The sequence below is a fragment of the Bacillus canaveralius genome (assembly GCF_002860125.1).
Lineage (GTDB): Bacteria > Bacillota > Bacilli > Bacillales > Cytobacillaceae > Bacillus_BJ > Bacillus_BJ canaveralius.
On record NZ_PGVA01000035.1, the window covers coordinates 1 to 43,873 of the forward strand.

A 43,873-nucleotide genomic window follows, 5' to 3' on the forward strand; every position below is an offset into this window, starting at 1 on the left:
TTGATTTTTATTCCATTTTTTCATCCTTGACTTTTTCATAGATTTTTTGTGCAACGCTAGTGTAATTTCCTAAACAATAAAAAAACTCCACTTAAGAAGCGGAGTTTTTCTCTCTTTTTGGAAGAAACAAGAGTAATAGAAAGCTGATAATCGCAAAAAGTAACACAACGTAATATACGTAATGGAGCGAGTAAGTCAATCCTTCCTGGAGAAGGTCTTTTAAGCTCTCGGAAAGCTGGCCCCGTTCCGCTTCGTTTAAAAGAATATTTGTAGAATCGACGGATAGCTCGTCTGGCTGGCCACTGCCATGCGTTTGGAAGTAATTCTTTATCCGGCTGTTTAAAATGCCTCCGAGCAGTGCGGCTCCGATTGTATTCCCCAAATTTCTCATAAACATATTTGACGCAGTGGCAATTCCCCGTTGCTGCCAATTTACCGTGCTCTGAATTGAGACGATAAACGTTGTTGTAGTTAGCCCCATACCGATTCCCAACAGAAAAGAGCCAGCTGCGGCCCACAGAGGTCCCGCTTCAGGAGACAGAGTAGCAAACATAATGCTACCAACAATTAACGAAATGCCACCAATCAGTGATGTGCTCCGAAAACCGATTGTCAACATGAGTCGTCCTGCTGCCATCGAAGCGATTGGCCAGCCGATTGACATCGATGTCAATGTGAAGCCGGCCACGATTGGCGATCGTTCCATAACTCCCTGGACAAATGCCGGCAGGAAGCTGGAAATTCCAATCAGCATAACTCCCGTTGTCAAAGACGTTATATTGGCGATCAAGATTGAGCGCTCCCGCCAAATGTTAAAAGGCATCATTGGTTCCGCGGCTTTTCTTTCCTGGAAGATGAACAAAATAAATGCGATCACAGTTACTGCAAGGAGGCCGACTACCTGAGCTGAAAACCATGGCCAGTTTACTCCTCCCTCAACAAGGATAATCATCAAGGCAGAAATAGCTGTTGTCAGCAGCAGCGCTCCGCTATAATCAATTTGATGTTTTTTCTTCTCAACATTTTCATGCAAAAACAGCCACAAGCCGGCAATCGCCAAAATTCCGAGCGGGATATTGATCCAGAATACAGACCGCCAGCTAACAAACTCTACGAGCAATCCGCCAATTGCCGGACCCATCACGGCAGATATCCCCCATACACTCGATAAATAGCCTTGGATTTTCGCCCGTTCTTCGGTTGTGTATATATCGCCAACGATCGTTGTCGCGATCGGCAGTACGGCTCCGGCGCCAAATCCCTGTACAAATCTGAACAGGATTAGCATTTCCATAGATTGGGCAACCCCACAAAGTATCGATCCGATTAAAAAAACGATGATTCCGAAAGTCATAATTGGTTTACGGCCAAATAAATCGGAAAGCTTTCCGTAAATCAGGACCGTAACTGCATTCATTAATAAATAAGCGGAAAAGACCCAGCTGTATAAAGAAAATCCGCCCAAATCACCGACAATCGCCGGCATGGCGGTTGAAACGATTGTCGCTTCTATCGCACCCATGAACATCGCCAGCATGACAGCAGCAAGCACAAACGGCCGATTCGTCCGGCGGGCGATCAGCTTCTTTACCTGATTATTTGCAGCTTGTCCCATTATACCACCTCGAAAGCTTCTATAAAGTTACTTAAAAAAAGTGAGCCCCCGTATAGGGAGCCTGAAAGCTATTCCTTATTCCGCTTACGGACATTTTGGTTCAATAAATGAAGGACTGTCCTTCTTGTCAAGATACCTTCAAAAATTCCGTCCTTATCTTCCACACATAGAAAAGGATGGTCAACAAGCAGTTCCAAAGAGGCTTTTACATCAGCGTCAATTTTTAAGCGCGGAATCTTTTTATTCATAATTTCCTCGACCCGTTTTTGCTCGAGCTGTTCGAATTCAATCCGTTCCAGACCGAGAATTGCATCCATTATAACCGGGGTACTGATTAGCCCATGCAGTTTATAGTGGGGGTCCAAAACGGGTATGGCTGTATAGCCGCTCTTTGTTAAAACGAGTAAAGCGTGTTCTAAATTATTCCCTACCTGCACGTGAGCAACCCGCTCGGAGGGAATCATCAATTGTTTAATGCTCATTTCTAAAAATTCCCCATTTTGAAGACTTATCATCGCCGAAAACTCCTCAATAATTGTTTTCACCATTTTTATTTTATCATAGTTTACAGTCAGGTGCCTTTACATACTACGATGCTGGCTGTTTATTATATTTCTGATTTCATCAAAAAAACAGCCATTCTGTCAAAACAACGGGGCTTCCGACAAGAATATCATTCTCATCTAAAGCCCCTCCTTAAATGTTATTGAATTAAGTCGAAAATCTCAATCGCAATCATATCGATGTTATCAAATTGATATCGCTTCGGCTTTTCCTTGTCATTGTATACTTCCAATTCAAATGTTTCAGTCTTTGCGTGATACGTAACCTGGCATTTTCTTTCTCCGTTCACCTCAAAAAACCTTTGAGCCGGCTCTCCTGCAGGCGATTGTTCCTGAAGGGTTTTCAATCTGGAAATAATTCCTTGAAGCTGTGACATGCTCCCTCTCCTTTCAAACAAAACAAACCTTTAACAGTAGGTTTCTCTTTTGGCATGTTTCTATCCAACTAGAATAAATTCAGAATTTTTTAACTCAACTCATTTACATGCCAATATTTACAGAATAAAATAATGACAAGCATTTGTACAAGTAAAAGCATAAAAAGGGTGTGATTTTTTGAGTAGACCGGTCCAGCTTGCAGAGAAGATTTTTTTGATTGACGGACATGATTTGGGTTGGGAACAAAGAACAGGCTCATACTTATTAGCTGAAGAAAAATTAACATTGATTGAAACTTCTGCGAGCCCATCAGTTCCCCATATTCTTGTCGGCTTAAAAGCACTCGGAATTTCTCCAGAAGAAATCCGCTATATTATCGTTACCCATATTCACCTTGACCATGCCGGCGGTGCTGGCCTGCTGCTGGAGCACTGCCCGCATGCCGAAGTGGTCGTTCACCCTAAAGGTGCCAGGCATCTGATCAACCCGGAACGGCTGATTGCCGGGGCAAGGGCAGTTTACGGTGAAAAATTTGACGAACTTTTCAACCCGATCATTCCAGTACCTGAAAACCGCCATATTGGGAAAGCTGATCAAGAAACGCTCATGATCGGAAGAAATTGCACACTTACGTTTTATGATACTCCCGGTCACGCCAACCATCATTTCAGCATTCACCATTCAACTGTGAACGGGATATTTACCGGAGATACGGCTGGGGTTTCCTACCCGCAGCTTAAGAACAACGGCCTTGAGCTCTATTTGCCATCTACATCTCCCAATCAATTCGATCCGGATAAAATGAGACAGTCGATCGACTTATACGAACAGTTAAATGTTGATTATATCTTTTTTGGACATTACGGAATGTCTGACTGTCCCGGGGAAGTGTATAGCCAGGTTAGAAACTGGTTAAATATCTTTGTGGATGAAGCTTCAATGGCTTACAAGCAGGGTTCAAGCTTTCAGGAGCAGGTAGCATATACGAAAGAGAGGCTGGCTGCCCGGGTTTCATCCATTCTGCATGAAAAAGGCATCACACAAGGCCATGCTGCCGAAACAATCCTTTCACTTGACTTAAATGTATGTTCTATGGGATTAATTGATTATCTTCAGAAACAAACTAGAATAACGGGAGAATCAGCACTTTGAAAAAGATCATCTTATACAGCCAGCCCGAATGTCCTCCATGCGATATTGTTAAGCTTTTTTTTAAAGAGCACGGTGTTTCTTATCAAGAAAAGAATATTAAAAGCGATCCGGTTGCTTATCAAGAACTCACCGGGAAATTCCAGTCATACTCAACCCCTACCGTCATCATAAATGATACAGTTATAGCCGGGTTTGATTTAGAGAAACTTAGTGAATTATTGGACATCCCTGCAGCGCGACAATAATTTTGAAATAAAAGAAGCCTTGTCCAGATGACAAAGCTTCTTTCCGCTTATTCAAGGGCGATTTCATTGTCTCTCCCCGCTCGTCAAAAACGTTTGTGACGGTTCTTCTTGATGGTGATTGCTCATTGCCGCTACGTTTTGAAGGAAAGCGGAAAACGAAGCGATGCTCAAATAAAAACTGTAGCTGGCTGGTTCCAAGTTGGCAAAGAACGGCTCTTTAAAAACGAAATTGTCGTGGGCTTCTGAATCAGTTTGGACTTTTTTCCTCGCGGCGCCGATCATTTCTGCGGGATCCACACTATATAAATATTCCGATACTTTCCAATTGTTATTTTCCTTTTCGAGTAACAAACCTTCATAATGGCTTTCATAGCCTACTGGCCCTTCATGTTTTTCAGGGAAATACTCATACACAAAAATTTCATCTTCAAAAAACTCTACTTCTGTTACTTCAGAGAAATCGAAAAAAGGGATATAGTAAGGGGCTGAATCTGACCCGTAAGTAACATATTTGCCGCCTTCCTTGACGATATTCTCTTTTAGAAACACACTTTTATATTCACTTGTAAAATACCGATCCAGAATTTCATCGATCTCTTCCATTGTCCTGGTCTTCTCAGTTAGTGATACTTGTGCCTGCAAAGACTCTTCCAAAAATCGAAACACATCTTCCCTGCTTGTTAGGTCATTGACGGCCTGGGCACTTAGCGGGGTGATCAACAACAAAATCATGATGGCTGGCAGGAACTTCAACAGGTGTCTGGACAATTTGTTCTCCCCCTCGTATTGTGGCTGAATTGATCAAATCCTGTAATGCTTATCACAGCTCGAAGCTTCATCATTTACCCGGCTAATTGGTCACTGGTTTAAAAACTGATTCATAGTATTCACCATACCCTATACAACCCAATGATATTGCAAAAATCACGAATGATCAAAAAACAGTCATAAATACCCAGGTTCACAAAAACAGACTTTTCGCCCTACCACTCTGTGGCAAAAGCCATATAAATAATCGTTAATATCAGCAATGCAAAAAATATCAGATAGCTAAGAAAAATCGGGTTGCGAATATAGACATGCTGCTGTACTTGGCGCGGCAATGGACTGTCATGGCCGTCTTTCGAATTTTTTTGTGCTTTTGCAAGAGAATAAGTGTAAGCGGCAGCAAAAACGATCAATCCAGTTCCGATTGCCATTAATATCGTCATATATAAGCTCATCATGTCAGCTCCTTTTTTATCTCTGTCTGACTTTATTTTTCCGCTTGCCAGCTTGTTCTATTCTGTTTGGACTCGCTTGGGGAATCGTGCAAAAAACCGCTTTCGCAGGCGAAAGCGGGCTGGAGTTCGAGGTCATTAAAGCAGGTCATCCTGTTCATATAGATACTCATATGACAAATCAATAAACAGGAATTCTTTTGTATTGAGCGGGTAGGAAAAGGTACGGATCGTGTCGCCCGTTTCAATATCACTGTACAAATCGGAAAGGATACCTTTTTTCTCGTTTCTCATCCTCATGATATTCTCTAAGAAATACGGTCTCCAGCTCCAATTTTTTTGCAAATATTCTTTCTGGATGATCCACTGATTGTTTATTTTCAGGATATTTGCCGATTGTTGAAAACCGTCTTCATCGCACACATACATGCGAAACGCTATTTGATCCAGATGATTGGCGAGCGTGAAAAGCAACTCATCATTGACATCGTATTTGCGACGTTTAGCGAGAATCTCTTGTACCATTGACTGTAGCTTTTCCGATGCAAAGAAAAGTCGTTCCAATTTCTTTTTTTCAGAGACAATGAACTCGTGGAATTCCTTTTTCAATCTTTCCTTTAGAAAATCGCGGTTAACAAAGTCTTCATGTGGGTTATGTAAATAGAAGCCCTGATAATAGCGCCCCCCGTTTCGCCAGGCGAATTGAAGCTGATAAACCATCTCAATATTTTCAAATAACAGCGTGGCACCAATTTTACGGGCGAGCATTGACAACGAATACAAAATATCTTGATAGGACGGGCCGATTGCAGTTGATCGCAGAGCTTGAAGGTCCACCTTTAAAATATCTGGTGACAATTGGCCAATCCGATCCAGATGGCTGCTGTCATTTCCCATCTTGTCTATAGCAATTTTCATTCCGTACGTCCTGTAGTAGTTTAACAAATGGTCTAAGTGTTCAGGATTTCCCTCGTAGTTTCTTTCAGAAATTTCAAGAACGATTCTGTTTACGGCGATTCCTTTTTCTTGAAACCGAAGAAGGAGCTGAAGAAATTCCTCACCGCCATCAAGCATAAGCAATTCTGCATCCCGATTAACAAATAATAAGACATCACTGTCCAGACAAGCTGCTTTACGCAATGCTTTTTCCAAAACCGTGTTATCAACCTCAAGCCGGTATTCATCCGGTATTTGGCGGTCAAGAAAAAAAGGGCCGAGACTGGCAGCTCCGGAAGCTGTTCGGTATCTTCCCAATATTTCGTAACCGATGACCCGTTGCTCATCCGCACTGAATATTGGCTGAAAATAAGGTATGACATTTTCTAAATCCGTCAAAATATCCAATGCATCCATCTTCAACCCCCCAGCTGTTTTATAAATGATTTTACCATACTGTTGATTATATTTTCTCAAATAATGTTTGGAAGCATGATACATAGATAATACATCTTCATTTGTAAATCCTAAAAATACTGCCATTATCGCGGTAAAAAGATAATGTGCAGTTCGTTCGAGCGCCGGTATTACCGTCCGAATCGACGGTCCTGCCGCCCGTTTGAAGGAGATCCTGTATGAAGGCGGGATAGACATGCAGAAAGTATTGTTGATTGCTTCGCTGCTTCCATTGCTTGGATGCAGCCCTGATCAGGCAAATGATGATAACAATCATAAAGCACAGGCGCTAGTAACATCATCTGAATACAGTACGGTGGGTTATCCCGAATCACAGGTCCAACGCAAACCGATAAAAATGAGTCAAAAAAAACTGCTTGACGTCCCTTTAATCAAACAGAATCCTGAATTAAAATACGGATGCGAAGTGACAAGCCTGGCTATGATGCTTCAATATGCAGGCGTCGAAACGACAAAATGGCAGCTGTATGAAAAAATCGTAAAAGACAATGATCCGCTTATTAAATCCCGAGACGGGGATATTTTAAAATGGGGAAATCCTGCGCGGGGCTTTGTTGGTGATATGACAGGCACACAAGCTGGATATGCGGTTTTTGATGAACCAATGATTGACTTAATTAACCGCTATCTCCCCGGAAGTGGCGTTAACTTAACCGGGAAGGATTTTAACGAAGTATTAAGGCATGTGTCCGACGGATACCCTGTGGTTGTCTGGACAACTGGGGATTACCGCGTGCCAGACCGCTGGGAATCATGGCAGCATGGTAACGAACAGATTGAAACACCGCTTGATTTGCATGCAGTGGTGATAGTAGGCTATGATGAGCGCTCTGTTTATATAAATGACCCTTTATCGGGTAAAAAACAAGTTCAAGTCAATAAAGAACAGTTTATTTCATCATGGGAAGCGTTAGAAAAGCGAGCTGTGAGTTTTCGAATCCAAATTCCTAGCACTTAAAGTGTATACAAAAAAGCTGAAGGTAATGCGCAAAAAGTAAAGTCGCAATACAACTTTACCGAGCCTTCAGCTTTTTTTAAGTTTAGACCATTGTGAATACTTACCTTTAATAACAGCTGCCTTTACCCTTCAATTTCAATCAATAGTTTGTTAGTATTAAGAAGCGCCTTCATTGCCACAGAGCATGATCGTGAACATTCCAGAACGGTGTTTTATTGCTCTTTTTTAGATGGCATACTTGGTTGATTTTTTTAGATAGGTTGGTAGAAATGATGGCTAAAACGGTTACGCGAAGAAAATTTATAAAAAGAGCTTTTGTAGCGGTGTTTACCTGCATAGCAGCAAGTTTTGGAGCGATTTTTTATGCAAGAGAAATCGAACCCAAGCTCCTTGATATCACAACTTACCCAATTAAGAATCCAGTAATTCCGAAAGGTTTTGAGGGATTTAAAATCGTTCAGTTTAGCGATACGCACCTTGGCTTTCAATATGACCTGAAGCAGTTAAAACGGCTCATTGATAAGATCAATAAACTTGAGCCCGATTTAATTCTATTTACCGGCGACTTAATGGATGCGCCCAATAAATACGAAGATACGGATAAAATCGTCTTGATTCTCAGCCAGCTTAACGCCCCTTTCGGAAAATTTGCAGTATATGGAAACCACGACCACGGCGGTTACGGATCAGATATCTATAAAGATATTATGAGCAATTCAGGTTTTTCAGTTTTATTAAATGAATCCCGTCGTATTGAACTTCTCGACCATTCAAGTATTTATGTTATCGGGGTCGATGATGCCATGCTGGGTAAGCCCAATTTAAGTGCTTCCGTACAAAATGTTCCTGACGATGCTTATCAAATCCTGCTGTCGCACGCACCTGATCTTGCAGATGAGGCAGCTACTTTTGGCATCGGGTTGCAGCTTAGCGGCCACAGCCATGGCGGACAAGTACAAATACCGTTTGTTGGTGCCCTGATTACCCCCCCATTTGCTGAAAGATACCACGAGGGTTTTTATGAAGTCGGCGGGGCTGCCCCTTTGACCCTTTATGTTAACAGGGGGCTTGGCACGACAAGATTGCCGTTTCGATTTTTATCCAAACCCGAACTGACGATATTCACGTTATCTTCAGGAGATTTAAACGAATGAAAACAGTTAATATCCAGCTGCTTTTTCGTTTTTAAATAAACTGCTCCTCCACAGTGAGATAAAATAATGGTTTAGAGAACAGATAGCCCTGTGCCTTATGACAGTTTGCCTTTGCCAAAAAGTCTGCTTGCTCTTTATTCTCAACACCTTCAGCGATGACTTCCATTCCCAGGCTTCTGCCTAAATGGATAATTGTCGTTGTAATCGCGGCATTTTTTTCATTAACCAGAATATCTCTAACAAACGACTGATCAATTTTAAGGACGTCAATCGGAAATTGTTTTAAGTAATTTAATGAAGAATACCCGGTGCCAAAGTCGTCCACTGAAATCTTAATTCCAAGCTCTTTAAGGCGATTTAGTATCGGAATCGTTTCTTCTGTATCCTCCATCGCCCCTTCCGTAATTTCTATTTCTAAACTGGAAGGCAAAATACCCGCTTCATCGATCGCAGTTTGAATCACATTTACAAGGCTCGGCTGCAGGAACTGCTTAGGAGAAATATTGACGGCAATGCGGATTTGTTGATTCCGTTTATCAGTCCACGCTTTTATTTGCTTGCATGCAGTTGAAATCACCCAATTCCCAATCGGTACGATTAAACCTGTATCCTCTGCAAGCGGAATAAATTCATCAGGTGTAATAAAACCGAGCTCAGGGCTGTTCCAGCGAATCAGTGCTTCAAAACTGTTAATCTCACCGCTCGCGAGGTTCACTTGCGGCTGATAATACAGCTCCAGCTCGTCCCGTTCAAGCGCTTTCCGCAAATGGGTTTCCAGAGTTAGGACATTTCCGAGCGAAGAATTCATATCGGACCGATAAAACTGGAAATGGGCTTTCCCCCTTTCCTTGACTCGGAACAATGCTTCATCCGCATTTTTAAGCAATGTCTCGGCATCTTTGCCATCATTCGGGTACATACTGATGCCAATGCTTGGCGTGATGTAATATTCTCCTGACTGCAAATAAAACGATTCCGTAAACATTGTCAGGATTTTCTGAGCAAAACGGGCCGTTTTTTTCCGGTCTGCATGATGAAGCAAAATAACGAATTCGTCCCCGCCCGGACGGTATACGCGACAGCCTTTTTTCTCCAGTTCTGCTAAACGGTCGGCAACCTTTTTCAATATTTCATCGCCAAAAAGGTGTCCGAGTGTGTCATTCAAATATTTAAAGCGGTCCAGATCAATGGAAATCAGCGCAAAAGCTTGTTTTTTGCGCTTCGTAGTTGCGATCGATTCATCGAGATCATCAAGCAGCGCCCTTCTGTTCAGGACACCCGTAAGCTGATCATGAAAAGCCATAAATTTAATGGTTTCCGCGTTTTTCGCTTGTTCTGAAACATCCCTTGTAATGACATAGATCCCTTTTATTTCAGCATCAATAATGATTGGAACAGTTTTAATATGTACAGTTAAATGGGAGTTATTTTTATGTAAAAAACGGCAGTCCAGCGATTCGAGGGCATAACCATCCTCCGAGTTATCAAGCAATGATTTAAAAACAGGCAAATCACTGTCGGAAACGAGTTCAAAGATCGAACACTTTTTCAATTGTTTTTCCGTATAGCCTGTAAGCCTGCGGGCAGCCGGATTAACCTCCAAAATATGTCCCATCAAGTCAATCGAAAAAATCGCATCCAAATTATGGTCAACAATCGAACGGTAACGCTGTTCACTTATAATCAATCTATTTTTCTCAACTAATGTATCAGTGATATCTCTTGTGACGGACACGACATAGCGGGTCAAGCCAGTTTCGTCCTTTACCGGGGATAACACCGATTCACCAAAAATACTGGTTCCATCATCGAGAAAAATTTCGTCAGAAAAAATTGACAGTTTATTATTGTGTAAAATCCGTTCATACTCTTTTTGTAAAGACACTGCGCGCTCATGCGTGAGGACTTCCTGCAAAGATTTCCCGATGCACTGCTTATTAAGCCCGGCGCGCAGCAATCCCATTTCGTTCACAAAGATATACTTAAAGCGCGGCCCTTTTTCGACCTTCATAATAAAAACCAAATCTTTGACATGCCGAAAAACGATATCAAAAATCATTTTTTCTATCTTCTTGTTTGTATCCTGATTGTCTATTTCTGCTGTTAAAATTCCTTTTAAATATTCTTCCATCCAATCATCCTCTTGGCCTGTACGATAATATGAACAAAACGGGTAAAATAGACTATATCTCTATATTACTATTAAAGAGTGTTTTAAATCGACAAAAATTGCTGATTAAACAATAATTTTTTTAAAATATACAGGGATCAATATTTTATGTGTTGATAAAAAAACTCACCGCAACTATACGGTGAGTCTGCAATTTGTATCATCAAAGTATGTTAAAATCTGTTTCATTATCTTTTTAGGTGAATAAAAGGCCACCAATTCGCTTTTCCAAACATCCTGACCATTACAGGCACGAACAGCGGCAGGATGATAAGTGCATACAGCAGCAATCCAGATAATACAAGTGTTGCTATTTGCAGCAGTGACAATACTCCGGACGGCAGCATTGCGGCAAACGTTCCTGCGAGAATAATCACCGCGGAGATGATGACAGTTCCCATATTTCGCATCGCCAGCATCATTGCTTTTTCGACACTCATATCGCGGTATTCATTAAAGCGGTCCATGAGAAAAATTGAATAATCCACTCCAAGTGCCATCAATATAACAAACCCAAAGAACGGTACAGCCCAGTTAATGCCTTGATAGCCAAGAATATTAACAAAAACTACTTCTGTAATCGCTAGTGAAGAAAAGTAAGTCAATATTAACGAACCGACTAAATAGATTGGCATAATTAAAGATTTTAACAACACAACCAATATTAAACCGATTCCAATCAGCATAAACCAAACTGTTCGGGAGTAATCTGAGTCCGAGATATTTTGCAAGTCGTTGTACACACTTGTTACCCCGGAAACGCCAACGTTTGCGTTTTCGAGCTTTGTCCCAGCAACCGCCTTGCTGACAGCTTCGTTAATTTCATCTACTTTTTTTAACGTGTCATTCGCGTAAGGATTATTTGCGAACACAACATCAATTGTCGTCATTTTCCCGTCTTCAGACATATAAGTATCGAACACCTGCTGAAATTCTTTACCCTTGATTACGTCTTCGGGAATATAAAATCCACTCATTTGTTCGTCTGTTGCGTTTGACAAATTTTCTAAATACGCAGAGGCATCTACCAGTCCACCGCTAATTTCACCGAGACCGTCTGCCCCTTCATTAAGTCCGCTGCCCAATTCGGTTAGCTGTGAAGCAAGCTCTCCAAAGCCCGTCTCAAGTTGCCCTTGTCCAGCGGCCAGCGTGCTTAAGCCCGCTGCCAATTGCGGAAGGCGGTCGACAATTTGGCCCTGCCCGTCGGCAGCAGTTTGAAAGCCTTGTTCCAGAGCGGAAGCTCCACTTATTAGTTCTTCAAGGCCTGAATTCAAGTTATCAAGACCTATGTGTAAATTTTCAAGTCCAGATTTGCTATTAGACAATCCAGTGTGCACCCCAGCAAGTCCATCGTTGGAGCCATTAAATAATGCTAAAACCCCTCCAAGTGACTCACTGCTTGCATGTACAGTGCTTTCTATCGTAAGAAAATCCTCGTCTGCCGCAATAACTGGATACTTTGACTTAACATTTGCAAATGGAGTCTCAAGGCTTGCTAATCGTTGTTGTAAAGAAACAAGGCCTTCTGTAGTACCACGGTAATTATCAAGGAGCCCCCCGGTATTGCTGTGCATTTGGTCGATACCTTGCAATAGTGCTGAACTCCCTTGCAGTAATTCTCCGGTTCCCGCTTTTGCCTTGATTAACCCAACTTTAATCTGGCCGATTCCTAACGTTCCATCTCTCATTCCGGCTTCGATCGTTTGTAACGCGGTTTTAACATCTCCTACCCCGGATTGCAGCTGGTTCGTTCCCGTGACAAGTTCTTCCACCCCGGTTACCGCTTCCGTCATTTCCGGAGCAGATGCGTCAATGGCGCTGGATGCGTCCTCCAAACCATCTTTAATTGTATTAATTCCTTCATTCCCTTCGGACAGCCCTTGATTCAACTGGCGCGCTTGTTCACTAACATACAGATCTTTGACAGGATCACCTGCAGGCCTTGTTGCACTGCGAACCTTTTCAACAGACTCAATTTTTGCAACGTCACTGCTTACCTGTTCAATCAGGGTCAAATATTCACTGCTCTTCATCGATTCATCATTTTCGATGACAATGGTTGACGGCAGTGATTCCCCAGGTCCGAAGCTGTCGGAAATAAGATTGAATGCTTTAACTGAGTGATAATCATCGCCGATTTCATCAAGCGAATTAAATGATAATGAACCATCATATTTGATTAATAACGGCACCGTAATCACCGCTACGATCAGTAAAGTTAAGATCGGCCGATATAATGACAGCTGCCCTGCCAGGCCCCACAATTTGCTCTGCTGATGGGACATATTTCCTTTGACCGGCCAGAACAACTTTCGTCCGAGGACCGCCATAAAAAACGGAACAATCGTCCCGAGCGCCAGCAGTAGAACGGCTACCCCAACAGCTACAGCAGCTGCTGATTGGTAGAGCTTAAAGTCAGCAAAGCCGATCGAGGCGAAACCGGTTAGAACGGCAACACCGCTAAACAAAACGGTCCTTCCGGCTGTTTTAAAGGTGTTAACAATTGCAGTCTCAGTCGACTCTTGCACAGACAGTTCCTCTTTAAATCGGCTCAGCAGTAAAATACAATAATCCGTCCCAATCCCAAACAGAATTGCTACCAGGAAGATTTGCGTGAAATTTGATAGCGGAAAGTCGGCACGATCCACTAAAAAAGCAACGATCGACTGGCTCGCTATATAAGTGATTCCCACCGTAACAAGCGGGATAATCGGTGCGACGACAGAACGAAACACGAGTACAAGAACAACCAATATAAAGATCAGCGTAATGATTTCCGTCTTCTTTAAACCATTTTGCGAACTGACTATCACATCTTCACTGATAAAAGCATTGCCTGTCATGTGGGTGTTAACGCCCTCTGTGTCGACAGCTTCCTTAAGTTGTTTTTGAACGGCAGAAATTTCTCTTTCGCCAAATCGTACATCAACAAGCGCCAAAATCGTTTTCCCATCTTCACTGACAAGTTGCTTCTCCAGGCCCGGTTCACTAAAATGGCTAATAATATTGGCAGTTCCCAGTTGAGGGGCTTTTTTCTCAAGCCGCTTAAGCGTACCTTCGATATTGTCCAACTGCTCTTTTGTTAACGGTTTCGTGTCGGAAAAGACGATTACAATGCTCTCACTGCTGTCGTCCGCACCCTGATGGTCAGCAATAATTTGGCTTGCCACACTTGATGGATAGTCGTCAGGAACTGTAATCTGTCCTTTTTCCCTGACAAGCCCTTCCATGTTAGGCGCATAGAAAGCCAGCACAGCTGCAAAAATGATCCAGGCTGAGAATATCAGCCAACGAAACCGAATAATCTTTTTCATTTATGTTAATCCTCCCCGACGCTTTTCGATAATCGTGTTTATCTTTTCGTAAATTGTGATAAAACTGTCCAATTCTTCATGGGTGAGTTCTTGCAAATAAGATGCCACAAAATTTTCGATTTTTTCCTCGCCCTTTAAATAAATCTTCCGTCCTTCGTCGGTAATATTTATGTAAACATTACGGCGATCCTCTTCATCCCTGATTCTTTCAACTAGCTGCCTTGCTTCAAGCCGGTCTATTTTTGCCGTCATTGCACTTTTATTGACACCGCAATACTCTGCGAGCTCTGAAGATTTTAAAGTTCCTTTTAGATGGAGATTTCTTAATACAGCAAATTGCTCAAGAGACAGTTCCTCGAGAACCTGCTCGGAAATCAGTGCGGAAATACTTTTAGTAGCAAACAAATACACATCCTCATACCGCTTGATTAATATTTCGAGCGATTGCTTATCCAATTAGTTCACCCCCTAAACGATTCACGGTATAAACTATATAAAATTATTCTTGCCACGTCAATCAATATTCTTTTTTCATCTTTTCAATGGATCAGTAGTTTATGAATTCGTTTAGAAGGACATGCGCAAACTGCCTACTTTTAACATAAAATAATTGAGTTAATTTAACAAAGTAATAAGCTGAACTGAAAAACGAATGAAGTAGTCTAAATATATAGGAGCATGTTGTAGGAAACGAATCACACTATCTTAACTTTAAGTAACTGTTCGTTATTCACTTAAAGAATGGCTTTATGAAATTCATTCAATTAGAAAGAATCTTTATAGATAAACGGTCCGGCGTTTTAGGTGAAAGAAAGTTAAGCTGCTTCGTTGAATATGTCCGACGTTGATGATATATCTCGAAAGATGCCGATAACACACGCACGGATCTGATTATTGAAAGGAATGATTCACATTTATCATCAAGTTGCTCATGGAGAAACACTTTCTATCATTGCCAAAAATTATCGGAGGTCATTGTCCCAATTAGTGGCTGCCAATCCACAACTTATAGATCCTAATCTGCTTACAGCAGGACAGTTCATTTTAATACCTGGCCTTCCAGATCCTGATTCAATCCCCTACACCATTTCAGTCTCCCTGAACAGTCGACGGCTGACCTTATTAAAAAATGGCCAGCCTATAAAATCGTATCCAATTGCGGTTGGGAAAATGCTGACGATAACTCCCGTAGGCCAATATGTAATTGTCAATCGTGAACCAAATCCCGGCGGCCCATATGGTGCAATGTGGCTGTCATTATCAAAAGCAGGCTATGGCATCCATGGAACTAATAATCCTTCCTCAATTGGCAAAGCTGTCTCGAAAGGCTGTATACGGATGTTTAATCAAGATGTGCTGGAATTGTCACGGCTTGTCCCCAATGGGACGCGGGTATTAATCAGCCCGTGAATGAACTTAGTCCGAAACTTGCCGTTTGGCGAGTTTTTTTATATGATTTTGGATTATAACCATGGGACGGTGTAAGGGCTTAATGAAAACGTTTTGAGGGTATAAATAATAAGGATGTTAGAGAAAACAATTGTTGGCCGCCCTTTATTTCCCTCTTTTTTAAAAAAGAGGTATAATAAAGTGGATTAAACTATTTTGGAAAGGAGCGAAAACATTGAATCGGGACCTAAAACCATTTCCCCCATTAAAAGCAACGGCTGAAAACCTCTCGCAAGCCATCTTCACCGTAAATCGACATGCAAAGACAGCTCCAAATCCTAAATATTTATACAGGCTTAAAAAAGAAGCTATAAATAAAATGATTGGAGAAGGAAAGGCCAAAAAAGTTGGCTTGCATTTTTCCAGGAACCCAAGGAATAGCCAGCAACAGTCTGATGTGCTGGTCGTGTGCGGACACTATTCGTTTCACATACCTCCAACTAAAGACGATTTTAAGGAGTTGCCGCATCTTGGCAGTCTAAACGAAGCGATTCGGAATCCAAAGGCACAGATTCCACTCGGCCAGGCAAAAAAGCTGCTTCAATCATATACTGGAATAATCGAAGACAAGCGGGATCCGGACAATAAGCGGCAATACAAAAAACCGGTCTTTAAAAAGCTTGGTGAAAGCTATTTGTGAACGACCCTTCCTTATCGTCTGTTTTGGGACAAGCTGTCTATGTTGAAGGACGCACCTCCTCGTTTTCCATTTGCATTTGGAATGTAAGCAAAACAAAAAAGCCGGTTTTCCCGGCTTTTTTTGTTTATTGAGTCAATTTCACAATGTAATGAGCTAAACCGAAAAACGAAAGAATTTGTCTAGAGATACAGGAGAATACTGTAACAGACGAATAATACTATCTTCATTTTTGTTTTTCAATTAAAGGAGTAAATTTCACAATGTAACAAGCTATACCGAAAAACGAATGAAGGTGTCTAAATTAACAGGAGTATGCCGTAAGAAACGAATGATACTGTCTTAATTATAAATAACCGTTCGTTTTTCAGTTAAAGAATGCTTTTTATGAAATTCACTCAAAGAACTGCTTTATGAAATTCATTCGAATTCATTCTATTATAAAATATGTTTGTCAATTAAGTTGACAAGTTCTGCAATTTCCGGTTTGCTGACTTGAGCCTCGGCCCCGACCATTTCCCCTTTGTGGCGAAGGTCGTCGGTAATAAGCGATGAAAAAATGATCACTGGCAGCTTTTCAAAAGCGGAATCAGTTTTAATTCTTTTTGTTAAGTGATGTCCGTCCATTTGCGGCATTTCGATATCTGTAATGACAAGCTGAATTTCTTCCGCAATATCCTTGCCGTCTGCGGCAAGGTTTTCGAGATAAGTTAAAGCTTCACTGCCGTTTTCGCAAAATTCGATTGACTGAAATCCTGCCTCGGACAGCGTATCTTGTAAAAGCTTTCTTAGCAAGGGAGAATCTTCTGCCACCAGCAGCTTTTTATCTGAACGCGCCCTTGGTCCCAATTTTTTTACTTGCTCGACATTAATCCCTGACTCTGGATTAATATCAACGACAATTTTTTCAAAATCGAGCAGCAGTACCATTTCATCATGTAACTTGATCACACCGGTAATTTGGCTTTCGATTCCGTGGTACATGTCTGAAGGCTTTTCTATTTGGTTCCACGATATGCGGTGGATTTGCGTCACACTATGTACATGGAAAACAATCTTTTGTTTATTAAATTCCGCCACAATAAACTTATCTTGTTCAGGAGTTTCAGATGGTGGAAATCCCAGTGCATTTGCCATATTTATCACCGGCAAAACTTCTCCTCTTAATTCAATGATGCCTTCCACGTGAGGATGCGCATGAGGGATCTTGACCACTGTAGCAGGATTGATGATTTCCTTTACTTTAATAACGTTTATGCCAAATTTATTGATTCCAATTCCAAATTCGACAATTTCGAGCTCATTTGTACCGCTTTCCAGCAGGATTCCTTGTTTATTATCCAAATTTTGTTCGCCCTTCCTAAACATATTACAAAACTATATATCATAAATATCGGCATTTACTAATCATTGTTAAATGATTTATTAAAAAACAGCGCGACTCTTCTTGAAGTTTCGCGGCGAAATTGCAAAAAACCCGTTTTTCCAAACCGGTTTTCAAAGTAATTAATTGTTCTCTTCAGGAATCCTTGAATGAATGTACAGGCCGATTAAAGTTAAGATCATTAACGAACCAATCGCCATTCTGCTTGCGATATCCCCATGATCAGCAAAGACAAGGGTGATTGTCCCGTAGATTAACGGACCAACAATCGAAGACACTTTGCCTGAAAAGGCGAACAGGCCGAAAAATTGGCCCCGTTTGTCGTCTGGAGTCAAATCAACGATATAGGTCCTCGTCGTTACCCACATAGAACCTAAGGCAACACCAAACATGCTGCCTGCCAGCCAGAACATCCATTCATAGATCGCAAAGGTCGCGATCAACAGTGCAACAAGCAGCAGTACGCCCACGTATTTTACCGCTTTGTTTGCTCCTTTTGCCTTTGTCACGTAGCCGAAAATAAACGAACCGATAATACTCGATATAGTCGAAACGAGATAAAGCAAAATAAACTGGCCGGTTGAAAATCCAACAATCGTTTTGGCATAGATGGCCATCATCGCAATCGTTGTCGAAATGGCATCATTCAAAAAGAAATAGGCGATCATAAACAAAAATATCGGTTTATACAATGTCATCTCTTTAAAAGTTTTGATAATTTCTCTATAGCCGCCGAGAAACGATTCTTTCTGTATATTATCATGAGGTTTGTCTTTGACAAAAAAGAATAAGGGCAAAGAAAAAGCTAAAAACAAAAGCGCAGTTGGAATAAATGCTTCATGAAAACCATCATCACCGACAAATGGATAAACAGCGAGGCCAACTAAAGTTCCAATATATCCGACCGCGACGCCAAATCCAGAAATTAACGGGATTTCTTGCTTAGAGCCTAAATCGGAAATCATGGTATCATAGAATACAAGACTGGAATGGTAAAAGAATTTGGCGATAATAAAAAGGATGATAACAAGCGCGAACGATAACGGTACGCCAAAAAGCTCACCGGGAAGTTTCCATCCTCCAAATATCCCCATGAAAAAAGTGGCGATAATCGAAAGGAGCGAAAAAATAACAATATACTTCTTTTTTCGCCCCGTCCGGTCAATCAAAACCCCAAATAATGGAGAAAAAAGGACCAGAAAAAAGCTTGCCATCGCATTTGAATAGGAAACAAATGTGCTCGCAATTTGGTTTAAAACCTCATTTTCCCCGATAACCTCCTGCAAATAAAATGGGAAAAATATCGTATTGATGTTTGAAGAAAAAATCGTATTGGCAAAATCGTATAAAGCCCACGATAAAATAGGCAAAGTAAAATATAAACGCCACGGGCTGATTTTGCCAGCCTGGCCGACCGGCTTTTCAAGATGTCCCATTTGTTCATCCCCTTAAAAATCTTTTCTCTGATAGTAATACCATTATATGCTTTAAAAACCCTGTTAACTTTACAAAAATTTACACAACTTTTATGTTTAAAGTGACTTGTATTTTTCTGCTGCGCAGCCTTTCATACCCACTTGCCCACTTCGCCCTTGCTTTCCTTATAATTCTGCAAATCTTTTAGAAAACCTCTATCCAATTGGATATGATGAACAGGAGTGAATATAGAAAAAAACTGCACTCTTATTGTGAAGTGCAGTTTTTAAAATTTTATAAGTGGAATAAAAGGGCGTTGTTATTTTTTCAGAACAACCGTTCCTGCAATTAAATCGTGTAATGATTGTTTCTTCTCCGTAAACGCAGCAATAATATAGCCGATTAATAAGATTGAAGATAAAAACATCATCGCCAAATACCGGCCTAAAGATCTCCAAAAGGAGATACGATTTCCATTCAGGTCCGTTACCTTTAAACCAAGAAGCTTTTTGCCGACTGTTGCCTGCCACTTGGACGCATGCAATCCGGCGAAATAGAGGGTTGATACGATCAAGCTAACAACAACAGATACTAAATACGTGCCAAGAAGGGCAATAGCTTCTTCGTCTGTTAACTCCTGCTCCATATAAGCCGAGTCGGTCATCATCGCATCAATGGCACCTGTAGAATTAAAAAGCATAAAACCAATAATGATAATTAAAATTGCCATCGGGATTCCAACAACTATTGAATCAATCAAACTAGCCGCAAATCTGATCCAAAAGCCCCCGTATTGCTTCTTTTCCTGAAAAGTATTTGTTTCCAGGCTTGCTTCCATTCTCATTCCTCCAGAATTTTCATCTTAAGCGTTAATTTCTTTTTATCCTGTTCTGAAAATTAACACTATCATTATAGCATTATTACGTTTCGTTATCGCTACTTTATTTTGCAAAGAAAAATTGCATTAACATGACTATTTCGTGAACAAAATCACAACCTATAGACCTGTTTGCAAAAACGGAATACAATACAAACGTAAGGACAATAACATTTTATTAATGAGAAAAGAAGGTGCAATCAGAGATGAGAGGTACGGCCATTCTGTACAAGGAAGACAATACCGTAACATTCATTGAAGATGTTGAGTTATCTGTGTACAAGGAAATTAAAAGACAATGCGGCTGCGAACATTGCAATTGCAAACTTGAAAACAAAGTAATTGACTTTGGAACAGTAGCCCCGGCATTTTGGCACGAAGATGAAGTTGACTGGGATTACGGATATTAAAAACAAAGGTGTATCTTCATGAAATCAAAAATATAGCTTCCCCGGAAGTGTCTGAAAACAGTGACCCTCAAGTCTCAATGTTCGCTTATTAACTGAACGGTAAAACTCGTAGTGTACATGAGCAATGCCCGTTACACTTATTTTCAATATATCCTCGTTTACACCTTCAAATAGAAGGTGTTTATTTTTTCCGAGAAATTCAAATGAATATTCATAAGGAACATGTTAGAATAATGATAACTTCTTGGGAAGGATGAACATAGTGGAGCATTTAATTAATAACAGAGTCAAACAACTTGAAATATCGGGAATCAGGAAATTTTTCAATATGGTCGCAGGTACAGAGGACATGATCTCATTAACGATCGGCCAACCGGACTTTCCAACACCTGCTCATGTTAAGGAAGCCGGAAAAAAAGCGATTGATGATAATTTCACTTCCTATACCCATAACGCAGGACTGCTTGAATTAAGAGAGGCAGCTGCCGATTTTTATAAAAAAAAATACAGTGTTGATTACAATCCTTCGTCAGAGGTAATTGTTACAACCGGTGCCAGTGAAGCGATTGATATTGCTTTTCGCACAATTCTTGAGGAAGGGACAGAAGTCATTCTCCCGGGGCCAGTTTATCCGGGGTATGAACCAATCGTCCGTTTGTGTGACGCAAAGCCTGTTTATATTGATACGAGGGAACATCAGTTTAAGCTTACAGCAGAATTGATTGAACCATATATAAATGATAAGACCCGCTGCATCGTTCTACCCTATCCGTCAAATCCAACCGGCGTCAGCATGAATGAGCAGGAGCTTTATGATATTGCAGCCATGCTTGAGAAAAAAGAAATATTCGTCCTTGCCGATGAAATCTACAGTGAACTTGCGTTTGAGAGACCGCATGCTTCAATTGCGAAATTCTTAAGAGATAAAACAATTGTTATTAATGGTTTATCAAAATCACATGCGATGACCGGATGGCGAATTGGCCTGCTTTATGCCCCTGAGTATATAACGAAACATATTCTTAAAGTTCATCAATATAATGTTACTTGCGCCTCGTCCATTTCCCAGGCAGCCGCTTTGGCAGCCTTAACAAACGGGCTGGATGATTCTGTACCGATGAGAGAGGAATACCGAAAACGGCGCGATTATGTTTATAAAAGGCTGCTCGAAATGGGCTTAGAAACCGTCAAACCTGATGGCGCTTTTTACTTCTTCGTAAAAATACCCAATGTTAATACGAATTCATTTGAATTTGCATTGTCACTTGTCGAGGAAGCGAAGGTTGCCGTTGTTCCGGGCAGCGCTTTTTCGTCACTGGGCGAAGGCTATTTCCGCCTGTCATACGCTTATTCACTTGAAACACTTGAAGAAGGGCTGAACCGTCTTCAGGATTATTTAACAAAAAACAGAGGGTAACCCTTGATCGGGTCCCCTCTAAAAAATTTTGCTTAAACGGTTCCGGTGTCGGAGCCGTTTTTTATTTCCAATTTTTATAAAGAGCCTGGGTCCCGCTGTTTTCCTCACCCTGTTCAGCCAGTTTTACATAAAGGCTCCTCGCCAAAGCTAAACCAGGGGTGTCCATTCCCAGCGCCGCAGCTTCTTCTAACGCAATATTCATATCCTTGATAAAATGTTTAATATAGAAGCCCGGTTCAAAATCTCCGTTAATCATCCTAGGTGCCAGATTGGAAAGGGACCAGCTGCCCGCTGCTCCAGAAGAAATACTCTTCAGAACCGTTTCTGGATCAAGACCAGCTTTTTCCGCATAAACAATCGCCTCGCAAACCCCGATCATATTGGATGCGATCGCAATTTGGTTGCACATTTTCGTGTGTTGGCCTGCCCCGGGATCACCTTGATAAACGACATTAGGACCAAGAAGATTGAGAATCGGCTCAACGGCAAGGAAGGCTTCTCGATCGCCGCCTGCCATGATCGCAAGTCTTGCTTCACGTGCACCTATATCCCCACCGGAAACCGGTGCGTCAATCGCATGAATGCCCCGCTTTTTTGCTTCTTGATAAATCTTCACCGCCAAAGACGGCATGGAAGTAGTCATATCAATCACGTATGTACCTGCGTGGCTATTGGCGAGAATCCCTTCCTCACCAAGATAAACCTCCTCGACATCATGCGGATAGCCGACAATCGTGATGATCACATTGGCTTTTACGGCTACTCCCCGGGGGGAATTTGCCCATTCAGCTCCTTCATCAAGTAAAGATGTCGCCTTTTCCTTTGTTCTTGTATAAACGACAAGCGGATAGCCTGCCTTGGCCAGGTGGCCGGCCATGCTTTTTCCCATTACTCCGAGTCCGATAAAGCCAATTACAGTTTGGTCCGGTGACAACATCTGCAAAAACCCTCTCTCGACGATATTTGCTCTTATTCTAACACAACATTCTACAGTTGGAATAAAAAAAACCCGGCTGGAAACCAGCCGGCAATAAAGGGGGAAAATGAGAATGATTAGCGAACTTCAGTTTTACTAAAGTGCCAGTCTACCTTTACCCTTTTATATCAAGGTGAAACATTTTCCCATATTTCAAATTAATTACAAGTCGGTAACAGCCTTTACAGCCTCAACCACTTCTTCTGTTGTGCTCATTTGCAGAACCTTGCCTGCAAGCTCTTCCATCTCTTGTTTGTTTAAACGGCGCAACTGTGAACGCGCTTTAAGAATCGAGGTGGCACTCATCGAAAATTCGTCGAGTCCCAGACCGAGCAAAATTGGAATCGCCAGTTCATCGCCAGCCATCTCCCCGCACATTCCGGCCCATTTTCCTTCTTTATGGGCTGCATCAATCACCATTTTGATGAGGCGCAAGATTGCCGGGTTATACGGCTGGTATAGATAAGAAACACGCTCATTCATGCGGTCAGCGGCCATTGTATACTGGATTAAATCATTTGTGCCGATGCTGAAGAAGTCGACTTCCTTGGCGAATTGGTCAGCAAGCACAGCGGTTGATGGAATTTCAACCATGATTCCAAGTTCAATGTTCTCAGCGACCCGGGTTCCTTTCGAAAGAAGGGCTGCTCGTTCTTCTTCCAATACAGCTTTCGCGGATCTGAATTCCTGCAAAGTAGAGATCATCGGGAACATGATTTTCAGATTCCCATATACACTGGATCGGAGCAATGCACGCAGCTGAGTCCTGAACAAGTCCTGTTCTTCCAGACACAGCCGAATCGCCCGGAAACCAAGAAATGGGTTCATTTCCTTTGGAAGGTCTAAATAAGGAAGCTCTTTATCTCCGCCGATATCAAGCGTCCGCACAACTACGGGTTTTCCTTCCATGCCCTCCAGCACTGCTTTGTAGGACTCAAATTGTTCTTCTTCTGTTGGAAGCTGGTCTCGACCCATGTAAAGGAACTCGGTACGATACAAGCCGATTCCTTCACCGCCATTGGCTTTCACACCTTTAAGATCTTTAGGTGTGCCGATGTTAGCTGCAAGTTCAACATGGTGGCCGTCAGCAGAAAATGATTTTTCATTGACTAGTTTTGCCCATTCAGCTTTTTGATTTTCAAAGTCTTGCTGGACTCTTTTATAGTCTTCAATCAATTCCTGGGAAGGGTTAATATGTACTTCTCCCTTTAAACCATCCACAATCACTATATCGCTATTTTTAATAACGTCAGTTGCCTTTTTTGTACCTACTACTGCCGGTATTTCCATCGACCTTGCCATAATCGCTGAATGGGATGTTCTACCGCCAATGTCTGTTGTAAAGCCTTTTACGAATTGACGGTTTAATTGCGCAGTATCAGAAGGTGTTAAATCTTCAGCTACGACAATAACCTCTTCATTAATCATGCTCGGGCTCGCCATTTGAACTTGCAGCAAATGGGACAGCACCCGCTTTGTTACATCACGAATATCAGCAGCTCGTTCTTTCATATATTCATTGTCCATCGATTCAAACATGGAAATGAACATGTCGGCAGTTTCCTGCAGAGCAGGTTCCGCGTTCACTTTATCCGTTTTAATCTTATCTTCGATCGGTGAAATTAATTCAGGGTCACTTAAGACAAGCAAATGAGCGTCAAAAATAGCCGCTTTATCTGCTCCAAGCTCTATGTTGGCACGGTCACGAATTTGCTCAAGCTCATGTTTAGCTGTATTTAAAGCATTTTGGAAGCGTTCTATTTCAAGCCCGGTATCCTCGACCGTTTTTTTGGTAAAGGTTAAATCAGGCTCTACCAGCCGGTAAGCCTTTGCAATTGCAATGCCGCTTGATGCAGCAATACCATTTAAAAAGTTCATTATTCAGCAAGACCTTCTCTTTTCAATGTATCTTCAAGTGTTTTCAGTGCATCTGCTTCATCGCTTCCTTCAGCACTGATTTTAATATCCGCACCCTGGCCTACACCAAGAGACATAACACCCATAATTGACTTTAAGTTTACCTTTTTATCTTTGTATTCAAGATGAACCTCGGAATCAAACTTGCTTGCAGCTTGTACTAAAAGAGTTGCTGGACGAGCATGAATACCCGTTTCAGCTGTTACTTTAAATTGTTTTTCGACCATTAGAAATCAAACTCCTTTTTGATAAATAAAATAAACACCTGTATATAAAGATGGTTTGTCTCATTAACTTAAACAATTAAGCGTTTTTAGTCAACTAAACGCTTAATTGGCGGAAAATTAAAAAGATTTTTGCTTGCTTATTTAGAATATCCTGCCACACCGTTTTATTTTTACCATTACTTCTATGAACATGTATCTGTTCAAACAAACTTTATAAGTTGTAAATACTATTATTAGACAACTGCCATCTCATCAAAAGAATAGCATTTCCGCCCTTTCTCGACAATGGAAATGCGCGATAATTCAACAATTTTTCAAAACTTTTTTAGTGAAGCGTTTTCATTTTCCAAACTTTCTTTACTCTTTCCATAATAAAGGGTATTATGGCAAATTTTCATTTTCATAATTGTCGCCTTTAAGGTACTGACATGGTCTTCTTCCACACCAACGTAAAGATTGGTCAGATCCTGTACTGATCTCGCCAATAATTCAACTGCATTCCGCAAGTCTTTCTCTTTAAAGCTAATCCGATCCTCAAGAAGCTGTTCAAGAATATCGTTGGACAATGATTTAACCCTTAAAGCCCGCTCCACTTCTATTTTCACAGCGCTCCCCTTCTTTCATTAAATTGTTCCATGTATATGAAGAAAAGTGATATATATGCTTCTGCTGATTTCGCATTGTGAATTTTGCAATCTGTTTAACTTATATTTCTTTACTAAAGCGTTAAATCCCTTTTCGACCTGAAAACATTTGCTATTTTGGCATTGCCTATTCATAGACTTACCGTCGGATGCTCGTCTTAGATTTAGGAAAAAACAGGATCGTAACGGTTATCTATACGGATTTTCCGGCATAGAAGATGAAGGTACGAAACGGGAAATTGTTGAGGGGCTCAAGGACTTGTCACGAAATCTTTATGAGGAAACGAAGAATCCGCAGTGAAGAGATGGATATGATTGAAAAATCATACCCTTTCTCTTGTCCCTGTGGCTATTCTTCATAAATCATCTTCCGTGTCATTCCTCCATCAATGATAATATTTTCACCGGTGACAAAGTCGTTTGCGGGATCGGCTAAATATAAACAACCTTTTCCGATATCCGCAGGTTTGCCCACTCGTTTGGATAAATGCTGTTCATGGTCAGTGTCACGTAAGCCCTCGTAATCATTTACTTCAATCCAACCTGGACTAATTGAGTTGACTCTAATCCTGTAAGGGCTCAATGTTCTTGCCAGCGATCTTGTTAAGGCAATGATGCCTCCTTTGGAAGCAGAGTAAGCTTCGGTATCGGGCTCCGACATAAAAGCTCTCGTCGAAGCAATATTGACGATGCTCCCGCCTGATTCTTTCATATGCTTTGCCGCCTCCCTTGAACACAAAAAAACACTTTTCAGGTTTGTATCGATTACTTCATTCCAATCATCCAACGTCATCTCAAAAAAAGAATGGAACTTTGAAATGCCGGCATTATTAATTAAAATATCAACCGCAGCATATTTTTCAATTGTCTTATTCACTAATGTCCTGACACTTTCCTCATTTTTAACATCTGTTCTAATGAAATGCGCTTTATAGTGTTTGCTTCGAAGCGCTCTTTCCACTGTTTCGCCGCTCTCTTCATCCACATCAGCGATGATCACAGAAGCTCCCTTCTCGGCAAATGCCGTGGCCACTCCTTTGCCAATTCCGTGTGAACCGCCAGTAACAATGACAATCTTGTTCTCAAAAGCTGTCAACGCTATCTCCTCCTATGCTTACTTTTCATAAAAACTTTTCGTTTACCATTTACCCTTTACCATTTATTTTAGCCAATAAGCGCTAAAGATTAAAAGCAGATGCTTCGCCGGAATCATCTTTAGGATTTGCGGCTATCACAAACTCTCCTCTATAACAAAGTTTAATAGAGGGATTCAGTGGCTCTCTGCAATTAAAAAAGCTGACCGGGAGGTTCCTTCTCCTCTCTGGTCAGCTTTCAGTATTTAGTAGTTTATGTTGGCTGAGTTTGAAAAGCATACAAGTTTCGGTGCATGTTCAAGAGGTCGTCCAGTTCTTTGCTTGCTTTTAAGGTCTGTTTGCTAGTGATTCCGGTTTTAGAGGCCATTAAAACCATTTCTATCCGCTTCAACTCAATTCGGTGCAAAAGCTCTTCTTCAGTAATAAAAGGTTTCATTTAGCTCACCTCTTAGCCTTTACATATATTTTACTATCGCCAGATTGAAAATTATAGTTCTTTTTGGCAGACAAAATATTTTTTGATGAGCAATCCCTGTAAAAAGCAACCAAACACGTGCGCTTATCTGTTAACTTCTCGGAACAGCTTGATAGGTAAATACAGCATCTCCACCCCGTTGGGCAATTCCCCGAAAATGCTTAAAATCCTCCCTGTCTGTAAGAACCGTCCTGAACAACAAAAAGTCCTCTCTCTTTACAAAATACACCGACATATTTCCGGCTTTTAAACTGTCTAATATTTCGTTAATCAATTGTTTATCCATATAAGTATCACCATGCTTATGAATTTTCGTCACCTTGACTATTATAGCACTTCTATATATTTTTTCCGTATCAATAAAAATTCCTGCGATTCAGGAAGATCGCTTTATTCCGATATTTGCAGGCGACCCTTTTTGTAAAATGTATCTATGCCTTTATTGATTATTGGTTGATAATCCTTTTATGAACTTCTATAATTAGTGCAATATGGTTTTAAAACAGATAAAAAAGGAGAGATCAGTGTGAAAAAAGCAGAGGTTGGAAACATTATCGAATTTAAAGACGGTTTACGTGGAATTGTTGAAAAGGTTAATGAAAACTCTGTCATTGTCGATTTAACATATATGGATAATTATCGTGATTTGGAACTGGACCAGCGTACAGTTGTCAATCATAAAAATTATAAAGTAATCAAAGAAACTGTTCTATAAATCGGTGACGGTATACCGGCTTTACATTGGTTAAGTCAAATCCACTGTTTTCAAGCTTTTGAATATCGCAATTCTATCCTTTATGGGGCTGACTCGACGGAATTCGGGCCAGCCTTTATTTTTACGGATCTCTCTTTTTATTCCGTGCAGATTTTCTATTGATGCACTTACCCTCTTTTCAAAAATTAGCCGATTTTTAGAGGATTAAAAGAAAACTTTTCCGTACAATTTAAAACCAATCTTTGTTACAATAGTGTTTGTTTGTTAGAAAGGGGTTTACTGATGAAGAAATGGATTTTTGATTCCCGATTAATAATCGGCTTTCTTCTTGCACACCTTCTCATGTTTTTTACGTTTGAAAACAGAGCGGTTTTCTGGTACATGTTTACGGCTGCTATGCTTATTTTAATCAGCTATTCGATTTTAAACGAAGAGGTTGATGACCAGCAAAGTGTCGGTTCCTATCTTTTATATGGATTATTGTCGGGTTTTGTTTTGTTTGCCGTGTTTTGGGCAGGCAATTTTTTGATCGATTTGCTGAACTTGCCTTTTAGCAAAGGGGTCGCCAAACTCTATAATCGCTTAGCCCCCGCTCAATTATGGCATTATATAGTGTTAATCCTGGTTATTATTCCCGGCGAAGAAATTTTTTGGAGAGGTTTTATTCAAAAAAGGCTTGAGAAATACGTTCCTGCTACAGCTTCAATTGTGTTGGCCGCTGTTATGTACACATCGGTTCACTTTTATGCAGGCTATATGGTTCTCCCGATAGCTGCTCTTTTTGGAGGTCTGTTCTGGGGGTTTTTATATTGGTGGAAACGCAGCATTCCGCTTGTGATAGTCTCCCATTTGGTTTTTGACCTATTTTTATTCGTTTTCATTCCCCTTTATTAAAAGCAAAACGATAGTTTTCAGCCTGGATGCCGAGTCCGGGCTGTTTTATATCCAGCCCACCATGTTAATTAATTAACGAGAAATCTTGCGATTGTCCTGAAACATTTAGCGCTTTTTTTCGTCTACTCTTGTAGAACTCCAACGAAACCGGGAGGAATTGAAGATGAAACAGTTGAAAAAGGGATTAGCTTTTGCGGCCCTGCTCATACTTCTTTTAGGTGGCTGCGGAACCCAGGAAGAACAGGCGAATGATGCCGGCACCGATCCTGGCAGCAAACGAGAAGAAGAAAATAATCAGGAAGCAGGCAATTCTGAACCAAGCGAAGAAGAAACCAACAATGAAAGCAGTTCCCCGGAAAACGCCAATGCGATCATTCGAATTTTGGAACAAAATCTTGAATATGAAGTCAATGGACAAGAAAAACAAGATACCGCATTTTTAAAGCATAACGACAACCAGAATTATTCAATATACGTTTTGCCAGGCTATGAGCTGACAGCAGAAGAACCTCATAAAGATTCTTTGTTTTTAACAGAAAATCCAGAAGTGTTTATGCGGATCGAGCTTTTGCCGGACGATACAGATTGGGAGTCCGTGACAGAGAATACAAAGGCCCAACTAGCAACAGTGAATGAACACATCGAAACCATGCAGCCATCTGAAGATACATTTTTAAAAAACGCTACTGTCATGGAGTCTGCGCATGATGGGGAAATTGTATCAGCCTATCTCATCAAGGATGAGAAACAGCCATTGAAGCTGACTATGTTTACAAAAGAAAATGCAGATCACCGGGATGCATTTCTAAAAATGGCAAAGACAATTATGAAAGAATCAAACCAATAATATGTTACCAACCAAAGCGATCCTCTGATAATAGGGTCGCTTTGTTCACTCTGTATTGCATCTATTTCTCGTTCGCGGCTGGCAAGGGCTTCATCCATAACAGGACGAGAAAGATTAAACTCACATAACCAAATAGAGGATATAGTTTTGAAAGTAAAGTACCATAGTTGATTAAACTGATAAAATAAGTGACGATAAAAATACCAACCACGATCATCGAGCCAGGGAGCGACACATGCTTGCTGATCTGCCGCTCAAGTCCAAACACATTCCCAATAATTGACGTGAATATCTCACCGTAAATAACAAGAATATAAATCCAGTATAAGCCGGATGCAAGATTTTTCATGATCGTTGCCATCGGGATTTCATAAGCCTCCAGATTAGGGAGCATAACGAGAGTGAGGTGGCTGGAAAGAAGAATGACAGTCAATGCAGCTCCCCCAATCCATCCTCCCCATTTCACTGTGCGGTCATCGTTAATTTCGGATGCCACCGGGACAAGGACTGCCTGTGACAGGGCAAGATTAAATGCAGTATACGAAAAGGGAGCGACCACCGATTTCCAACCATCGTCCGCGAAAGGAATATGGAAGATTCGGTCCACAAAATCGGGCAGCTGCGAGGATATGATCATCAGAATGAAGCTGAATATAATCATCATCGGAACTACAAATGTATTAACAGCAAAAATACCTTTGATCCCAACTGCCATTACAATGAATGACAGAATAATCGTAATTATCACGCCTGCCATTTTGGTTAATCCAAGCTGCTCGTCGAAAATCGCACCCGCACCTGCGAGCATAACTGCGCAAACACCAAGCAGCATAATAAGGAGCAGCATATTGATCATTGTACCAAGCAAGGACCCGAATAAATGATTTACAATTTCCTGATAAGACTTTGCGTTTATTTGTACAGCCATCCTCATTAATTTTGAACCGAGGAAGATAAGCAAGTAGCCGGACATAAGAATACTTATCAGGCCAATAAAACCGAATCGTGAAAAAAATTCAACAATCTCTTTTCCAGTAGCAAAGCCTGCACCCACCACTGTGCCTACATATACAGCTGCAATTTGAAAAGCCGCTCCCCAGTTCGTCCTCACGCCATGTCCCCTCCTTCTCCCTCATATATATGAGGACAAGGCCGAACAAAGACGATATTTTTGGACATTAATCCGGCACAAAGGTACATTCCAAATACAAAAAATGAGAAGCAAAGCCTATTAGCTTCGCTTCTCATTTTTTTTATAATGCTTGATCGTCTATTGAATTCAGCCAGCTTTCAATTTCGCCCACCACGGATTCGACGCAGCCTTCCTCGAACGGAGATTTAAGGTTGGCGGCTTTCACAAGCCCGGTAAACGGCAAGCTTCCACCCAGCTCGCAAAGCTTTAAGTAATCCGCCCAGGCTTCTTCCCTATTTTCTCTTGAACGCTTCCAAAATTGGAATGCGCAAATTTGCGCCAGCGTATAGTCGATGTAGTAGAACGGTGAATTAAAGATATGACCTTGCCGCTGCCAAAAGCCTCCGTTTTCGAGATAATCATTGCCATCGTAGTCTTTATGCGGCAAATACTTTTTCTCAATGTTGCGCCACGCCTGCTTTCGTTCCTGTGGTGAAGCCCCCGGATTCTCATAAACCCAATGCTGGAATTCATCTACCGACACACCATAAGGAAGGAACAGCAAGGAGGATCCTAAATGAGCAAATTGATATTTTTCGGTTTCTACCTGAAAGAATAGCTCCATCCACGGCCATGTGAAAAATTCCATGCTCATTGAATGAATTTCTGCAGCTTCATAGGTTGGCCAATTGTACTCAGGAATTTCAAAATGACTGCTTGAATATACCTGGAAAGCGTGGCCGGCTTCGTGTGTTAATACATCAATATCCCCGGATGTCCCGTTAAAATTAGAGAAAATAAACGGAGATTTGTAGTTTTCAATGTACGTGCAATAGCCACCGCCTGCTTTCCCTTTTTTCGCGACAAGATCCATCAAATCATTTTCACTCATATACCTGAAAAATTCGCCCGTTTCATTTGAAAGCTCATCATACATTTTTTTACCGTTATCGATGATCCAGTCCGGATTTCCCTTTGGCTTGGCATTGCCGGTTTTAAAATTAAAGCCTTCATCATAATATTTAAGATTTTCTACCCCAATCCGTTCCTGTTGACGTTGCTTCAGTTTTGTCGCGATTGGCACAATAAAGTCTTCTACTTGCTTGCGAAACTTTGCGACCATATCAGCGTTGTAATCGGTTCGGTACATCCTGTAATAGGCTAGCTCAACAAAATTGTTATAGCCAAGCTTCTGCGCGATTTCGGTACGGACCTGGACAAGCTCATCATAGATTCGATCGAGCTCAGCTTCATTCTCAGCCATAAAGCCAAACCTCGCTTCACTTGCCTTTTTTCTCATTACGCGGTCAACAGATTCAGTATAAGGCTCTAATTGAGCCAATGTCAGCTCTTCGCCTTCAAACTGGATTTTCGCAGAGGCGATTAATTTCGTATACTCACTTGAAAGCTTATTTTCTTTTTGAAGTAAAGGAATAATTTCCGGGCTAAACGTTTTCAGCTGTGCTTCCGCCAATGCAAAGAGCTGGCTGCCCCATTTTTGCTCCAATTTTGTCCGGTACGGTGAATCCAAAAGCGCTTTATAATATTCTGTGACAAGCCCTTCCAGTTCAGGCTGAATTTCGTCCATATAATCCTGTTCCGCCTTATAAAACTCATCGTTCGTATCAATCGAATGGCGAATATAAACAAGGTTAGACATCGTTCCGAGATCATTGCGGATATCATTGATTTCTTTCATCGCATCATTTTGCAATGCGGCAGAACCAGCATTTTTGAACTTATCGAGCCCGGCCTGGAATTTTCCCTTTGCCTCGTCAAGATTAGGCCTCGCATATGTATATTCCTGAAATTTCATTCTAATTTCCCCCTCGTATTCAGTTGATGGCAAAAAACCACTATTATGTTTTCGACATCTTTGCTGGATTTCCTTTAGTTGCCGAAAAGAAAAAAGCTTGAACGGCGTTTACTCTCTTCAATAGGGACCGGATTTGCGCTCGTAGATTGCTAAATTTCCGCAATGGATGCATTTATTAAATTTACTCTCCATATTGTAGATAGTATATCTGTGAAAACTGCTCCTGTCTGGTAACTCTTGCTCTTAATATGGAGCTCCGTGTGGATTAATGACATTAGTAAAGAAGCCGATACTAAAGTTGTCAGCTGCACGGCAGCTAGCACCCATGATAAAATCATATCCATATTCCTTTGCCTTTTTCAATAAGCAGGTATATTTCCTGCTTTACTATTAAATTCACCCCTTGCAAAGAGCAATCAATTCTGCCAGGGTTGGTACAGGTGGCGGTCGTGGTGGTGTAACCGGGCCTCCCCCTCCAGATCCTCCGGAACCTGGGTTTGGTGCTGGATCATTATCATCATCTCCGCCTCTTGGCGGCCTATGGTCACAATACTCGGCATCCGTCCGGGTCAACCGAGATACAGTGCCCGGTTGGATCGGTAAAGTTGACCGGATTGTTATGGATGTAGCTGAACCGGTTTAAGCTCGCCGGCAGGTTGGACCATCCCGGGAACGTGTCCATCATCGTGAAGCGTCCTTCGTTCGGGCTGTACCATCTTGATCCGAAATTGATCAGTCCGGCTTTGGCGTCATATGATTTTCCTGTAAATCCGACGGCATTGTATGATGCCGCCATTTCGGTAAACAGGTTGCCGAACGCGTCATAGCGGTACTTCATCATTTGTTCGCCGATCCGGTCGGTGACATCCATGATATTGCCGATCGCGTCTTCATGGTAATACAACAGTCCGCCGCGGGTCCGGATATTGTCTTCATAGCCTTCCTGCTTGCGGCCGTGGTTGCCGAACTTTTCCGGGCAATGACGTGGTCTGATCCCATGTAATACTGGGCGAGCGGCTGGCCGTTTTTCTCTCCGTTGCCGCGGTTGATCGCCTGGGCCGGTCCCCGGCCGTTGCCGTTGCCAGGGTGCGAGTAATCATAATAAGCCTAGTGTCTTGATGCTTTTCTTCTCAGGGCATCGTACTTATACTCGACAAGCGAGCTGTCCGGGTAGTAAACGCCTTTCAGGCGGTTATCGGTTGTGTAATCGTACTTGATCGTGCCTTCCTTCGTTTCTTTTTCAACGAGGTTTCCATTGGCGTCATGGTAATAGAATTTGTCGCCGGCCTGGACGAGCTCGTTCAATTCATTATAACGGTATTTTGTGATTTTGCCGTCTTCATTTTGTCCAATCCGGTTGCCGACTGAATCGTATTTGTATTCGGATTTCTGGATCGGGTCCTTCGAATAGTCCGGTCTTTCATTGAATGGACCGGGATCTTCTTCATAAAACTGGTCCCAATCTTTCGGGCCTTTTCCGTTTCCGTAATACTTATCGGATTTTTCGTTGTCGCGTTCTTTTGAATCGTTTCCGTTGTCTTTGTTGTTGCCGTTGTTGCCGTTGTTGCCGTTGTTGCTTCGATCTTCCTGGTCATTTCGCGCGCTGGCATTCGCGAGGTTCGTTTCATACGGATCCCCTTCGATTTCCCTTGCTCTGCTTTTGAGCCGCTGAAGAAGTTCACGATTCCTTCCCAGACGCTTTTGAAAAACTCGGCGATCGCTTCCGCCGATGGCATTGAGCTTTTCTTTGATGAACGCGAGGATTTTATTTTCTTTTTTCTTATTTGAAGATTTTTCTGCCTTCGTCTCCTTGTCCTTTTTCGCCGGTGCCTTCTCTTGATCTGCGTGAGGCTCACCCGATGCGGATTCGGTTAAAACAGATGCTTCTTCTGCCTGTTCTTCTGTTTCCGGTTCGCTGTCATTTGACTCAGCTGAAACCGTTTCTTCTTGTGATGCAGCCGAAAACTTTGCGGTTGATGTTTGTGTGCGTTTCTTTTTGCTGTTTGGCGGCGTATAATCGGTTTCTTCGATTTTCTCGATTTTTTTCATTGGATACGTGACTTTCGTCAGGCGGTACAAGTCATCGTATGCAAATGTCGTTTTTGCCCCGTCTTCCTCGACCTGGCTCAGGCGGTTGCCTACCTCATCATACGTATAGTCAAGCGATGTATAAAACTCTTTCCCCTTATTCTTGAGGGACGTCAGCTGGTTCGCTTCATCGTATTCGTAAGTCGTCACGACCCCGTTTGGACGGGAAATCGAGGCTTTTTGCCCGGTTCCGTCATACGTATAGGTGGTCACATTTTCATCGGGATCGGTCACTTTGACCATTTCATTGCGTTCATTGTACTCGTATTTCAGGATGGCTCTTCCGGGTCGACAATTCTGCGTGCGGTTACCGGCGGCATCATAGCTGAAACGGGTTGTTTTCTCCAGGCGCGTATTGGTGATGGCAGTCATCCGGTTCAAATTGTCATATTCATACACTTCGTCCGTCGCCGGGCTCGCTGCTTTGACCATGTTTCCGGCACCATCGTATGCATAGGACAGCTGTTCATCGCCAAGGTCAATGCCGGTCAGTTCCTGGCGTTTGTTGTAACTGTACTGGAGCTTCTGGCCTTTGCGGTCGGTTTCGTTTGCCAGGTTTCCTACCTTGTCATATGTGTAGCGGTGGACATCGCCGAGCGCATTGATTTCCGCTGTGACCCGGCCAAGTAAGTCATATACCCATTCTGTTTGGTTTCCCTTGGAGTCGGTCAGTTGCGTTAATTGCCCGAGTTGGTCGTACAAATAAGCTGTCTTACTGCCCAATGCATCTGTCACCCTGTTTGGTTACTGACAGCGTCATAGCTGTAGGAGGTCACATTTCCTTTCGCATCCTTCACCGCGGTAATATTTCAAGCGGCATCAAGCGTGTAGGATGTGACATTGCCTTTTGCATTGCCCATTACTCACTAAATCATCTTGTCACAATCGATGAACCGCCTTCAATAATCAATTCTAAGCTAAACCCTTGCTTTTCTACACGAGTTTTTCATATTCCTGTACAAAAGCAATCCAACGTAATTATGGATATCTTATTTCAAAATTACTGTAAACTATCTCGAACGTCTGCATACTCTCATAAGCTTTGAATTTTTAATTTGATCTAAAAAAAAATCCTCGAAACAATTGCTCCGAGGATTATCTTTATTATTCAGGGTTTGTTAGACTATTATATATATCATGTAAATATTCTTTATCTGGATCGTTTAATCTTTCTTTTTTATCTCCAAGTGTGTAAGTCAATTTAAACTCACCTTTTTGCTCATCATTATCTTCGATTATACGAACACCATCTAAAGTTGCCAAAAATCCAAAAATAGCCTCATCTATAGCTTCTTGTATGATTTCCTTCAGAATATTTTGGTCATTGCTACATAGATTATTAAACCATTGTGATTGTATTACGTGTCTTTGTCTTGGTTTTCTTCCAGGTGGTTTATTTAAATTTAAAATAACATCTTCAATGGCTACATCCCTTACATACATTTTAATACGTTCAATAAATGATTCATTATTCACTGATATCACCTCTTATCTTTTATAAGCATTTGGATACATTTCCTTATTTAGCCCTATTAATTCCTTTATTGCACTATTTGGAGCATTTGTATAATTTCGCAAATTCCATACATCTTTAGCTAATAAATCTCTCGCTGTCCCGTTATATGTTCCTTTTAAAGTAGGAATAGCTCTATGCTCAGCTCGTTGAAGTGCTATTGAAGGAGCTGTGTATTTATCATAACTTTCAATTATATGACCTGCTGGATGCTTTTGCTTAACATGGTGAATTTCTATTCCATCATTTTTTAGTGACTTATTTGTTAAATCATTAAATCTTCCAACTTCATAAGGATTTATGCCTTTACCAGTACCCTATGTTGTAATCTTAAACTCTCACAACAAAAAAACAAACCTTATTAAACTACTTCTTTTTCTTGTACTACCGGTAACTCATATGCTGTTTTATATTTCATCATGCCATATATAATGTTTACAAGCCTTCTCATAATACATACCAATGCTTGTTCTTTTGTTTTGCCTTCTTTAAGTTTCCTTTGGTAGTAAGCATGAAACACAGGGTTCCTTGGCAGTTTACTCCCTTTAGCCACTTGCACCTGTTGGGCTGCAAGGTTGTAAAATAAAGCGTGCAGTGCCCGATTTCCCTGTTTGCTTTTTTGCTCCTTACCTTTCCCACCCGAACCAAAGTAAACAAGCGCAATCCCCGCAAATCGTGCTAATTTGTTGGCATTTGGAAAGCGGCGTACATCCCCAATCTCTGCAATTAATGCAGAAGCTGTTACGAGTTCAATCCCTGGCATAGAGTCTAACTGAGTGTCTAGTAAGCTCATTAACTCTTTTAATTCTCTTTCCACATAGCTCATTTCCTTCTTTTTAAAGGAAATATCTCGGACGAGGCTTCTCACTAGAAAGTCTCGTGTTTCTTGAAATTCTTTTGTTGTATTTCCATCCTCTTTTACTAGCTTCAATATTTCATTTGCTTTTTTCACTGAACATGTATTGTGACTAACTTCTAGTAAAAAAGTGGTCAACTGCTTCACACTTACTCCGTCTAAACATGAAGGCGATGGGTATCGTTCCCAAAATGCCAATGCTGTTTTTCCATCTACTTCGGAGAAAAACGTCTTATAGCTTGGATAATGATGGCTTAATTGAATGTGCAGTTGGTTCTTAAAAGCACCTTGTGCCTTTACTATTGCATTTCTTCTAGTAACCAAGTGTTGTATCGACCAATATAAATCATGTGGCTTAGCGTCTGGTAATTGGTCAAGTTTGTTCACCAATACTCTAGCTACACATTCTGCATCCCAACTGTCACTTTTTTGTGTCGTCATGTGGCTTTTTCGTTCAGCGTATGAAAGAGCTGGATTTACCTCTTTTACAACCTGTCCATGTTCTGTTAAAAACTGTGCCAACGCTCTTCCATAGCCTCCGACATCTTCTAAACCGAATACTGGGGTCAACCCTTCTTCCATCCGTTTATCAATATCCAGTAAAAACCTTGGGAATGAGGATGGTTTATTTTCGAACTTTATTTCATCTAGCTTCTCATTCCAACAATTAATGATCATTGCCACATGGTGGTGCTTATGCAAGTCCACACCTACATATAAATGTTTCTGTTTTTCATGCATGTCTCATCCTCCTATTCAATGTAATGAAAATGCCGGCAACCTTAGTTCGAGCGTTCACCTATCGGTGCGCATTGGTACGAAAGCCTATCCATTTTCAACGCTACATAGTAACTTATAGGAAAATTAGTCCCTTTTTTAAGTAACCTTTTAAATTATTGCTTCATGTTTCCCATTTGCTTGTATTTGTCCATATGTATACACCCCTTGATAAAAGCTCTCTCTATCTAAAATGCGTTTTACTTGTACTTTGGTAAATGCTTTACCAAGCGTTGTTCGATAACCTTCATCATTTAATGCTTCTGCTAATCTAGACAGTGACCATTTCTTATTTAGCCGTTTTAAATCAAATAACCGTTTAACAGCTTCTGCTTGACCGTTATGTATCTTTAATTCCTTTTCACCTTTCCGCTTTTGGTAGCCAAATGTTGCCCTTCCTCCTGCATAACCACCTTCCTTCGCTTTCTTGTTTCTCCCCTTCGTTAATTTGAGGGCAATTTCAAGCCGTTGGTATTGGTCTAATAACTCCATTAAGCCATTCACCAAAAAGTCATTTGGGTCTTTCTTATGGATACTGTACGAAGGTTGTTCAATGCTTTTAATATCACAACCATATTTCTTTAACTCTCGTTGAATGAGCACTTTCACAATATCTGTGCGCCATAACCTGCTTGTATTCAGCACAACCACATACTGTATTTGGACAGACGAAAGGTGAGCCAACATCTCCTGTAAGCCCACCCTGTCTATTTCCAATGCTTCCTCATTTATTTTGGCACCACTAATTCCTTCACTCGAAAAATATGTATCAAGTTCCACCCTTTTTCTTTACAGTAAGCTTCAATCTCCTCTTCTTGATACTTCAAGCTGTATCCATCTCTAGCTTGCCCTTGAGTAGAGACTCGTATATACCCGACAACGTTCAACTTTTCACCATCCCGTTACATAAATTTTAATTAACGTAACGCTTAGCCGCTATATTTAATGTAAATTCATTGTATGCGGCTTTAGCGATACATTCAACCCCTTTACCGATACAAATTTATTGTGTATCGTAAAAGTAACATGAGAAAGAGGAAGGGAAATATCATGCCAATATCAATCAAACTAAAGGAAATCCTTAAAGAACGTGACCTATCACAACGTGAGTTAGCACGAATGACAGGGCTGCGACCAAATACAATCAGCCATCTTTGTTCAGACAATGTGGACAGAATTTATCTATCAACATTAGAAACAGTATGCAAAGTGTTAGACATTGACATTCAAGAGTTAATCGAGGTGGAGTAGTCTCTCGCTCTAGTAATCGTTCTATGTACGTAAAAGTTGCGAATAAATTTAAAAGGCAGGGAGAAAGCGAAGGTATGGCTTTGGAGAATAGAAATGGTGGTAACTGATGATATTATGGTTATTTACTTAACAAAATAAAGAATAAATAGGACATCCGTTTTAAAGTTGGTGTACGTACTATATTATTTGGTAAAACATCATATACGGCTCACAGGGGTTATCCATATTTTATAGTATAAGAGTGGTTTATTCGACACTCCCTACCCAAATAAAAAGCCCCCCTCGATTTATTAAAGGGGGGAATAGTATTAATTTTCATAAAACAGCAGTTACCTTATTACAACACTTGGAGTGTATGTTGTTAGTATTTCGATTATATCATTTGGTGTAAAAAACACATAATGTTCAACTTGGTTTGGCTCATAAATACCAGAACATTCATCAAGAAACCAATTTATATACTCAGAGTTTGTTACTTTAAATAAAGTCCATTCGCTGTAAAAATCTGTACCGTATTGTTGGTCTAAATAATTAAGTTTTTTCAATAATGAGCCTTCATCTGTATTCCTATAGGATAATACTCCATCTTCAAACTTAACTACAAATTTCTTTTTATTTTTTTCGTCGCTAAACTCTAATATTATTCCTTCTTTACTATCAATAAAAGTATCATTATATAATTTTGAGGGTACTCCATTTATTGGTATCCATCTTTCCCAATGTTCCAATTCTCTTCCTCCTATTCAATTAATATCGAAACTTAATTTTCTTTTTTCCATCTTGAATTTCAATTGTTGGACGTCCGTCACTACTTTTCTTTCTTACTATTACTGTTCTTCCATCTTTCAATGTACAAACTTTTAATTCAGGAGTATTCTTTGTAATCTTTGGTTGTAATGACCCAAAGTCTTTTAATGCTTTATCAAATCCTCCAGATAAGTCATACTGAGAAGTTCTACCCTCAGTAGCTCCCTGGTGTTGCATTTTTAATTAAATCATCAACAGTTTTACCTTTACCCTTACCAAAGAATTGCAAGTCCAATTTCAAACCATTATTCCCTATACCCTTAGGAATATCTAAAAATGTACTTTATGAAAGGATGGCAGTTTCTTCAACCACCACCCAAATTGATTAACTTACTTTCGCTTCAGGCATTTCAGGCATGATATAAGCCGTTTTATTTTTCATCATACCATAGATTATTCTGACTAATCTTCTCATAATGCAAAGCAGGGCTTGTGACTTAGATTTTCCTTCATTCAGCTTTTGGTTATAGTAAGCATAAAACACAGGGTTACGAGGTATTTTACTTCCTTTACAGACTTGTACTTGTTGCACAGCTAGATTGTAGAAGATGTCATATAACTTTCGGTTACCTTGCTTGGTTTTCTTCATCGTTTCCTTACCACCCGAACCCATTTTGATAGGGGCAATTCCTGCATATTTTGCGAGTTTGTCAGAGTTTGCGAACCGATGAATGTCACCAATCTCTGCAATTAAAGCGGATGAAGTAACTACATCAATTCCTGGCATGGTTTCAAGTTTCATACCTAATGTCTGAATAGTTACCTTTAACTCTTTATCCACCTTCTGAATTTCCTGTTTCTTAAAGCGGATATCTCTGACCATGCTTTGAATGATAAAATCAGTTGATGTTTGATATTCTCGCTTTATCTCTCCATCTGCTTGAACGAGTGATAGTATCTGTTCTGCTTTTCTAGTAGAACAAGCATTACTACTTGCTTCTAATAGGAAAGTTCGTAAATCCTCTACTGTTGCCCCCTCCAAATGAGAAGGTGAAGGATAGCTTTCCCAAAAAGCTAATGCTGTTTTGCCATCCACTTCTGAAAAAAAATCTTTATAGCTTGGGTAATGATAATTTAATTGCATATGAAGTTGATTTTTCAGGGCTGTTTGTGCTTTTACTAAAGCGTTTCTTCTCCCAACAAGTTGTGCGATTATCCAATGTATGTTCGATGAAGTAGCGTCAGGTAAATAGGGTAGCTTACGAATTAAAACATCAGCTACACATTGAGCGTCCCAGCCATCATTCTTTTCAGTCATGGCATAACTGTTTCGTTCTGCATTGGATAAAGAGGAATTAACAAATTTTACAATGTAGCCTCGTTCTATCAGATATAAAGCTAAGTCTCTGCCATAACCGCCCACATCTTCTAATCCAAATACAGGGGTCAAATCTTCTGTTAAATATCTATTCACGTATTCTAGTAAACTTGGAAAAACGGAAGGTTTATTTAAAAACGTCATTTCTCCTAGCTTTTCATTCCAACAATCCAATATCACCGCTGTATGTTGAAACTTGTGTAAATCTAGCCTTATATAAATATACTTATCTCTTCTCATCAGAAAAACTCACCCCTATATTAGATTGAACGGCTAAAGCAAGACAGAGAATGTCGGCAACCTTAGGTCGAGCGTTAGTCACAAGGGACTCGCAAGGGTACGAAAGCCTATCCATTCTCTATCTGTTAACCGTTATAAAATGGCTTGATGTTTGCCATTTGACGTTATTTCTCCATAGCGGTATAACCCACTATAAAAGGCTTTTCTATCCAAAATCCGTTTGACTTGGACTTTCGTAAACAACTTTTCTTGTTTCGTTCGATGTCCTTCTTCATTCAGTTGTTCTGCTAGTTGAGTTAAAGACCATGAAGGATACTCTTCCTTCAAGTCAAATACTCTTTGTACGGTCTGTGCCTGTCTGTCATCTACTACAAGCCTTTTCTGACCTTTTTTCACTTTGTAGCCTAAAGCGACATTTCCTCCTGCATAGCCGCCCTGTTGGGCTTTCTTGTTTCGTCCTCTCCCTAGCTTTAATGAAATTTCTAATCGTTGATATTGGTCTAATAACTCCATTAATCCATTGATTAAAAAGTCGCTAGGGTCTTTCTTGTGTATACTGTATTGCGGTTGTTCAATACTCCGAATGTCCACACCAACCTTTTTCAATTCTCGGTGAACTAACACTTTCACAATTGTCTGACCGCCATAAACGGCTTGTATTCAACGTAACCACATAATCCACCTCATGGTGGGAGAGATACTCCAACATCTCCTGAAAGCCTATTCTATCCACCTCTAACGCTTCTTCATCTACTTTAGCCCCACTGATACCCTCGTCCTTAAACAAGCGTAAAAGCGTGTATCCTTGCGCCTGACAAAACGCTTTGATTTCATCCTCTTGGTAAGCAAGGCTATATCCATCCCTTGCTTGACCTTGTGTATAAACTCGAATATATCCGATAACTTTCATGGTATTTTCCCCCTCCGTTAAGCTAATTCAGATTAACGTAACGCTTAGCCGCTATATTTTCTATAAATTCATTGTATGCGGCTTTAGCGATACATTCAACCCCTTTACCGATACAAATTTATTGTGTATCGTAAAAGTAATATAAACAGAGGAAGGGAAATATCATGCCAATATCCATCAAACTAAAGGAAATCCTTAAAGAACTTGACCTTTCACAGCGTGAATTGGCACGTATGACAGGGCTGCGACCAAATACAATAAGTCATCTTTGTTCAGACAACGTGGACAGAGTATATCTATCAACATTAGAAACAGTATGCAAAGTGTTAGACATCGACATTCAGGAGTTAATCGAGGTGGAGTAGCCTCTCGCTATAGTAATCGTTCTATGTACGTAAAAGTTGCGAAAAAATTTAAAAGGCAGGAGAAAGCGAAGGTAACGTATTGGATAAAATAAATGGTGGTAACTGATGATTTTATGATTAATTTCATGAGATAGAATACATTAAATAGGGCATTCGTTTTAAAGTGGTGTGCGTACCCTTTAATTTGAGAAAATATTATGCAGAGGTTACGTTGGTTATTAGAATTATTTAGATGATACAACATTCAATCGACACTCCCTACCTATAAATAATTCTTCTGCATATCAAAATAGTCATTACGAAAAATTAGCCCCTCAAGATTTACACTTAAGGGGCTAAAACTAGTATATATTTTTATACTAATTTTAAAATTAGTACATCTGTTTTTAAATCAAAGTTCCAACCAGACATTGAAAATAAATTTGTAGCTAAGTCCTGCTCTGAAGACACCAATTCAAGGATATTATCTTCTTTCTTATTTTCAGAAGCACTACTAACAATAATTAATTTCAAATAATCAATGTTTTTATCCTTTAGGATATCTTTTAATTTCTCTATGAGTTTCTTTATCTTAATCGGTGGATTTGAGACATCATTCCAATCTTCAAACTCCCCTATAAATTCTTTGTCTACCAATTCTATAACTGTATTATTTAAATAACCTTTGAAATAGTTAAGTTTATTATTGGAGATTTGATTATGGGTATTTACAATAAAACCCAACTGTTCAAAAGCCCTTTTTATATTCTCAATACTATTTCTCTCTTGGGTATCTACAGTTATAAGTTGGGTGCAATCAAAAATAGTATATGACATCTTCGCTAAACCTCACTTTAAATTATCTGTATTTACCATTGTATAGATAGTCATATAACTGTTTAACATCATTCCTTGTCGGAACAGCCACACCACCATTTTTCGTTTTACTACCTACCCCTCCTCTTATATTTCCATTAAATACGTTTCGAATAGGCTGATGAACATGTGGTGCTAGTCCTGCATGAGAGTCAGTACCAAACCTTTTGAATTGCCCGCCTGAAGAACCAACATTATTAAAATCAGATGAATTTGTATAAAGCTTCGTTTCTTTTGTTTTTGGTACATTATTATTTACAAAACCTTCAAATGTTCTTTCGCCAGGGCTAGGTTTATATCCTCTAGAAGCTAACCCTTTATCCGTACCCTTAGCAAAGAATTGCAAGTCCAATTTCAAACCATTATTCCCTATACCCTCAGGCC

Annotated in this window: 43 protein-coding genes and 2 pseudogenes; 13 read left to right on the plus strand and 32 right to left on the minus strand. The window is 40.6% G+C overall.

What is annotated here, in order from left to right; all coding sequences use genetic code 11:
- Positions 1-91: 91 nt before the first annotated feature.
- The 3 genes from CU635_RS15020 to CU635_RS15030 form a co-directional block, all read right to left on the minus strand.
- Positions 92-1,615, minus strand: a complete 1,524-nt coding sequence (locus CU635_RS15020) for an MDR family MFS transporter (RefSeq protein ID WP_101578201.1) — start codon at positions 1,613-1,615, stop codon at positions 92-94.
- A gap of 68 nt (positions 1,616-1,683) precedes the next feature.
- Positions 1,684-2,130, minus strand: a complete 447-nt coding sequence (gene cbpB / locus CU635_RS15025; protein ID WP_101578202.1) for a cyclic-di-AMP-binding protein CbpB — start codon at positions 2,128-2,130, stop codon at positions 1,684-1,686.
- Between the two features lie 188 nt (positions 2,131-2,318).
- Complete coding sequence (locus CU635_RS15030) at positions 2,319-2,555, minus strand: YkuJ family protein (RefSeq protein WP_101578203.1); 237 nt, start codon at positions 2,553-2,555, stop codon at positions 2,319-2,321.
- A 178-nt stretch (positions 2,556-2,733) separates the two neighbouring features.
- Between CU635_RS15030 and CU635_RS15035 the strand changes: the two genes are divergently transcribed.
- Positions 2,734-3,708: an MBL fold metallo-hydrolase gene (locus CU635_RS15035; protein ID WP_101578204.1), complete on the plus strand. Its 975-nt coding sequence runs from the start codon at positions 2,734-2,736 to the stop codon at positions 3,706-3,708.
- Positions 3,705-3,953 carry a glutaredoxin domain-containing protein gene (locus CU635_RS15040; RefSeq protein ID WP_101578205.1) on the plus strand — a complete coding sequence of 83 codons (249 nt, stop codon included), beginning with the start codon at positions 3,705-3,707 and terminating at the stop codon, positions 3,951-3,953. The genes CU635_RS15035 and CU635_RS15040 overlap by 4 nt, the downstream gene beginning before the upstream one ends.
- Before the next feature lie 63 nt (positions 3,954-4,016).
- On the opposite strand, the gene CU635_RS15045 is transcribed toward CU635_RS15040, so the two are convergent.
- From CU635_RS15045 to CU635_RS15055, 3 genes are all read right to left on the minus strand, one after another.
- The gene (locus CU635_RS15045; protein ID WP_101578206.1) at positions 4,017-4,721 is read right to left on the minus strand and encodes a DUF3993 domain-containing protein; all 705 of its coding nucleotides are present in this window, start codon (positions 4,719-4,721) and stop codon (positions 4,017-4,019) included.
- 215 nt (positions 4,722-4,936) lie between these two features.
- A complete protein-coding gene (locus CU635_RS15050) occupies positions 4,937-5,176 on the minus strand; it encodes a hypothetical protein (RefSeq protein WP_101578207.1) in 240 nt (79 codons plus the stop codon).
- Positions 5,177-5,311: 135 nt separating this feature from the next.
- On the minus strand, positions 5,312-6,526 hold the full coding sequence (locus CU635_RS15055; RefSeq protein WP_101578249.1) for an EAL domain-containing protein: 1,215 nt from the start codon (positions 6,524-6,526) through the stop codon (positions 5,312-5,314).
- Between the two features lie 235 nt (positions 6,527-6,761).
- Between CU635_RS15055 and CU635_RS15060 the strand changes: the two genes are divergently transcribed.
- Together CU635_RS15060 and CU635_RS15065 are read left to right on the plus strand one after the other, a co-directional pair.
- On the plus strand, positions 6,762-7,544 hold the full coding sequence (locus CU635_RS15060) for a C39 family peptidase (protein ID WP_101578208.1): 783 nt from the start codon (positions 6,762-6,764) through the stop codon (positions 7,542-7,544).
- A 272-nt stretch (positions 7,545-7,816) separates the two neighbouring features.
- Complete coding sequence (locus tag CU635_RS15065) at positions 7,817-8,698, plus strand: metallophosphoesterase (protein WP_101578209.1); 882 nt, start codon at positions 7,817-7,819, stop codon at positions 8,696-8,698.
- A gap of 31 nt (positions 8,699-8,729) precedes the next feature.
- On the opposite strand, the gene CU635_RS15070 is transcribed toward CU635_RS15065, so the two are convergent.
- From CU635_RS15070 to CU635_RS15080, 3 genes are all read right to left on the minus strand, one after another.
- Positions 8,730-10,829 carry an EAL domain-containing protein gene (locus CU635_RS15070; protein WP_180956621.1) on the minus strand — a complete coding sequence of 700 codons (2,100 nt, stop codon included), beginning with the start codon at positions 10,827-10,829 and terminating at the stop codon, positions 8,730-8,732.
- Positions 10,830-11,056: 227 nt separating this feature from the next.
- Entirely contained in the window at positions 11,057-14,182 is a 3,126-nt protein-coding gene (locus CU635_RS15075) for an MMPL family transporter (RefSeq protein WP_101578210.1), read from the minus strand.
- Positions 14,183-14,638 carry a MarR family winged helix-turn-helix transcriptional regulator gene (locus CU635_RS15080; protein WP_101578211.1) on the minus strand — a complete coding sequence of 152 codons (456 nt, stop codon included), beginning with the start codon at positions 14,636-14,638 and terminating at the stop codon, positions 14,183-14,185.
- 447 nt (positions 14,639-15,085) lie between these two features.
- Between CU635_RS15080 and CU635_RS15085 the strand changes: the two genes are divergently transcribed.
- Complete coding sequence (locus tag CU635_RS15085) at positions 15,086-15,592, plus strand: L,D-transpeptidase family protein (RefSeq protein WP_180956622.1); 507 nt, start codon at positions 15,086-15,088, stop codon at positions 15,590-15,592.
- 214 nt (positions 15,593-15,806) lie between these two features.
- Entirely contained in the window at positions 15,807-16,271 is a 465-nt protein-coding gene (locus CU635_RS15090; RefSeq protein ID WP_101578212.1) for a YkyB family protein, read from the plus strand.
- A gap of 435 nt (positions 16,272-16,706) precedes the next feature.
- Here CU635_RS15090 and CU635_RS15095 read toward each other — a convergent pair whose 3' ends face one another.
- The 3 genes from CU635_RS15095 to CU635_RS15105 form a co-directional block, all read right to left on the minus strand.
- Positions 16,707-17,612 carry a chemotaxis protein gene (locus CU635_RS15095; protein WP_101578213.1) on the minus strand — a complete coding sequence of 302 codons (906 nt, stop codon included), beginning with the start codon at positions 17,610-17,612 and terminating at the stop codon, positions 16,707-16,709.
- Between the two features lie 162 nt (positions 17,613-17,774).
- Entirely contained in the window at positions 17,775-19,088 is a 1,314-nt protein-coding gene (locus CU635_RS15100) for an MFS transporter (protein WP_101578214.1), read from the minus strand.
- A 299-nt stretch (positions 19,089-19,387) separates the two neighbouring features.
- The gene (locus CU635_RS15105) at positions 19,388-19,906 is read right to left on the minus strand and encodes an RDD family protein (RefSeq protein ID WP_101578215.1); all 519 of its coding nucleotides are present in this window, start codon (positions 19,904-19,906) and stop codon (positions 19,388-19,390) included.
- A gap of 233 nt (positions 19,907-20,139) precedes the next feature.
- Here CU635_RS15105 and CU635_RS15110 point away from each other — a divergent pair, with 233 nt between their 5' ends.
- Both CU635_RS15110 and CU635_RS15115 read left to right on the plus strand, forming a co-directional pair.
- Positions 20,140-20,355, plus strand: a complete 216-nt coding sequence (locus tag CU635_RS15110) for a hypothetical protein (protein ID WP_245917489.1) — start codon at positions 20,140-20,142, stop codon at positions 20,353-20,355.
- Positions 20,356-20,617: 262 nt separating this feature from the next.
- Positions 20,618-21,772 (plus strand): aminotransferase A, encoded by a 1,155-nt coding sequence (locus CU635_RS15115; RefSeq protein ID WP_101578217.1) that lies wholly within the window; start codon positions 20,618-20,620, stop codon positions 21,770-21,772.
- Between the two features lie 61 nt (positions 21,773-21,833).
- On the opposite strand, the gene CU635_RS15120 is transcribed toward CU635_RS15115, so the two are convergent.
- From CU635_RS15120 to CU635_RS15150, 7 genes are all read right to left on the minus strand, one after another.
- Positions 21,834-22,709 carry an NAD(P)-dependent oxidoreductase gene (locus CU635_RS15120; protein WP_101578218.1) on the minus strand — a complete coding sequence of 292 codons (876 nt, stop codon included), beginning with the start codon at positions 22,707-22,709 and terminating at the stop codon, positions 21,834-21,836.
- A 201-nt stretch (positions 22,710-22,910) separates the two neighbouring features.
- Positions 22,911-24,626, minus strand: coding sequence for a phosphoenolpyruvate--protein phosphotransferase (ptsP, locus tag CU635_RS15125; protein WP_101578219.1), 1,716 nt, complete (start codon positions 24,624-24,626; stop codon positions 22,911-22,913).
- Positions 24,626-24,892 (minus strand): phosphocarrier protein HPr, encoded by a 267-nt coding sequence (locus CU635_RS15130; protein ID WP_101578220.1) that lies wholly within the window; start codon positions 24,890-24,892, stop codon positions 24,626-24,628. The genes ptsP and CU635_RS15130 overlap by 1 nt, the downstream gene beginning before the upstream one ends.
- 314 nt (positions 24,893-25,206) lie before the next feature.
- Positions 25,207-25,497: a hypothetical protein gene (locus CU635_RS15135; RefSeq protein ID WP_101578222.1), complete on the minus strand. Its 291-nt coding sequence runs from the start codon at positions 25,495-25,497 to the stop codon at positions 25,207-25,209.
- A 388-nt stretch (positions 25,498-25,885) separates the two neighbouring features.
- Positions 25,886-26,632: an SDR family NAD(P)-dependent oxidoreductase gene (locus CU635_RS15140; RefSeq protein WP_101578223.1), complete on the minus strand. Its 747-nt coding sequence runs from the start codon at positions 26,630-26,632 to the stop codon at positions 25,886-25,888.
- Between the two features lie 251 nt (positions 26,633-26,883).
- Entirely contained in the window at positions 26,884-27,066 is a 183-nt protein-coding gene (locus tag CU635_RS15145; RefSeq protein ID WP_245917490.1) for an aspartyl-phosphate phosphatase Spo0E family protein, read from the minus strand.
- Positions 27,067-27,196: 130 nt separating this feature from the next.
- Positions 27,197-27,391: a hypothetical protein gene (locus tag CU635_RS15150; protein ID WP_101578224.1), complete on the minus strand. Its 195-nt coding sequence runs from the start codon at positions 27,389-27,391 to the stop codon at positions 27,197-27,199.
- A 240-nt stretch (positions 27,392-27,631) separates the two neighbouring features.
- Here CU635_RS15150 and CU635_RS15155 point away from each other — a divergent pair, with 240 nt between their 5' ends.
- The 3 genes from CU635_RS15155 (at position 27,632) to CU635_RS15165 (ending at position 29,561) form a co-directional block, all read left to right on the plus strand.
- Positions 27,632-27,820 (plus strand): YkvS family protein, encoded by a 189-nt coding sequence (locus CU635_RS15155; protein ID WP_101578226.1) that lies wholly within the window; start codon positions 27,632-27,634, stop codon positions 27,818-27,820.
- Between the two features lie 282 nt (positions 27,821-28,102).
- Positions 28,103-28,714: a CPBP family intramembrane glutamic endopeptidase gene (locus CU635_RS15160; RefSeq protein ID WP_101578227.1), complete on the plus strand. Its 612-nt coding sequence runs from the start codon at positions 28,103-28,105 to the stop codon at positions 28,712-28,714.
- A 163-nt stretch (positions 28,715-28,877) separates the two neighbouring features.
- A complete protein-coding gene (locus CU635_RS15165) occupies positions 28,878-29,561 on the plus strand; it encodes a hypothetical protein (protein WP_101578229.1) in 684 nt (227 codons plus the stop codon).
- 61 nt (positions 29,562-29,622) lie between these two features.
- On the opposite strand, the gene CU635_RS15170 is transcribed toward CU635_RS15165, so the two are convergent.
- From CU635_RS15170 to CU635_RS15205, 7 genes and pseudogenes are all read right to left on the minus strand, one after another.
- On the minus strand, positions 29,623-30,672 hold the full coding sequence (locus CU635_RS15170; protein ID WP_101578231.1) for a YkvI family membrane protein: 1,050 nt from the start codon (positions 30,670-30,672) through the stop codon (positions 29,623-29,625).
- Positions 30,673-30,814: 142 nt separating this feature from the next.
- Complete coding sequence (locus CU635_RS15175) at positions 30,815-32,509, minus strand: M3 family oligoendopeptidase (RefSeq protein ID WP_101578237.1); 1,695 nt, start codon at positions 32,507-32,509, stop codon at positions 30,815-30,817.
- Positions 32,510-33,053: 544 nt separating this feature from the next.
- Positions 33,054-33,413 carry an RHS repeat-associated core domain-containing protein gene (locus CU635_RS15180; RefSeq protein ID WP_101578239.1) on the minus strand — a complete coding sequence of 120 codons (360 nt, stop codon included), beginning with the start codon at positions 33,411-33,413 and terminating at the stop codon, positions 33,054-33,056.
- 203 nt (positions 33,414-33,616) lie between these two features.
- Positions 33,617-35,320 carry an RHS repeat protein gene (locus CU635_RS15185; RefSeq protein WP_180956620.1) on the minus strand — a complete coding sequence of 568 codons (1,704 nt, stop codon included), beginning with the start codon at positions 35,318-35,320 and terminating at the stop codon, positions 33,617-33,619.
- A 381-nt stretch (positions 35,321-35,701) separates the two neighbouring features.
- Positions 35,702-36,073 (minus strand): hypothetical protein, encoded by a 372-nt coding sequence (locus CU635_RS15190; protein ID WP_101578241.1) that lies wholly within the window; start codon positions 36,071-36,073, stop codon positions 35,702-35,704.
- A 398-nt stretch (positions 36,074-36,471) separates the two neighbouring features.
- The gene (locus CU635_RS15200) at positions 36,472-37,707 is read right to left on the minus strand and encodes an IS110 family RNA-guided transposase (RefSeq protein WP_101578243.1); all 1,236 of its coding nucleotides are present in this window, start codon (positions 37,705-37,707) and stop codon (positions 36,472-36,474) included.
- Between the two features lie 147 nt (positions 37,708-37,854).
- Positions 37,855-38,630: pseudogene (locus tag CU635_RS15205) on the minus strand (recombinase family protein).
- Between the two features lie 163 nt (positions 38,631-38,793).
- On the opposite strand from CU635_RS15205, the gene CU635_RS15210 reads away from it, so the two are divergent.
- Positions 38,794-38,994 (plus strand): helix-turn-helix domain-containing protein, encoded by a 201-nt coding sequence (locus CU635_RS15210; RefSeq protein ID WP_010173791.1) that lies wholly within the window; start codon positions 38,794-38,796, stop codon positions 38,992-38,994.
- Between the two features lie 329 nt (positions 38,995-39,323).
- Here CU635_RS15210 and CU635_RS15215 read toward each other — a convergent pair whose 3' ends face one another.
- From CU635_RS15215 to CU635_RS15230, 4 genes and pseudogenes are all read right to left on the minus strand, one after another.
- Positions 39,324-39,722, minus strand: coding sequence for a hypothetical protein (locus CU635_RS15215; protein WP_101578244.1), 399 nt, complete (start codon positions 39,720-39,722; stop codon positions 39,324-39,326).
- Positions 39,723-39,741: 19 nt separating this feature from the next.
- Positions 39,742-39,978 (minus strand): hypothetical protein, encoded by a 237-nt coding sequence (locus tag CU635_RS15220; RefSeq protein ID WP_101578245.1) that lies wholly within the window; start codon positions 39,976-39,978, stop codon positions 39,742-39,744.
- Between the two features lie 148 nt (positions 39,979-40,126).
- Positions 40,127-41,359, minus strand: coding sequence for an IS110 family RNA-guided transposase (locus CU635_RS15225; protein ID WP_101578246.1), 1,233 nt, complete (start codon positions 41,357-41,359; stop codon positions 40,127-40,129).
- Between the two features lie 132 nt (positions 41,360-41,491).
- Positions 41,492-42,269, minus strand: a pseudogene (locus tag CU635_RS15230) (recombinase family protein).
- Between the two features lie 164 nt (positions 42,270-42,433).
- Here CU635_RS15230 and CU635_RS15235 point away from each other — a divergent pair.
- Positions 42,434-42,634, plus strand: coding sequence for a helix-turn-helix domain-containing protein (locus tag CU635_RS15235; RefSeq protein WP_101578247.1), 201 nt, complete (start codon positions 42,434-42,436; stop codon positions 42,632-42,634).
- A gap of 354 nt (positions 42,635-42,988) precedes the next feature.
- Here CU635_RS15235 and CU635_RS15240 read toward each other — a convergent pair whose 3' ends face one another.
- Positions 42,989-43,450, minus strand: a complete 462-nt coding sequence (locus CU635_RS15240; protein WP_101578248.1) for a hypothetical protein — start codon at positions 43,448-43,450, stop codon at positions 42,989-42,991.
- A 22-nt stretch (positions 43,451-43,472) separates the two neighbouring features.
- On the minus strand, positions 43,473-43,873 hold a 401-nt coding region (locus CU635_RS15245), incomplete at its 5' end, for a hypothetical protein (RefSeq protein ID WP_219620171.1).

Excerpts from the sequence above, each read along its gene's own strand:
- CU635_RS15020 (WP_101578201.1), bottom strand. The coding sequence starts at position 1,615 with ATGGGACAAGCTGCAAATAATCAGGTAAAGAAGCTGATCGCCCGCCGG.
- cbpB (WP_101578202.1), bottom strand. The coding sequence starts at position 2,130 with ATGATAAGTCTTCAAAATGGGGAATTTTTAGAAATGAGCATTAAACAA.
- CU635_RS15030 (WP_101578203.1), bottom strand. The coding sequence starts at position 2,555 with ATGTCACAGCTTCAAGGAATTATTTCCAGATTGAAAACCCTTCAGGAA.
- CU635_RS15050 (WP_101578207.1), bottom strand. The coding sequence starts at position 5,176 with ATGAGCTTATATATGACGATATTAATGGCAATCGGAACTGGATTGATC.
- CU635_RS15055 (WP_101578249.1), bottom strand. The coding sequence starts at position 6,526 with ATGGATGCATTGGATATTTTGACGGATTTAGAAAATGTCATACCTTAT.
- CU635_RS15060 (WP_101578208.1), top strand. The coding sequence starts at position 6,762 with ATGCAGAAAGTATTGTTGATTGCTTCGCTGCTTCCATTGCTTGGATGC.
- CU635_RS15065 (WP_101578209.1), top strand. The coding sequence starts at position 7,817 with ATGGCTAAAACGGTTACGCGAAGAAAATTTATAAAAAGAGCTTTTGTA.
- CU635_RS15070 (WP_180956621.1), bottom strand. The coding sequence starts at position 10,829 with ATGGAAGAATATTTAAAAGGAATTTTAACAGCAGAAATAGACAATCAG.
- CU635_RS15075 (WP_101578210.1), bottom strand. The coding sequence starts at position 14,182 with ATGAAAAAGATTATTCGGTTTCGTTGGCTGATATTCTCAGCCTGGATC.
- CU635_RS15085 (WP_180956622.1), top strand. The coding sequence starts at position 15,086 with ATGATTCACATTTATCATCAAGTTGCTCATGGAGAAACACTTTCTATC.
- CU635_RS15100 (WP_101578214.1), bottom strand. The coding sequence starts at position 19,088 with ATGGGACATCTTGAAAAGCCGGTCGGCCAGGCTGGCAAAATCAGCCCG.
- CU635_RS15105 (WP_101578215.1), bottom strand. The coding sequence starts at position 19,906 with ATGGAAGCAAGCCTGGAAACAAATACTTTTCAGGAAAAGAAGCAATAC.
- CU635_RS15120 (WP_101578218.1), bottom strand. The coding sequence starts at position 22,709 with ATGTTGTCACCGGACCAAACTGTAATTGGCTTTATCGGACTCGGAGTA.
- ptsP (WP_101578219.1), bottom strand. The coding sequence starts at position 24,626 with ATGAACTTTTTAAATGGTATTGCTGCATCAAGCGGCATTGCAATTGCA.
- CU635_RS15130 (WP_101578220.1), bottom strand. The coding sequence starts at position 24,892 with ATGGTCGAAAAACAATTTAAAGTAACAGCTGAAACGGGTATTCATGCT.
- CU635_RS15145 (WP_245917490.1), bottom strand. The coding sequence starts at position 27,066 with ATGAAACCTTTTATTACTGAAGAAGAGCTTTTGCACCGAATTGAGTTG.
- CU635_RS15150 (WP_101578224.1), bottom strand. The coding sequence starts at position 27,391 with ATGGATAAACAATTGATTAACGAAATATTAGACAGTTTAAAAGCCGGA.
- CU635_RS15160 (WP_101578227.1), top strand. The coding sequence starts at position 28,103 with ATGAAGAAATGGATTTTTGATTCCCGATTAATAATCGGCTTTCTTCTT.
- CU635_RS15165 (WP_101578229.1), top strand. The coding sequence starts at position 28,878 with ATGAAACAGTTGAAAAAGGGATTAGCTTTTGCGGCCCTGCTCATACTT.
- CU635_RS15175 (WP_101578237.1), bottom strand. The coding sequence starts at position 32,509 with ATGAAATTTCAGGAATATACATATGCGAGGCCTAATCTTGACGAGGCA.
- CU635_RS15200 (WP_101578243.1), bottom strand. The coding sequence starts at position 37,707 with ATGCATGAAAAACAGAAACATTTATATGTAGGTGTGGACTTGCATAAG.
- CU635_RS15210 (WP_010173791.1), top strand. The coding sequence starts at position 38,794 with ATGCCAATATCAATCAAACTAAAGGAAATCCTTAAAGAACGTGACCTA.
- CU635_RS15220 (WP_101578245.1), bottom strand. The coding sequence starts at position 39,978 with ATGCAACACCAGGGAGCTACTGAGGGTAGAACTTCTCAGTATGACTTA.
- CU635_RS15225 (WP_101578246.1), bottom strand. The coding sequence starts at position 41,359 with ATGAGAAGAGATAAGTATATTTATATAAGGCTAGATTTACACAAGTTT.
- CU635_RS15235 (WP_101578247.1), top strand. The coding sequence starts at position 42,434 with ATGCCAATATCCATCAAACTAAAGGAAATCCTTAAAGAACTTGACCTT.
- CU635_RS15240 (WP_101578248.1), bottom strand. The coding sequence starts at position 43,450 with ATGTCATATACTATTTTTGATTGCACCCAACTTATAACTGTAGATACC.